Origin of the sequence: Pseudomonas entomophila L48 (genome assembly GCF_000026105.1) — a bacterium.
GTDB lineage: Bacteria > Pseudomonadota > Gammaproteobacteria > Pseudomonadales > Pseudomonadaceae > Aquipseudomonas > Aquipseudomonas entomophila.
Map to the genome: position 1 here is coordinate 3,544,271 of NC_008027.1, position 55,823 is coordinate 3,600,093.

Sequence of the window (55,823 nt, forward strand, 5' to 3'; positions counted from 1 at the left end):
CCCCACTGTAAACCTGTAGGAGCCAGCTTGCTGGCGAACAGCGCCGTGCACGGATCCGCGGTCGGCGTTGGGCCGGTTCGCCAGCAAGGCTGGCTCCTACAGGGGTCTATGCTGTTGCCTGGAGTCTGCCACCCTCAAGGAGCCGCACATGCCTCTCGTACGCATCGACATCCGCCGCCACCCCGACCGCACGCACCTGCAGAAGCTTGGTCAGGTCGTCTTCGCGGCCATGAAACGCACCATCAATGTGCCGGAGCACGACAACTTCCAGGTGCTTACCGAACACGACGACGACCGCCTGGTGAACGATCGCGAATACCTGGGCATCCCGCGCACGGAGCGCCAGGTGTTCATCCAGCTCACCATCAGCGAGGGGCGCACGGTCGAGCAGAAGAAAGCGCTCTTCCAGGCCATCGCCGAAGGCTTGAAAGCAGAGGCGGACGTGCGCCCGGAGGATGTGTTCATCAACCTGGTCGAAGTGCGCAAGGAGAACTGGTCGTTCGGCCACGGCATTGCCCAGTACGCGGTCTAGGTGATGGTTTTTCTACTGGCATGGGTTCCTTTCCCCAGGCATCGAGGCTAGTCTCGGCACACACGCCCCCGCCGATAGAACAGCCATCGCCATGCCTGCTGGATTCCCGTCCCTGCCGTCACTCAACGCCCTGCGCATGTTCGAGGTGGTGGCCCGGCACCTGAACTTCCGCCTGGCCGCCGAGGAACTGGGGCTGACCCAGGCCGCGGTGGCCCAGCAGATCCGCGGTTTGGAGGCCAGCCTCGAGATCCGCCTGTTCGAGCGCCTGCCACGGGGCCTGGGGCTGACCGACGCGGGCCTGGCCTACAGCGCCAGCGTGCGCGATGCCCTGGCGATGATCGACGAGGCCACCCGCCTGCTCAGGCCAGCACCGACACACCTGACGGTCAGCGTCACCCCCACCTTCGCCTCGAAATGGCTGATTCCGCGGCTGGGGGCGTTCGCTGAGCACAATCCGCAGATCGACCTGCGCCTGCTCGCCACCGATCGGCTGTCGCACTTCCACACCGACGGGGTGGACCTCGCCGTGCGCCAGGGCCAACCGCCCTTCGGCGCCGGGTTGAACGCCGAGCTGCTCCTAGAGCAGCGCATCGTCGCGGTGGCCAGCCCGCAGTTGATTGCGGAGAAGGGCCTGCCAGACAGTTTCGAGGCCTTGCAAGGCTTCGTCTGGCTCCACGATGCCCATGGTTTCTGGCCCCAATTCACCGCCACTCTGTACCCTGGGCACGGCCAGCCCAGCGCCCGACACATGCGCTTCAACCAGACCGCCCTGGCCATCGAGGCCGCCATCAACGGCCAGGGCATCTGCCTGGCCAGCCGTGCCTTCGTCGCGGCCGACCTGGCTGCGGGCAGGCTGGTCCAGGTATTCCCCCAGCAAATGCGCCTGGACAAGGCGTTCTACCTGGTGTGGCCACGCAAGCCGCGACAACCGGCGACCTTGCAGCGGGTCAAGGCCTGGTTGCTGCAACAGGTAGCCGATAGCTGAGCTACTGGCTCGGCAAAGCCCGGCTGCCTCCCTCGTCCCACGTCATGCTGCTAGGGTTACACCCTCAGTCAAGGCATTTACCTGGAGGCAGCATGTCAGTCGAAAAAGTAGCGATCATCACCGCCGGTGGCAGCGGCATGGGCGCGGCCGCGGCGCGGCGGCTGGCCGCCGACGGCTACAAAGTCGGGATCCTGTCGTCGTCGGGCAAGGGCGAGGCATTGGCCAATGAGTTGGGCGGCGTGGGCGTCACCGGCAGCAACCAGTCGGTGGATGACCTTCAGCGCCTGGTCGACACCGTCATGGCCAAGTGGGGGCGCATCGACGTACTGGTCAACAGCGCCGGCCATGGCCCGCGCGCGCCGATCCTCGAGATCAGCGACGAGGACTGGCACAAGGGCATGGACACCTACCTGCTCAACGTCATCCGCCCGGCCCGCCTGGTAACGCCGATCATGCAACAGCAGAAGGCCGGGGTGATCATCAACATCTCCACCGCCTGGGCCTTCGAACCCAGCGCCCTGTTCCCCACCTCCGCTGTGTTCCGCTCGGGGCTGGCCGCGTTCACCAAGATCTTCGCCGACGAGTTCGCCGGCGACAACGTGCGCATCAACAACGTCCTGCCCGGCTGGATCGACAGCCTGCCGGCCACCGAACAGCGCCGCGACAGCGTGCCGCTCAAGCGCTACGGCACCAGCGAGGAGATCGCCGCCACCATCGCCTTCCTGGCCAGCGACGGCGCGGCCTATATCACCGGGCAGAACATCAAGGTCGATGGCGGGCTGACGCGCAGCGTGTAAGTACCGGGCGCTCAGCCCTTGTCGCTATCCATGCCAGGATCCCGGGCGGGTGCCGAGAACCACTTGTCCCTGGGCACCCACTTCTCCTGCGCCGGATCGCCCAGGTAGTGCGGCGACATGATCTGCACGCCGTATTCGTTGAACACATCCTGGATATTGGCGTGCAGCAGGCTCAGCAGCTCCGCCCGCGGCCTCGGCTCGCTGGGGATCGCCTGGGCCACCAGGCGGTACTCGGGGTAGAAGTCCGACAGTCCGGTCTGGAACACCTGCGGCCTGGGCGTGGCGACGATGCCCTCGGTGCGCGTCGCAGCCTCGATCAGCATGGCCTCGACCTGGCGCCAGGGCGTGTCGTAACCGATGGTGACCACGGTGTCGACGATATAGCCCTGGCCCTGGACCACCCGCGAATAGTTGCGCGTCACGGAGCCGGTGATCATCGAGTTGGGCAAGGTCAGCACCTCGCCAAGCCCGGTGCGGATGGTGGTGTTGAACATGCCCACCTCGGTCACCGTGCCCTCGTTGTCGCCCACACGCACATACTCCCCGGCCTTCAGCGTGCGCGAATAGGTGAGGATCAGCCCGGCGGCCGCCTGCCCCACCACGCTGGAAGCGCCCAGTGAAATCATCAGCCCGAGCAGCACCGACAAGCCCTTGAAGGCATCGGTTCCCGAACCCGGCAGGTACGGGTAGGCCATCACCAGGGCGAACAGCCAGATCGCCAGCGAGGTCAGGCGCGTGGTGGGCTGCAGGGTTTCTTCCGTCAGCCAGTTGAGCGTCCCCGGGCGCGCCATGCGCTCCAGCAAGCGCCGGCTGAACCCGCTGATGCCACGGGCGATGAAAAAGATCAGCACGGCCACGGCAATACCCGGGATGGCGTGGAGGATGCCATCGAGCAGGTAGCGCAGCAGGTCGAGCAGGTGCACGTTGAGGCTTTCGCCCCAGGGCCGGGTGTAGGGGAACTGCGACAGCACGAAGCTCAGCCACTGGTAGCTCAGCAGCAGCACCACGCCCCAGTACAGCAGGCGCAGCAGGCGGTCGATCAGGAAGTACACGTACTGCATGTCGAACAACGGCAGTTGCCCGACGCGCAGTTGGTAGGCGCGCTCGCGCATCAATTGCGGCAACCGGCCACGCAGCTTGCGCCGCGCCAGGTTGGCGGCCTTTATCAGCGCCAGGTAGATCACGCTGGCCAACGCCGAGTAGCCCAGCGCCTTGAGCAGGAAATGCAGGTTGCGCGCCTCGCCCGACTCTTCGACGACCTGGCGCAGAATGGCCGCGGCCTGCTCGGCGGCTGCGCGGGTGTCGCCGCCCTCCAGCCCCAGGTCCTGGGGGGCGACGATGAACGCACGTCGCCCGCCCAGCAGCACCAGGTGGCTGTGCATGATCGGGTCGACGCCGACCTTGAGTTCGTCGGTGCCACGCAACGCGTCGTCAATCACCATGGCGGCCCGCTGTGCCCGTGCGGCGGGGGTCTCGCCAAGCAGCGTGGCATGGAAGGTGAAGATGCTGCGGTTGGCGATGCGCAGTTCGGCGGGGTCGCCAGGTATGCCGTCGGTGGTGCTGCCCACAGGTTCGTTGCCCAAGGCCCAGGCCGGCAGCAGGGTGCAACACACAAGCAGCAGGAAGAACAGGCGCTTCATCACGGGCTCCCCAGCCTCCATGTGGAATGCTGTAGTGATAGCACAGCTGTACCGGCTGGATCAGGGCTTGTGGTTGCGGGTCAGATCGAGCGCCGCCTGCGCGGCGCATCGCGGATGAATCCGCTCCTACAGGCAGGTAGCGCCGCACCGTATCAACACCATGGCCTGTCGGGCATGGCCACGTTGCAACAAACGTGTAGGAGCGGATTCATCCGCGATGCGCCGCGCGGGCGGCGCTCGATCTCACAACCCCTGCATCTCTTGCGGCGAACACCCCATCAAAAACCAACAGGCCACCCCTTTACCTGTCTATAACTTCATAGTTTAAGGTCGCCCCAACACAGTGAGGTGAACGCCGATGTATCGCATTTCCGAGCTGGCGGCCTTGGTGGGCCTCAGCCGCTCGACATTGCTCTATTACGAAAAGCTCGGGCTGATCAGGTCCAGCCGCGAGGCCAATGGCTACCGCCGCTACCGCGATGCGGACCTGCAACAGTTGCGCTTGCTGCAGCAGTTGCAGGCGGGCGGCCTGACCCTCAAGGAATGCCAGGCGTGCCTTGAGGCGCGTATCGACAGGCCCGCCCTGCTCGCCCGCTTGCGCGCGCTGGATGAAGAAATCGCCGCCCGCCAGCAATCGCGGGAACTGCTGGCCGCGATGCTGGGCCTGGCGTCCATGCGCCCCTGGCACCAAGCCTTGGAACATCAAGCGCCGGGCGCCCACCTGGCCTGGCTGCGCAAGCAGGGCTTCAACGAAAAACAGGCCCTGCGCCTGAAATGGTTATCCAAAGACATGAACGAACACGAACGCTACATGGCCGACTTCGAGCAGTTGTTCGAAGGCCTTCAGCGCCTCGGGCCCGGCTCGCCCGAAGACACCCTGGCAGCCTTGCAGGCCCTGCCCTTCGTGCCACGTACGTTACTGGAGGTCGGCTGCGGCCGAGGCGCCACCACCACACTGCTGGCAGCACGTAGCCCTGCCGCCATCACCGCACTGGACAACGATGAACACAACCTCGGCCGCCTGGGCGACGCGCTCGCGGCCAAGGGGCTGCAAGGCCGCGTTCGCCGGGTGTGCGCGAGCATGACCGAACTGCCGTTCGCGCCCGGGCAGTTCGACGCGATCTGGGCCGAGGGTTGCGCCTACATCATGGGCTTCGCCCAGGCCCTGAAGTACTGGCGAGCATTCCTCGCGCCACAAGGCCTGCTGGTGGTCAGCGACCTGGTCCGGGTCGCCGATGTGTTGTCCGACGAGGCCGGCGCATTCTGGCAGGCCAACTACCCCGACCTGCAAAACGTGGCATCACGCCTGGCCGCCATCGGCAAACTGGGCTACCGGGTACTGCACCACTTTCCCATGAGCCAGCAGGCCTGGGACAACTACCTCGGCCCGCTGCGGCAACGCCTGGGCACGCTGGACAGCACTGCCTTCGCCTCCCAGGCGTTGGCCGACATCACCCGCGAACTGGAGATCCACGCGCGCCACCTCGGCGAGTACGGCTATCACCTGTTCATCCTGCAAAAACAACCCTGAGAACCTTCGTAAGCGATTGGATATGAACATCACACTGCGCAACGAACGACCTGAAGACATCCCCGCCATCAACCGCTTGACCGAGGCGGCCTTTGCCAACGCCGAACACTCCAGCCATACCGAGCACTTCATCGTCGACGCCCTGCGCCGGGCGGGGCAACTCAGCGTGTCGCTGGTGGCCGTCGAAGGCGACACCCTGGTCGGCCATGTCGCACTCTCCCCGGTGACCCTGTCATCAGGCGTGAGCGGCTGGTTCGGCCTGGGGCCGATCTCGGTGTTGCCGGCCCGACAGGGCCAGGGCATTGGGTCGCTGCTGATGAAGGCCGCATTGGCCGAGTTGCAGCGCATGGGCGGCGCAGGTTGCGTGGTGCTGGGTGACCCGGCGTACTACGGCAGGTTCGGCTTCAAGCCCCAACCGGGGCTCACACTGCCGGGCGTCCCTGCCGAGTACTTCCAGGCCCTGGCCTTCGACGGTGCGATGGCGCAAGGCGTGGTGCGGTATCACGATGCCTTCTGCGCCACCGAGTAACCCCGCACCATGCAAAAGGGCCGCAAAGCGGCCCTTTTTCACATCACTCAGTCAGCTCAAGGGCAGACGCAGGTGGACGGCCCGAACACCGGCCCCGCGCACGGGTCCTTGGATGGGCCGAACACCGGGCAAGACGCCTGGGCGGTCAGCGCGACGCCCCAGGTCAACAGCACAGCCAGCAACGCTTTCTTCATTGGCAACCTCCTTGTCATCAGAAAAAAGGGGATCAACGCTCGCACACGCAAACCGTTGGCCCAAGCACCGCGCCCGAGCACGGGTCTTCCCACGGACCCAGCACCGCGCAGTCCGCCTGGGCATTGAGCGAGAACATCCACAGCAGCGCCGACGCTGCCAGCAGTTTTCTTTTCACCTTGACCTCCTTGGTCGAAACATCGACAACGATCCGTGTTACGCACGGTGACGTGGGCGTCAGCATGTGACCTTAGGGTCGGACTGGCAAGCGTGGCGCAGTGTCGCGCTCATTTGGATGGTTTTGATTGCGTGATGGCGGCCTTGCAGTGCTCTGGGGATCGAGCGCCGCCTGCGCGGCGCATCGCGGATAAATCCGCTCCTACACCAGCCGGAGAACCGTGTCTCGCCCGGGCATGACTGGCCCCGGTAGGAGCGGATTTATCCGCGATGCGCCGCACGAGCGGCGCGCGATCTCAAAGGCGCCGCGACACTAACGCCTTGAAACAACCAGCTACCTCAACCCGCCACCCCCGCCGCGCGAGCCCGCGCCGCATGCAGCTTCTTGTAGCTCTCGACCAGCCGCAGGTGCCGGTCCAGCCCTTCCAGCTTCATGCTGGTCGGCGTCAGCCCATGGAAGCGCACGCTGCCGTCCACCGAACCCAGCACCGCGTCCATTCGCTCATTACCGAACATGCGACGGAAGTTGGCCTCGTAGTCGGCCATCTCCAGTTCATCGTCCAGCACCACCTCCAGCACCACGTTGAGCGCCTGGTAGAACAGCCCGCGCTCGACGGTGTTGTCGTTGAACTGCAGGAACATCTCGACCAGTTCCTTGGCGTCCTCAAAGCGCTGCAGCACCAAGTGGATCAACAGCTTCAGTTCGAGAATGGTGAGCTGGCCCCACACCGTGTTGTCGTCGAACTCGACGCCGATCAGCGTGGTGATGGTGGTGTAATCGTCCACCTCGGCGTTATCCAGGCGCTTGAGCAGCAGCTTCAACGAACGGTTGTCGAGTTGGTGCAGGTTGAGGATGTCGGCACGGAAACCCAACGCCCGGTTGGTGTTGTCCCAGATCAGGTCCTCGACCGGATAGATCTCCGAATAGCCCGGTACCAGGATGCGGCAAGCAGTGGCGCCAAGATCGTCGTACACGGCCATGTACACTTCCTTGCCCAGGTCCTCGAGGATGCCGAACAAGGTCTGTGCCTCCTGCTGGTTGGAGTCCTCACCGTGACCCGAGAAGTCCCACTCGACGAACTCGAAGTCGGCCTTGGCGCTGAAGAAGCGCCACGACACCACGCCGCTGGAGTCGATGAAGTGCTCGACGAAGTTGTTCGGCTCGGTCACCGCATGGCTTTCGAAGGTCGGTTGCGGCAGGTCGTTCAGGCCCTCGAAGCTGCGGCCCTGCAGCAGTTCGGTGAGGCTGCGCTCCAGCGCCACCTCGAAGCTCGGGTGGGCGCCGAACGAAGCGAACACGCCGCCAGTGCGCGGGTTCATCAGGGTCACGCACATCACCGGGAACTCACCACCCAGCGACGCATCCTTGACCAGCACCGGGAAGCCCTGCTCCTCCAGCCCCTGGATGCCGGCGACGATGCCGGGGTACTTGGCCAGTACCGCTTGCGGCACATCCGGCAGGCACAGCTCGCCTTCGAGGATCTCGCGCTTGACCGCCCGCTCGAAGATCTCCGACAGGCACTGCACCTGCGCCTCGGCCAGAGTGTTGCCGGCGCTCATGCCGTTGCTCAGGTACAGGTTCTCGATCAGGTTGGACGGGAAGTACACCGTCTCGCCGTCGGACTGGCGCACGAACGGCAGCGAGCAGATACCGCGCTCCTTGTTGCCCGAGTTGGTGTCGTACAGGTGCGAGCCGCGCAGCTCACCGTCGGGGTTGAAGATCTCCAGGCAATATTCGTCAAGGATCTCGGCTGGCAGCGCATCCTTGGGCCCGGGCTTGAACCATTGCTCGTTCGGGTAGTGCACGAACGGCGCGTTGGCGATGTCTTCGCCCCAGAACTGGTCGTTGTAGAAGAAGTTGCAGTTCAACCGCTCGATGAACTCGCCCAGCGCCGAGGCCAGCGCCGCTTCCTTGGTGGCGCCCTTGCCGTTGGTGAAGCACATCGGCGACTGCGCGTCGCGCACATGCAGCGACCAGACGTTGGGCACGATGTTGCGCCACGAGGCGATCTCGATCTTCATCCCAAGCCCGGCCAGGATCGCCGACATGTTGGCGATGGTCTGCTCCAGCGGCAGGTCCTTGCCGGGGATGTAGGTGGTGCTGTCCGACACTGGCATCAGCAGTGCCTGGGCGTCGGCATCGAGATTGTCGACCTCCTCGATGATGAACTCGGGGCCGGTCTGCACCACCTTTTTCACGGTGCAGCGGTCGATGGAGCGCAAGATGCCCTGGCGGTCCTTCTCGGAGATGTCCTCGGGCAGCTCGACCTGGATCTTGAAGATCTGGTTGTAGCGGTTCTCGGGGTCGACGATGTTGTTCTGCGACAGGCGGATGTTTTCCGTGGGGATGTCGCGGGTCTGGCAATACAGCTTGACGAAGTACGCCGCGCACAGGGCCGACGACGCCAGGAAGTAGTCGAACGGCCCCGGGGCCGAGCCGTCGCCCTTGTAGCGGATCGGCTGGTCGGCGATCACCGTGAAGTCGTCGAACTTGGCTTCGAGACGGAGGTTGTCGAGAAAATTGACCTTGATTTCCATGCGCGGGGGTACCAGAAAGCGGGCGGGAACAAATGAATGGCGGGCATTATCCGGGATTTTTGCCGGGAAGTGTTGCCCAGGCGCTGCCATCCGGCAGCGGTTGACTCACCGGTAGGCGCCAGCCTTGCTGGCGATGCCCGGCAAGGCCGGGCCAATACGCTCCCACGACCCTCCACCCTGGTCTATGGTTTCCTTCGATCATGACGATGCCTGCCCGGCATACCGCCGGTCGGGCGCCAAGGCGCACGGAGTGCCGCAATGAACAAGATCGCCCTGCCCCTGCTGTTGTCTTGCGTCCTGCTGGCCGCCTGCGGCCCCGACCAGATCGTCACCGACCTGCCGTCACCCAACGGGCGCTACCACGTCGAGGTGCGCAAGTGCCCACAGAGCGGCGCGCTCACCTGGAGCGAAAAGCTCCAGGTCTCGGTGCTCGAACCCGGCCAGTCGGCCGAATGCCAATCGGCGGTCAACCCGCTGGTGCAGTTCGACACGGCGGCGCCGGAGAACCAGCTGCAGCTCGAATGGCTGTCCGACCATGAACTGCGCGCCTGGCACCCGGATTTCACGGCCGACGCCGGCCCTACGGCGGCGACCTACAAGCACGACGTTCCAGTCAAGCTGGTATTCATGCCCAAGGCGCTGTTCTAGGCGGCGCGGAAGCTCCAGACGATCTCCACCACCCGCGAGGCCAGGATCAGGTACAGCAGGCACAGCAGCACCTGCAGCAAGGTGTGGTAGGGCAACTTGGCCAAGCGGTGCAAGGTGTCGCTGACGTTGAGCAGCAACAGCAACGCCGACACCAGGATCAGCCCCCAGCCGCTCGTGCTCGACACCCACAGCCCCAGCAGGATCTGGTGGTCGCCATGAATGGCCTCGGTGCCCGCGGCGAACAGCAAGGCGCACACCAGCAGGTTCTTGAAGTTGTCGAACACCTTGGTGCTCAGGTCCGCTTCCAGCAGGTCGAGGTATTTTCGCCACAGTCTGCGCATTCGCCGCTCCCCAGTAGGTTCCGGTCATCAGCGCAAGTCTAGAAGCGATTGGTGTTTCCTGGCTTCACTCGCAAAAGCACGCCCCAGTCACTACCCTTGCCCAGTGCACGAATGACAAGGATTTCGAAACACGATGAGCGAACGCGAACGGCTGCACCGAGACGGCTATGCCCTGCTTCGCGCAGCGGTTCCGGCTGCCTGGCTGGAAGGTTTGCGCGCCGTGTTCGAGGCCGGGGTGAAACCCTCGGCGCAATGGCCAGTGCCACGCGGCCAGGACTGGTGTCATTCGCAGCTGGACCGCGACCCGCTGATCCAGGCGGTGTGCCGGCTACCGTGCGTGCTGGCGACGGCTGGCGAGCTGATCGGCGAGCGTTTCTTCCTCGCCCAGGTGGAGGGGCGCGAACCCCTCGTTGGCGGCGGTCACCAGCAACTGCACCGCGACCTGAGCGCGCAACGCCCGGGCGACATGGTGGGTGCCCTGGTCTACCTGGATGATTATGGCCCCGCCAACGGCGCGACCCGCATCGTCCCGGGCAGCCATCGCCCGCTGCCGGGCGAGCCGCCCTTCGACTTCGGCGACGAATCCCGCGCCGTGCACGTGTCCGGCCTTGCCGGTGACATCCTGGTGTTCGATGTCGACCTGGTGCACGCGGCCAGCCTCAACACCACTGGCGCCCGCCGTCGCTCGTTGCTGGTCAACTACAGCGCGCAGGGCCTGTACACGCCCCACCTGCAAACACTGAAGCTGCGCGATATTCGCATGGACACCCACGACAGGTTCGAGCCCTCGGGCCTCCCCTGCAATACCCCCTGATGCGTCAGGCCTGGCGCTGGGCATTCTTCTTGGCGATGGCCTTCATTCGCGTGGCCGCCCGCTGCACGGTCGCCATCTTCTCCGGGCGCTTCATGCCTCGCCACTTGCGGATCTCCTCCCGGGTGCGGCCGCAGCTCAGGCACAACTCGCTGTTGAGCTGGCACAGCGAGACGCAGGGGTTGTCGATGTCTTTGGCCATGAGGCGGCTCCAAAAGCGGGGGCGCATCATACCTCGGCCAGCAATCTTTGGCCCGGTGCCCGGCTAAAGTTCGATCGCAGGTGAATCGCTCTGGCTGGAGACAGACACCCTCAACGTGTGGAGCAGCTCCGTACTGTAGGTCACGGGGTAGCCATGACGGGTCAGGCGATCACAGACATGGCGTACGAAGCCGCTCAATCCTCGCGGGTACTGGATGCCATGGATGCGCCAGTTTCGATAGAACAGCCCACCCTCGATGCCACACAGTGGCATGTCGTTGGCCAGGTACATCGCTTCTTTGTAGCGGCGCCGGGCCGGGTAATCCTCGAACATCCCCCGGGGGGCCGTTTCATCGACCCCGTAGGCCCACACCTCCACCCAGAGGAGGGGGTCTTCCAGCTGGAAGTCGCCGGTGGACCGCCCTCCGCCAAACCCGGGGAACTGATGGATCGCCGGATGGGCGCGATACCTGTAGTCGAACAAGTGCAGCAGATTGGCCACGACCGTTTCAGGCAGCGAGTCGTAGCGCGAACCGCTCAGCGACTTGTACTTGCCCCAACCCATTTGCGTGGAGAGGTCCTGGAGCCAGTCCTGCGCCACGGCATACTTGTACGACCCCGAGGAAGACCCATGCCAGTCGCTTGAAGAGGTGTAAGCGCAATCGCGCAGGAACGCGAGCAGTTCGTCGAAGCGCATCCCCTGCCAGTTCGACACCTGCTCGAACCCCTGCCGTTCGCACATCCGCTCGGTGAGCTCACGCTCGCGGATATTGCGCAGCAGGCTGCCATGGGCACGCTCGAGCTGGCTCAGGCTTGAAATTGCCTCGTCCCGGCACAGGGTGGCCACCCGCTCCAGCAGTGCTTCATCGCTGAGCCGTGAGTGATTCACCAGTGCCTTCCAGCCGAACTCGGCCATCACGCCATCTTTCAAGCCGGCGTTGATCGTGCTTTCGGTTGCGCCGGGGAAACGGGACACGAACTCACTCCAGCTGGCACAGCCTTTATCGCGGATAAAAGTGAGCGCATCGTCGAGCGTCTGGATCTCGTGCTCACGCTTGAACGCAAAGCCGATGCGCTCGAGCACCCGATGATGCACCGCGTCCCCCGCCGCCATGCGGCGTGTAATGAAGTTGTTGATACCCGCAGGCAAGGCGGCCCTGATGTGGCCGATATTCATTGCTCCTGCGCTGATCGCCGCTTCGAACGCGACGACGAGCTCATCTTCGGTGTAGTCCGCCGGGCGTGCATTGGTGGCGAACGCCAACGCCTGGCAAACGGCCAGGTACTTGTTCTTCGCGGTTTCATCGCCATTACGCCTCGACACCGAACTGAGATGCCGCATCGCACGCGGAAAGCGACGTTGGGCCTGCGCAAGGTTATCGACCCCGGCGTCCTGCAACACACGGATGTAGTAGGCCTCATCCTGGTGCGTGATATCTTGCGCCGGATAACCGTTGTCGCAGGTGGTGTTGTCGCAATAGGTGAAGCCCCGGTAGCGCACATGGTCATACGACCTTGCCGCGTTCTGCCCGCCACACAGCTGGCAGCGAATCACGACTTTCTGAACGCGGTCCACCTGCTCCCTGCCTTTCATCAGCTTGAGCGAACCGGGGAACTCCATCTGCATATCGTCGAGGAACGCCCTGAAGGACGCCAGCAAGGCGACCTGCGGGGGGTTGCAGTGCCGGCATTTGCCTTCTTGCCAGTCCAACAGCTCGTTGAAACGCAGGGGAACTTCCTCGCCACACGCAATGTGCACATAAATCGCCTTGGTGATGCGTCGCGCCGGGGCCCGCGAGGGAGGGACCAGCCCCCTGGAAGCGCAGAGCTGGGCAAGCTGGGTTGGCTCGAGCACCTTTGCGGGCGCTCTGCGTCGGGTGTCGTCCGCCTGGAAGAACGTACCGCCCTTTGCAGAGAGAGCCCTTGCCCGGACCGTGTTCCAGCTCTGGCGCATGACATCATCGCCCTTGTGCCAGCTCAACGGGTCCTTGGCCGAGATGACCAGGCGGTCCAGCGGCATCTCATCCTGGCGCTCGTGACGCACGTCATCGATGCCATATGCCCTGGCGATCGAGCGGATATGCAACAGGCTCAGCACGCCTCGCGGGTGACAGGGAATGAACGCGCAGCCGCGCTTGTTGCTGAGCAGTGTCTTGGAGTTTTTCCAACTCACCATGCCGCACTTGTGCTTGAGTTCGTGCACCGAAGCGCCGTTGCGGTGCGAGCCGCTGATTCTGACGTATTCTTCGTCCGTGATGATCTTGAGGATGTCGGCATCGGTGTATTCGGACAAGCGGGACATGAGGCGTACGGTATCCATTCCTGAACGGGGCCTTGAGTCTGCCAGAAGGTGTGGATCAGGTTAACCACCGAGCTCTGGAACAGGCGTTCGCCCACACCTCAGACCGCGGATTCCACCGTGTCCACCGGACGCTTCCCGCGCCCCCTGCCCCAGCGCGTCATCACCCCGCGCACTACCCTGTTCCAGCAGTACCCCACCACCACGCCCCCCACCAGGCAGAGCACCAGCGCGAACACCGGCTGGTCCAGGACACGTTGCGCAACGGACTTGAACTGGTAATGGGTCAGGTAGATGAACAGGGTCGACGAAGCGATCAGTGTCCCGACCCGCGCCAACAGCGCGGGCACCGGCACGGCACGTACCCAGATCAGCGCCAGCACCGCCGGCAGGGCGATATCGATGGGCATCCGGATCATCGCAGCCTCCCACCCATAGCCGGCCAGGGTGAACAGGTCGAGTTCACCGATCACCAGCACCGCCAGGGCACTGGCCACCCACTTGCGCGCCGTCGAATCAGCGTAGTGCACCGCCATGCCCAGCACGGTGATCGCCAGGTAATGCTGCGGCACCCGGTTGTACAGCGCACTGGCGTCGTAGACGAACAGCGTGATCAACACATCGGCCACCAGCAACGCACAGGCCGCCAGCGCCAGGCTACGGAACGGGTCGGCCAGGATCGCCCTGCGCACCCGGCCGATCGACAGCACCAGGCCGACGAGCAGGATCATCTGCACCAGCACTTCGATGTACCAATAGTTGAAGACCCCAACCTGCTCAGGCGCGAACCAGTTGGACACCAGCAGCAGCGACTGCCAGTGCAGGCGGTCGAACACGCACTGGATCAGCACGGTGTACAGCACGGTCGGCAAGGCGATGGCGGCGACCGACCGCAGCAAGCCGCGGGCATCGCCCCGCTCCTCGATGGCCTGGAGCTGGAACCGCGCCAGGCTGAGGCCGGAAATCAGGAACAGCGTCGCCGTGTCGCCGGTCACCATCCAACCGCCAAACAACCCGAAATGCCCGGCGACGATCAGGATGATCGCCAGCATGCGCAACAGCACCGGTACCTCCATGGCCCGCGTTGCCCGGCGCGTAGCGCCGGGCTCGACCGCCACCGTCGCCAGTTCCTGCACTGGGGTCATCTCCCAGCGCTCCGGCAACTGGCCGATCAGTTTCTGCAGGGCCATCGAGGCCTGGACGAAGGTCAGCGAGTCGCCGCCCAGCTCGACGAAGGTGAGGCTGCTGTCGATGCTCGGGACCTGGAGTATGCGTGCCCAGGCTTCGCTCAATTGCTGAGCCAGGGGTGTCAACGGTTGGGCGGGCGCGGCTCCCGCAGTGTCGACGAGCTTGGCCAGCGCGCGCCGGTCGACCTTGCCATTGGGCGTAAGCGGCACCGACTCCAGGAACAGCCACTGCGCCGGCACCATGTAGTCCGGCAACTGGCTGCCCAGCGCATCGCGCAACTCGGCGCTCGACACTGCCTGGCGCGCCACGCAACAAGCCACCAGCTTGGTCGCGCCATGCTCATTCAAGGCCAGCACCACGCACTGGCGGATCTGCGGATGGCGCGCGACGGCGCCTTCGATCTCGGCCAGTTCGACGCGGTGACCACGGATCTTCACCTGGCTGTCAGCGCGGCCGAGAAAGTCGACACTGCCATCGGGCAGGTAGGTGCCCTGATCGCCGGTGCGATAGCAGATATCCCTGGTATCACCGGTAAACGGGTTGACCACGAACTTTGCGCCGGTCAGCGCCGCATCCCCCCAATAGCCCAGCGACAAGTAGGGGCTGCGGATCAGGATCTCCCCGACTTCACCCTCGCCCGCCAACTGCCCGGCCTCGTTCAGCACCAGCAACTGCGCATCGTCGATACCCTTGCCCAATGGGATGCGACCTGTGGCCAGCGGTGCGTCGATAGGGTGAAACGCCATGGCTTGTGGCGTTTCAGTGGTGCCATAGAAGTTGACGCTGGCGGCCTGGGGGGCGACGGTGCGGATCTGCTGATGCAACGTCGGGCTCAGCGCGTCACCGCCCCAGAACAAGTAGCGCAGGCGCTCCAGCGTCAGGCCCGCGAGCGTGGCGCCGGTTTCGATCAACCTGCCCAGCGGCGGTGTGAGGTGCATGACCGTGACGCCTTCGTCGTGTACCCAGGTTGCCAGGGCCTGGGGGTCGGTCAGGGTCGCCTGGGCCGGGCAGGCGATCCGCGCGCCGATAGACAATGGCGTGAATACGTCCCGGTACACCGGGTCGTGCCCCAGCCCCGACACCATGGAGAAACGCTCTTCGCGGGTGAAGCCGTGGTGCTCGACATGCCATCTGACGAAGTGCACCAACGGCGCGTGGTGGGTGACGATGCCCTTCGGTTCGCCCGTGCTGCCCGAGGTGAACGTGATGTAGGCCGGGCGTGAGGGGTCAACCTCGGGCAAGTTCACCGCAGCATTGCCAAACTGCCGCAAAGCCATGTCCGGGGCCTCTGGCACCCTGATGATGTGCGGACCTTGCGGGTCGAGTGCAACCTCCGCGCTGCCGCACACCAGTACGAAGGCTGGCTGAAGCAGGTCGATGATCTGCTCGATGCGCCCAGACGGATATGCCGCGTCGGCCACGCTGAGCGTCAAGCCTGCGCGGGAGGCGCCAAGCAGCCCATAGACCAGGCCCGCGCAACGGCTGGAGACGATCACGATCCGATCGGCCACCGTTCCCCCGAGCGCCAGCAGGTGCGCGGCAATGCCATGGCTGATGCGTTCAAGCTGCCGGTAGCTGCAGGCGAAGCCCTGGGTGGTGATCGCCGTGGCCTCGGGCCAACACTGTGCCTGTTGCACGAAAGCCTGGAAAATCGGGGCGCTGGCCTGGTACGCCAGGCGCCGGGTCGGGTCTGGGAGTGGGTGCGGCATGATGGGCGTGACCCCGCAGCGACGGTGCGTGACTGACATCCCTGCCCGGCAGCCCGGTGCGATGATGGCCGAGGGCTATAAGCCTGAACGCTAGTGCACGCCTGCGCGGTACGCCAGCCGCCGCCCGACGGTTGGTGCGACACACCGTGCGACAACGCGCAACGCATTGAGTTCGCTGACTATTTATCTGCTGCCAGGCCAGAACTTTTTACGCTTTGCAGGTCTATGTGGGTACGCACGACGCTACCGTGCGGTGCCGCCAGACGGCCACGATCCACTGTCATTCAGAGGTTGTCTTGCCCATGAAACTACGTGCCCCACGGATGCTCCTCCTCGGCTTGTTCGCGCTCGCGGCGGCAGGCTCGGCGTCGGCCATGCCCATGAAGACGCCCGCCCCTGTTTTCACCTCTGACGTCGCGGCCACCCAGGCACCGGACCACGCCACCGGCAATCCCTGGCAGACCACCGCCAGCCTGGCCGGCAAGCATCACGGAACGTTGCTGGCCCACGATGACCACTGGCGCGACGAGCGCCGGTATGACCGTCGCGACGATTGGCGCAGGGAACAGTGGCGCCGCGAACAATGGCGCCGGGAGCAACATCGCCGGGAAATGGAGCGCCAGCGTTACTGGGAACGCCATCACGATCGCGCCCTGCATCATCGCTACGAGGACGACCGCCGCTACTATCGTCGGTGAAGGCCGCCGTTGACAGTTTTCGCAAAAACCGCAGAATCGCCGTTCTTTTAATTTCGCGACAGGACGTCTTCCATGCAACGGATCGTGATTCTGGGCAATTCTGGCAGCGGCAAGTCCACGTTGGCCCGTGACCTTGGCGCCCGGCTCGGCCTGCCGGTGGTGCATCTAGATACGCTGTTCTGGGAGCCCGGCTGGGTCGAGCCTGACGCCGGGCGATTCCGTGACCGGGTACGCGCAGCCATCGCCCCTCAGGCCTGGGTCTGCGAGGGCAACTATGCCCGGCGCACATTCGATTTGCGCCTGCCCCGCGCAGACCTGGTCATCTGGCTCGATACTCCCCGCCTGACGTGCCTGGGCCGGGTGATCCTGCGCAGCCTGATGAACCGTCCCCGCCCCGACCTGCCCTCCGGTTGCAGCGAGAAGCTCGACAAGGCATTCCTGGGCTTTCTCAAGTTCGTCTGGCAGTTCGACCATGGCTACCGCCAAGGTATCGAGGCGGTACGCCTGAAATCCGCCCCGCAGGTGCCCACCGTACACCTGCGCGGCAAACGGCAGGTCGAGGCCTTTCTCGCTGGGCTACCCAGCTAGCCGTCGAGAAAGACATCGCAGCGCCGTAGCCTTTTGCTGACGATTACGGTCGGTTCTGCGGGCCAAGTTCGGCCAAAACTGTCACGCGCAGACCAGCCGGCGCCCCCCGACCTGCAAGCTGAACGTTCACGCCCCAGAGACCTGCGCGATGGATGCCTGAGTCGCCAGCACAGGCAACGCGGCCCGCTCCGGATCAATCAGACAACACGCATCGAGATCGAACGGCAGTACGTGCAATCCCAGCCCATCGGCGAAACTGAAACGCGCAAGTGCCTCTACAAAATCACCATGGCTCGGGTAGATCAGTACAAGTTCACCGGCCCCCTTGAGGTACTTCTGTCCATAGGCGAACAGCTGATAGAAGTCCGCCTGCCCCAGTCCATAGTTATTATCCCGGCGCTTGGCGTCGATTCGCTTCCACTTGGTATCCAGCACCCATCGCCGGTCGCCCTTCGTCACCAACAGATCAGGTTCCAGCCGGAACATCGACTCGTCCTGGTGCTGGCAAAGAAATTCGCTGCGTGCCTGCGTTCGCAAAGAGGCATCTGGGGACAGGTTCGTTCGCAGCCAACCGGCCACATACTGTTCGAACAGTTTCGGCATCGGGAACAGCAGGCTCATGCCTTGCCATTGGCCGGAAACCGACAACGGCATCTGGTCAATCAGAATCAGCTCGCACCAAGGCTTGACCGCGCGGTAATGCGCCATCAGCCGCTCGTCGCTCCAGGCACTGAGGTCGCGGTGCGGATAACGACTGGCGGGAATCTCGGCCAGTTGGTTGCGCAACTCCTGGGCCAGCCGCCAATTGTCAGGAAGCTGGGTCAACGTGCAGATTCGCTCGAGGACAAACTTGAGCACCCGGTTTTCCGGACGGTCAGGCATGAATACATCGTGGCGGATCTGGAAACAGTGCTGTCGCCCCGCGGGCTGACGCATCTGGGCCACGACATTCAACTGGCCACGCAAGAAGCGCTGCTCCTCCTCGATACGCTGGTAATCAAAGCGCAAGCCGCGTTTGAACAAATGGTCCAGTTCTGCCAGGAACTGCCCCATGACCCATTCGCTCAGGGGGGCGTCATACAGTGCCAGATTGGTGACCGAGGTCACTCTGGGCTTAAGGTTCAACGCCTGCTGGATCATCTTGCGCAGCATTTCCCGGCTACGTGTTGCGCAATAGCCCTGCTCCGTGTGCTTCGGCAGGATCTCCAGGCGTGTCCCACACGGTGTTTCGACTACACCGACATAACTGTCCCACTTCAACGAATGGCGCCCCTCCACTTGTAGCAGCCTGGCGCCATTCTTGTGGAATCCGGCACTGAGCTCGCACAACCAGTCGAACGCGCTGGCAGGCACCTGAGCCTGATCCAGAGAATTCACGACAGGCGCCGTGGTGAGCCGCCCGTACTCCCGGATGGTGATGAGCCCACTCATGAACGGGTACTTTGCAGCGCATCCAGTACGGCTCGACCCAAGGCCCTGGTATTGAGTTCGGTGCCTTGCTGATTGACGATGCTCACATCCAGGGCCGTTGCGATTTGCCGCAGCAATGGTTTGGTGACCGCCTGCCGAATACCATTGCGCATTACCTCGATGGACCCTGTGCTCAACTCGCGGACGGTAAGCCCGCCATGTTCGCCTTCGCGCACGGTCTCCGAGGCCAGTTGGCCCGTTTGGTGATCGACAATCCCCGCATAGGCTTCGATACGCTCGAAGGCCTCGTTGTTGACACACCAACTCCGGCTGCCGGTACCGACCTTCACATCATTGCCAAACAACAGGTGCAAGGCATTGGCCTGTTCCTGGACAAAGCGATCGGAATCCGCTTTACGGTGGTCGTTCATGACCCATTGGATGCGTTGCCAGTCTTCGAAGAAGTACTCTTGCAGCAATGGCAGGATCTGGTTGCGGAAGATGAGGGCGAGACGCTCCAGCCGAGCATCCTCCCTCAATGGCATGAAATAGGCATGTCCCAGGCAGTGGTCGCGATCGAGCAGCGCCTCGATACGCAGGTTCAGTGCCCGCAACAACAAACCGATATCGACACCCTCCACCATCACGCCATCAAGCAGCTCCGCTCTGGGTGGCATTTCGCGGAATACGAAACGCCGTCTCAAGGCGATGTCCAGCCCCGCCAGAGACCGGTCGGCGGTGTTCATCGTGCCAATGATGTAGACGTTCGACGGGACGCTGAAGGGTTTTTTCGAGTAGGGCAACTCGACACTCAGCGCCTCTTGCGCCCCCTCGCGTTTGGAGGCTTCGATCAACGTGATCAGCTCTCCGAAAATACGTGAAACATTGCCTCGATTGATCTCGTCGATGATCAACACATGAGGCTTGCGCTCGTCCTGCTTGACTACCAACGGAACCACTGGCGCCACGCCCTGCTTCTCAAGGTAGCTGAGCAGATCAGCCCAGCTGAATCGCCACATGGGGTAGACAGTCTTGAGCGTGAACTGACGACCACCGTTAAGCGGCACGATCGACTGGTTGACGTTGCGATAAAGCCACTTCACCGGCCGGACATGGCAATAATCGTCGATCACGCCGGACGGCACCTGGGCCTCATAGCGATAGTCACCGGTGATCACCCCCACCGCACCGATCAGCTCGGCTGACTGGATGCACAGAACGATGTCACCTACAGCCATCTCCTTGGCGAAATACTCCAACGTGCCTTTATCGCCAGAGCCCAGCTTCTGGTAATAGTCGCTGTTCTCAAGGTCCAGGCGCAGGTCTCCGGTGTGGCCCCACCCCACCCTTGCCTCGCCATGCTCGAGGCAATAGGTCTTGGTGCTCGAACTGCCGGTACCATTGACGGAGATCTTCCAGATCCTGGGGTTGCTGCGCACACCGGTCCCGGCATGCACGCTATGAGTCCGGGCTGCATCACACAGGCGCATGAACACACCCGGCTCGACGTTGTATTCGAGCTGTTTGTGCTCTTCGCTGGTTTCAGCACGTAGTCCCTCGACAAAATCCTCATAGCTGAAGCTCTGGTGGAAGGTGACGAAGCGGACCTGCTCCTGGTTGATCAGTTCATCGAAACGCCCTTTCAGCGCCTCACGGTCATCACGGTGCCGCGCCAGGCAGTAGGGGTCCAGAATTTCCAGTGCGGCCTCGATCGTGGCATAGGTCTTACCGGTTCCGGGCGGGCCAAACAGTATCTGGTTGAGCGCCGGGCGCTCCGCCGGCGGCGTGGCATGCTCGGCATGTGCCTCGTGTTGCTGAAGGAACACCTGGTATGCCAGCCACTGCTTGAGGCCGTTGTGCAAGTTGCCTTTGTTGGAGCCACCAAGATTGCAGTGGACGCCCTGGGGGCCATAGGCCTTGTAAAGGTCACGCAGCCGCTCGAGGTCGGTAATACCCAGGATATCCTGGCCGCAGTGCTGGCTGACGGCCCTTACACCGGTCAGGTAGCTATTGGCTGTGTTGGTGCCGTAGCCGGACTGAATCATCCACTCCTTGAAAGTCTTGCTATCCGTTGCATTCAATCGCGTGATCCCCATTCATTCTGTCAGGTTCGCTATCCGCATCGGCACACTTGCTGATGCTGGCAATATGCCAAGACGCTACACAGATCACTTGAGAGAGTCCACAGGAACCATGCAGAGTTGAGTTGACGGACAAGGTCAAAGGGGTTGTCAATACATATGAATATTCATATATTCGAAATAACATATATAGGCCACTCCCTTATGATCAGCCCACCCCAAGTCTTCAAGTGCCTCGCCGACGAAACCCGCGCCCGCGCCACCCTGCTCATCGCCCAGCTGGGCGAGCTGTGCGTGTGCGAGCTGATGTGCGCCCTCGACGACAGCCAACCCAAGGTCAGCCGCCACCTCGCCCAACTGCGCAACTGTGGCGTGCTCAAGGACCGCCGCCAGGGCCAGTGGGTCTACTACCGTCTCGACCCGCAGCTCCCTGGCTGGGTGCACGACATGCTGCAACTGACCCTCCAGGCCAACCAGGCCTGGCTGCACGAAAATGCCACCCGCCTGCAGCACATGGACGGCCGCCCGGTGCGCGCCGCCAGTTGCTGTTGACCCACCTGGAACGTCCTTCATGCTGATCGCAATCGCGGTATTCGTCTTCACCCTGGTGCTGGTGATCTGGCAACCAAAGGGCCTGGGTGTGGGTTGGAGCGCGGCCCTTGGCGCACTGATCGCCCTGGCCGCCGGCGCAGTGTCCCTGCAAGATATCCCGACCGTTTGGGCCATCGTCTGGAACGCCACGACCACCTTCATCGCGGTGATCATCATCAGCCTGCTGCTGGACGAAGCCGGCTTCTTCGAATGGGCGGCGCTGCACGTGGCGCGCTGGGCCAATGGCAGCGGCCACCGCCTGCTCGCCTTCTGCGTGCTGCTGGGCGCGGCGGTGTCGGCGCTGTTCGCCAACGACGGTGCCGCGCTGATCCTCACCCCGATCGTCATGTCGATGCTGCTGGCCCTGCGCTTCTCCCCCGCCGCCACCCTGGCCTTCGTCATGGCCGCCGGCTTCATCGCCGACACCGCCAGCCTGCCGCTGGTGGTCTCCAACCTGGTGAACATCGTCTCAGCGGACTATTTCGACCTCGGCTTTGCCGAGTACGCCTCGGTGATGGTGCCGGTGAACCTGGCCAGTGTCTGCGCCACCCTGGTGGTGGTGTGGCTGTTCTTTCGCCGCGACCTGCCGCGGCACTACGCGCTCGATGCATTGAAGGCCCCCGAGGCGGCGATCCATGATCGCGCCACCTTCGTGGTCGGTGGCTGGAGCCTGCTGGTGCTGCTGGTCGGGCTGTTCGCCCTGGAGCCTCTGGGCATCCCGGTGAGCGCGGTAGCCGCAGTGTGCGCGGCGATGCTGTTCGCGGTCGCCGCCCGTGGCCACCGCATCTCCACCCGGCGCGTGCTGCGCGAAGCGCCCTGGCACGTGGTGGTCTTCTCGCTGGGCATGTACCTGGTGGTCTACGGCCTGAAGAACGCCGGCCTCACCGACCTGCTCACCCAGTTGCTCGACCGCCTGGCCGAACACGGCCTGTGGAGCGCCACCCTGGGCACCGGCCTGCTCGCCGCGCTGTTGTCGTCGGTGATGAACAACCTGCCCAGCGTGCTGGTCGGCGCCCTGTCGATCCAGGCCAGCGCCGCCGAGGGCGTGGTGCGCGAGGCGATGATCTACGCCAACGTCATCGGCTGCGACCTCGGCCCCAAGATCACCCCTATCGGCAGCCTTGCCACCCTGCTCTGGCTGCATGTGCTGGAGCGCAAGGGCATGCGCATCACCTGGGGTTACTACTTCAAGGTCGGCCTGCTACTGACCCTGCCGGTGCTGTTGATCACCCTTTCGGCCCTGGCCCTGCGCCTGAGCCTCTGACGAGGAATACCCATGCGAGTCCTGTTCATGTGCACGGCCAACAGTTGCCGCAGCATCCTGTCCGAAGCGCTGTTCAACCACCTGGCCCCGCCCGGTTTCGAAGCGGTGAGCGCCGGCAGCTTCCCCAAGGGGCAGGTGCTGCCGCGCAGCCTGATCACCTTGCAGCAGGCCGGCATCGCCACCGATGGCTTGCACAGTAAAGGCAACGAAGCGTTCGAGCAGAACCCACCGGATATCGTCATCACCGTGTGCGACAAGGCCGCCGGTGAGGCATGCCCGGTGTATTTCGGTTCCGCGCTGAAAACCCATTGGGGCCTGGAAGACCCTTCAGAGGTGGTGGGCGACGAGCCGGCTGTGGACGGTGCCTTCCACGCGACGCTCGCGCGCATCGAACAGCGGTGCCGAGCGTTCTTCGCCCTGCCCTTCGCCAGTCTCGACCGTGACCAGCTCAAGCGTGAACTGGATCAGATCGGTACAGGTTGAGCCTATCGATGGCGCCTTGTCGCGGCGTGCAAAGCCGATATCATAGCGCCACCAATCACAGTCAAGGCAAGCGGCACACACCAACGCCAATGCCCAAGGAAGCCGCTCTCTCATGGATCGACCCCACGCCATTTCGCCTGCCGAGACCGGCGGTCATTACCTGCGCCGCCACTGGCGCGGCGAATTGTCCCTGGCCCGCACCTTCTGGCTCGACTGCGTGCTCCTGAACCTGCTGTGCGCGCTCATGCTCACAGCACTTTGCCTGGTGCTGGCGGGAGAAACCCTCGACCCACTCCTGGCCGCCAGCGTCCTCCTGGCGCTAATCGTCCTGGTACCCGCGCTGTGGGCCTGGCAACTGGTCGGGCTCTGGCGCAGTGCCCGACGCCACGGGCAGTTCACCGGTGTCGTGGTGCCGCTGCTGATACTGGCAGGGCTGGCCCAGACAGCCTACGTGGTCAGGACTGACGTCTACCCCGCCTTCATCTCGAGCTTCCACCAAGCCTTCGACGCCTCCTCGGCCCCACCAGGCCAATACGTCGACGCGCAGCTGGCCAAGCTCAGGCAACCCGGGCAACTGGACAGCTACCTGCGCAATATTCCCCTTTACTACCTGGTCCACCAGGTCGATCCCGATGAATACCAGCCGATCTTGGGCGAGGCCATGCGGTCACTGGAGCAGGCAAGTTCCTTCAGCGAGTTTGATGAGTTGACGAAACAAACTGCCAGCAACCTGTCCGTGGCATTGGCGCTCGACGCGCCTGCCAGCACCCAGACGACATTCTGGCAAGCCATGCTGGAGATCACGCAGACCTTGCAGCAGGACAGCCCGCAAGACTGCGCCGGGCTCCTCGCCGACCAGCTGGAAGTGGACCAACGGCTGCTCGCCAGACTCCCCGCCGACGCAATGGCACGCCTGCAACAAGGCTTCCAGGAGATGGTCGGCGCCGCGCTGCACACGCCCGCGCCAACCCCGCCCGGCGCGACAGCCCTGGCAGACCTGGATGACATCCTGGGCCGCCTGCAAGAGCACAGACCCAACGCATACGATTACATCAGCAACCCCAAGCAGCACCTGGATGACGCCGACGGCGTCTGCCAGGTGCATGTCGAGTTCTACCGCCAGGTGCTTGCCCTGCCCGCCCCGCGGGCAGGCGAGGCCTTGCGCCTGCTTCCGACCTACGCGCAAGGCGGGTGACCGACACGCCGGGCATCAGGCCAGTCACCGGATGGTTTCATCCAAGACGCACGATATCCACCGAGATCTCGACCGCCTCCTGCGTGCCGCGATTCTCCAGCCAGTGCAGGGTGTCGTGGTCCTCCGGCCAACCCACGCCCGGCCCGTAGTCGGTGGCAATGCCATTGCGATGGTCGGTGATGATGCCGCGCAGGATGTACACGGTGCCGGGGCGATCGACATGGTCGTGCAAGGGTCCGAACACAGCGCCTGGCGCAAGGGTGACCTTGCGCATGCGCAACTGGCGCCCGGCCATGCCTTCGATCTCGGGCCCCAGGTCGACCGTGGCCAACAGTTCCACCGTGACGCCTTGGGTTGGGGGTGCCGCTTGCTTGTTCATTGCCGTTTCGACCTTGCTCGTCGATGAAGAACGCTTGGACCGCTTTATAAAGTGAAGCCCGCACGCGCATGACAGCGAACGCGCAATCGTTTGTGCGCACGGCAGGCGACGAAAGGTCGGGGGTGGGATACATACCATCTGTCTGGGAAATAACGCCAAGCCCCGCTCTAGCACAAGGCTGCCGGCCCGGCATGGCACGGACTTGAAGCCTTGCCCCCACTGACGGCGCCGAAGGCATGGCGGATTGCTGCTACGCTTCTGACAATATGAAAAAGTTTTCATTTGACAGCGGTAGCGCAAGGCATGGTTGCCCAGGCGCACCTCGCATGGAGGCTTCATCAGCCCCGACAGGAAGGAGCTTCACATGGCACTGGCCGAAGATCTGGCGCTGCTGGTCCGCCAGGAAGAGGTGCTGCAGTTCAAGCACTTCGACGAAGACGTGGCCTGGCAACTGGGCGCTCTCCTGCAACGGCGGGCCGAGGCCGAAGGCTGGCTGGTGGTGATCGACATCCGCCGCTTCGAGCGCCCGCTGTTCCTCGCCGCCCGGCCAGGAGTGACACCGCACAATCATGACTGGATACGGCGCAAGTGCAATACGGTGCAGCGCTTCCTGTGCAGCTCCTACCGGATCGGCCATCAACTGGCCATTGACCAGAAGGACCTCACCCAACGCTACAACCTGTCGCCCGTGGATTACGCAAGCGCCGGCGGCGGCTTCCCCATCACCGTCCAAGGCGCCGGGGTGATCGGCAGCGTGGCGGTTTCCGGTTTGCCGGAGCGCCAGGACCACCAGGCCATCATCGACGCGCTGTGCACCTTGCTCGGGCATGACCGCGCGGCTTTGTCGCTGGCGCCTGTCGGCAAGTTCGCCAACGCCAAGGGCAAGGTGGTCGCCGTCAGCGGCTGAGCCCCCACCTCTACCGTGCAGGAGCGGCTTCAGCCGCGATGCGGCTGCGCGGTATCTGGCACCCGCTGCGCGGGTGATCGCGGCTGAAGCCGCTCCTACAGAGGTCGTCTCTGGTCCACGATCCTTCATCCTTCCTCCGCCACCTTTCAGCTACCCTGTGTCGCCGTCGCGACGGCGTTCGTCCGACTCGCAAGCGATCCGCATTCCACCCACGCCAGGCCCCCATGCAAGCATTACTGCAAGAGATCCTCGACCACGTCCACCCCCTGCTCGCCCAGGGCCAGGTGGCGCAATACATCCCCGCCCTCGCCCAGGTCGACCCGAACCAGCTGGGCATCGCCGTGCAGAGCCTGGACGGCCAGTTGCACTGCGCCGGAGACGCGCATACGCCCTTCTCGATCCAGAGCATTTCCAAGGTGTTCAGCCTGGTGCAGGCGATCAACCACAGCGGTGAGGACATCTGGTCACGCCTGGGCTACGAGCCGTCCGGGCAGGCGTTCAACTCGCTGGTGCAGCTGGAGGTGGAAAAGGGCCGCCCGCGCAACCCGTTCATCAATGCCGGCGCCCTGGTGATCTGCGACATCAACCAGTCGCGCTACGCCACCCCGACCCTGTCGATGCGCGACTTCGTCCGCCGCCTGTCCGCCAACCCGCGCATCGTCAGCGACGCAGTGGTGGCCGAGTCCGAATACGAGCACCGGGCGCGCAATGCCGCCATGGCCTACCTGATGCAGGCCTTCGGCAATTTCCACAACGATGTCGACGCGGTGCTGCGCAGCTACTTCCACCATTGCGCGCTGTCGATGAGCTGCGTCGACGTGGCCCGTGGCTTCGCCTTCCTGGCCAACGGCGGCCTCTGCCCGCACAGTGGCGAACAGGTGCTGAGCCGGCGCCAGGCGCAACAGGTGAACGCGATCATGGCCACCAGCGGGTTGTACGACGAAGCCGGCAACTTCGCCTACCGCGTGGGCCTGCCCGGCAAAAGCGGCGTGGGCGGTGGCATCGTCGCGGTGGTGCCGGGGCGCTACAGCATCTGCGTGTGGTCGCCGGCACTGAATGCCTCGGGCAACTCGCTGGCCGGGTTGCGGGCGCTGGAGCTGCTGAGCGAGCGGATGACCGGCTCGGTGTTCTCGGCAATCTCCTGAACGCAGCCCTCAAGGTAGGAGCCGGCTTGCCGGCGAACACCGGCAAGGCCGGTGCCAGGCACCGCAGCGCCCCCTTCGCCGGCAAGCCGGCTCCTACAGGTGCAGCGTTGATCTTAAGGCTGGTGCATTTTCCCGCCACGCTGATGGGCTCAACCCGGTCCAGCGCTTGAACGCCCGGCGGAAACCACGCACGTCGCTGTAGCCCAGCGCCTCGGCGACGCGCTCGATGGGCATGCGCGGATTACCCAGCAGGCTGGTGGCCCGGGCCTGGCGTACCTGTTCCTGCAGGCCGTCGAAGGTGATGCCGTGCTCGACCAGGTGCCGGCGCAAGGTGCGGCTGCTCATGTTCAAGTCGCTGGCCACCTTGTCGATGCGACAGCCATGCTGCAGGTCGCGGACAATGGCGCGCTCCACGGCCTGCAGCAGGCTTGCCTTCTCCTGCACCGGCGCGCACTCCAGCTCCAGCAGCTTGAGCGCCTGGCGCAAGGCGACGGGCTGGTGCCCGGGCAGCGGCTGGTCCAGCCAATGGCTGGCAATCACCATGCGATTGTGCAGGCAGCCAAAGGCGACATTGGGCCCCAGCAGGCGCGTGTACGTTTCCAGGTAACGCGGTGCGCCATGGGTGAACTCGAAGCGCAGAGGCCGGAACTCGGTACCGATCAAGGCACGGCCATAGACCATCAGGCTGGCGAGAAACTCTTCCACCGCGAACACCTGGATGTCGGCGGCGGGCAGCCGGCACTCGACCTCGATGACCGACTCCGTAGCGCCCTCCTCCAGGCTGTAGACCGCCATGCCACCGCTGGTGTGCTGATAGCGCGCACCGATCTCGAAGGCATCGCGCAGTGTCTTGCACAGCGACAGCACATGGCCGAGCAACCCCAAGGTGCCGAGCACATTGCGATGGCCGACCCACAGGCCAAGACCCTGCTCCGGCAGGGCTTCGAGCGCACGCTGGATCAGCGTCACCGCCTGGCGGCAAGCGATGCGTTGGGTGGGGTCCTGCAACTCTTGCGGCGTGAATCCAAGCCCGCGGCACAGGCGTTCGCTGCTGACGCCCCGGTCACTGGCGACCTGGGTCAGGGTCTGCAGCATGAAGGGTGACGCCAGGGCGAGATCGAGTTGCGGGTCAAGGGTGGTGCTGGGCATGGCAGGCTGCTCCCGGGCCACGGCGCCTGGATTGTTGTCTGGGGCCGCGTGCGTGGCGCCGCCATCATATCGCGCAGTCGAAGGCCCTCGGGATGAGAGTAACAAAATATTGCAGCATGTCCGGCAAAGCCCCCTCGCCTGTCCGGCATTGCCCTGCGCCCTCGGCTCGCAAGCGCTTATTTGTATGGGGCGGCGCACCGCCGTACACCCATAACAACAAGAACGAGCCCAACCATGAACCCGACCCGCCTCACCTGCGCCTGCACCCTGGCGTCGCTGCTCGCACTCCCGGCCCATGCCACCGAAAACGGCGTGGACAACATTGGCCCCGGCACCGACGGCTTCTTCGTCCTGCCGCTGGGGGTCGACCAGTTGCCGGACCATATGTTCGCCTTCAACCTCTACTACAACCACTACCAGGCGCGGAAACTGGACATCAGTTCGCTCGGCGGCAAGGTGCCCCAGGTGAAGATCACCTCCGACGCGATCATCCCGCGGCTGGACTACCTCAGCCCGCTGCGCGTGTTCGGCGGGCGCCTCGGCGGCTATGTGGCGCAACCCTACCTGCGCCAGCAGGTGGCGATGTTCGGCCAGCACAGCCGCCGCGAGAGCCAGGGCGACGTCACCCTCGCGCCGATCATCCTCTGGGACATGGGCCCGGACCTCACCCTCGCCACGGCCCTGGAGATCACCCTGCCCACCGGTGACTACGACGCCACGCGCATGGCCAACACCAGCAACAACTTCTACACCTACAAGCCATTAGTGTCGGCGACCTGGCTGCCCAGCGAGCGCACGGAACTCTCGGTCAAGGCCACCTACAGCTTCAACAAGGAAAACCCCGACACCGACTACCGCTCCGGCCAGCTGTTCCACTTCGACTACTCGGCCAGCTACCGGGTGACCGACAACCTGCGCCTTGGGGTGAACGGCTATTACCTGAAGCAGACCACCGACGACAAACAGTTCGGCCGCACCGTCAGTTTCATGGGCGAGGACGTGGACGATGGCGTGCGCGGCCAGGTGTTCGCCATCGGCCCGGCCGTGCATTTCACCTTTCTCAAGTACGCCAGCATCGAGGCGCGCTGGGCCAAGGAGTTCGCGGTGCAGAACCGCCCGGAGGGCGAGATGCTGTGGGTCAAGCTGAGCCTGCCCTTCAGTCTGTGAAGGCGCGGTTCGCCGGCAAGCCGGCTCCTACAGGGTGCGATCCCCGTAGGAGCCGGCTTGCCGGCGAACCGCTAGCTGTAGACCGGCCAGCGCTCGACGATGCGCCCGCCGCGTACCGCCAGCAGGTCACCGAACTGCAGCAGTATCGCCTCGGACTGGGTCGGCCGCAGGAACACCTGATCGTCGACCTTCAGCCCCACCGCCGATGAGCCGTTGACCATTTCCTGGTTGGAACTGCGCCCAAACAATCCATTGAAGTGCAACCCACTCGGCGACACCGGTTCGGCCAGCCAGTTGCCGCCGTAGATGAAGAACGTCTCGCGCAGGTTCGGGTCCCACCCGCTCAGCAGCGCCGACTTGCCATCCAGCGCCGGGATTTGCACCGCGCCCGTGCGCTTGAGCACCGGCGTGGCGATGAAGGCAGCGGGCTGGTGGTCGGCCAGTGACGGCAGGTCGAAATGGCTGGGCTTGAGCAGCGCCGAACCCACCGCCACTTCGCTGCTGGTGCGCTCCCGTTCGTGCATCCGGTAGCTCGGGCTGCCGGCGGTGTTCAGGGTCAGGTCCGCCTGCCACAGCGCGGGGTAGCGCGTGCGAGCGTAATCGACGAAACCGTCGTACAACGCCATGACCCTGGCGAACAGTTCGTCCGGCGAGCCGAGGATCCCGGGCAGGTCCATGCCAACGAAGGGGTCGTAGCCCATGAAGCCGGCAAAGGCCAGGTGCCGGGGGTTGGTGGCGATCAGCGCGAGCATCTGCTCAAGGCCCGCATGATCCTTCACACCCCCCCGGTGCAGGCCGACATCCAGTTCGATATTGATCCGCAACCGGGTCCCCAAGCCTTGCGCCAGCGCCAGGTATTGCCCCAGGCGCTCGGGTGTGTCCAGCAACCACTGCAACTGCCTGGCCGGATCGAACGGCCCTCGGTGCTGTTCGTAGAACAGGTGCGCCGAACGCACGGGCAAAGGCTTGCCGACCAGGATATCGGCATCGGGAAAACGCGCCGCATCATGATTGAGAAAGGGTTGGTGGAACGCCATCAGCCGCCGCGTGTCGGCGCGCCGGCCGATGTACTCGAGCAATTGCGGTGCCGGCAGCGACTTTTCCACCAGGCGCAGGTGCTTGCCGGCGCGGTGCACCGACTGGGTCACCACATCGATGTTGTGGTCCAGCCGGTCGAGGTCGATCAGCATCACCGGGCGCATGGGCCCGTGCTCGCGCAGTTCGCGTTCGAGCCGGGCGAAGTAATCATTGTGCGGGGCCCCCTGGGCGCTCGGCCGCAGCCAGGCGCCGACACCCGCCAGCAACACGCCGGCCCCCGCCGCGCCCACGAGAAACTTGCGTCTGTTCATGACACCTCCTTGTGTTCAGGCCACGCCCAGGATCGAGGCCAGGTGGGCGTTGAGGAACTTGCCTTGCGGGTCCAGCGCCTGGCGCACCTCGCTGAAGGCCTTCCAGCGCGGGTACAGCGGTTGCAGGGTGCGCGCATTGAGCGTGTGCAGCTTGCCCCAGTGCGGCCGGCCGGCGTACTTCCAGAAGACCGGCTCGATGGCGGCGAAGAAGTTGTGGTGGTCCATGCTGTAGTGCTGGTGCACGGAAATCGAGCAGCTGTCGCGCCCTTCGAACATGCTCAGCGGGATGTCGTCGGCCTTCACGTAGCGGTACTCGATGGGGAACCAGGTGCGCAGGTCGCGCTCGCGGATCAGCGCGAGGATTTCCCGCAGGCAGGCCGGGCCGTGCTCCGCGGGCACGGCGTACTCCATCTCGTTGAAGCGCACATTGCGTACATTGGCGAAGATCTCATGGGAATCGCCGACCCGCTCGTCGAAACTGGCGAGGTGGCGCAGGCTGTTGAGCAGCGCCCGGCGCGCGGCGGGAAAGTCGCTGCCGTACTTGTCGAGCTTCTCGATCAGGGTGACGAATTCATTGCCACCCTCCTTGGCCGGATCCTGCGCGGGGGTGGCTGGATCGCTGGTTTCATTGAGGGCAACGGCCAACGCGTAATCGGAATGGGTGATCACCAGCATTTCCCAGTGCTGGTTCTCGCGGGTGTGCTTGTGCACGTCCTCCAGCAACTCCTCGGTGCGGGCGATCCATTGGCGCTCGCGCAGGCGGAAGGCCCCCCGGTTCTGCAGGCGCACCTTGGTCGCCACGCCAAGGGCGCCCAGCGACACCCGCGCGGCGTCGAACACTTGTGGATGCTGTAGGCTGTCGCAGTCGAGCACCTCGCCGGCCGCCGTGACCAGTTGCAGGCCGGTGACCTGCGAAGAATACGAGCCGAACCCGACGCCGGTGCCATGGGTCGAGGTGGCGAGCGCGCCGGCCAGGGTCTGGTAGTCGATATCGGCCATGTTCGGCAGCGCCTGGCCGACCGCCTTGAGCGCCGCGCCCATCGCCGACATGGGTGTACCGGCGGCGAACTCGGCCTGCAGGGTGGCGGGGTCATGCCCCAGCAAGCCATTGAAATAGCTGAGCGAAACCAGCGTGCCGTCGGTGGGCACCAGGCCGCTGAAGGAGTGCCCCGAGCCAACCGGGCGCACCTTGCCGGGAGCATCGCGCACCACCTGCGCCAGCTCGTCCAGGCTCTGCGGCGCCAGGCGCGCCAAGGGCAGGCAGCTCTGCCCGCCCGACCAGTTGCGCCACGGAATCAGGCGCGGCGCGCGCAGCATCTGCGCCAGCACCGGGTTAGCGGAAAGCGCCATGAAGGCGCAGGCCGCCGTGGCCTGTTGCAGCCAGCGGCGTCGGGAAAGATGAATCGCCATGCAAACCCCTTGTGCTCAGTGGACCGACTGGCCGGACATGAAACCGATCAGGGCCAGGAACTGCGCCTCGGAACACTGCATGCACAGGCCCATGGGCGGCATGCCCTTGTAGCCGTTGATGCTGTGCTCCAGCAGGCGGTCCACGCCCTGTGCGAGCCGGGGTGACCAGGCCGCCGCGTCACCCGCCAACGGCGCACCTGAGGCTGGGTTGGCGTGACAGGTCTTGCAGGTGTTGGCGTAGAGCGTGGCCAGGGCCGGGTCGGCGGGCACCCTTGCGCCAGCAGGGGTGACGGGTTCCGGCTCGTCCCGGCAGCCGCCGAGCAGCAAGGCGAAGGCGGTCAGCGCGGCGGCTGACAGCAGTGTCGTGGATGACGGCATGGTGCTCCCCTGTTGCACCGTGCAGGGGCACGGCGATTTCTTGTTGTAGGTAGGGGTAACGGTAAGTCGGGGGGGATGCGCTGCTCAGGGCAATGGCGGCCAACTTGGGGGCCGCCATCGGACAAGGCGCCGGTTCTGTCGGCGATAGTCAGGCTCGATAGTCACTATCGAGCGCGGCAATTTCTCCTCTTCAGGCACGCGCCATACCCTTGATCCATCGATTCGACACCGCGAATCCCTGGAACCTGGAACCGCCCGATGAATGCCTTCTCCCGCCTTCTATCCGTCAGCCTCGTCGTGCTTGGCCTGGCCATGCTCGGCGGTTGTGCCGGCCACCCGGAACTACGCCCCTACACCGCCGAGGAGACCCGGCAACTGCAACTGGAGGCGCTGCAACGCCAGGGCCTTTCCCAAGCCGAATACGAACAACGCCGGCTGGCCATCCTGCATGCCGGCCAGGCAGAGCGCGTCAGCCAGGCTGCCGTTCGACACCCATCGATTCGCGGCTGATCGTCAGCGGGTCGGCTGCTCACGCAGCAATCGCCTGGGCAGTACAGCCGGCGCCAGATGGATGAGGGTCATGCGTACCACGTGATTGAGCATCACGAACGCCGGATCGAGCTTCAGCAGCAACGCCGCCGCCGTCATCACTTCCACCCCGCCCGGCACCCAGGACATGAACAGGGCGAGGAACGGTCTGTCCGTCAACCGGCTGGCCGCCAGGGCCACCAGCACGGTGCAGCAGAGCGTCAGCGAGGTGACCACCAGGCCGGCGCGCACATGACGCAGTACATCGCGCAAGGTGATATCCCGCAGGCGGATGCCGATCAGCCCCCCCAGTAGAATGAGTGCGGCGGTGGCCACGGGGGCCGGTACCTGCAGGCTTGCCTCGGGGTAACCAATGTTCACCGCCGCAGCGCACATCACGCCGGTGAGCATGTACGGCGCGGGCACCTCCAGGCGTTCCAGCAGGTAACCGGCGATCACGGCCATCAGCGCGGGCGGCACAAGCCGCAGGTAGTCGTCCAGGTTGCCGTTGCTCGCTGTCGCGCCACTCCCCTGCCCACCGGCGATCAGCGTGACCACCAGCAACAGGGCAAGCAGCCTGACGATATGCACGAAGGCGATCCGCCCGGAGGACGGCCCCTGTTCGCCCGACACCGTCATGACCGCCGCCATCGCCCCCGGCATGGCGCCAAGCAGGCTCTCCAGATGGCTCCAACGCTCGTACCGGCGCAACCAGTTGTAACCCACCAGGATCTGCAGGCCCATGCACACCAGCAACCCGGCCAGGATGCTGATATCGCTCAACTCGCCCAGCATCGAGGCCGTCACCGTGGAGCCAACGCTGAGGCCGAGCAGCAACTGCACCGTGGCCACGAACGGCAACGGCATGCGCATGTTCAGGCCCAGCTTGCCGGCCAGCGTGACAGTGCAGACCGCGCCGATCAGCGTGCCCAGTGGCAGGCCGCTCAGGTAGCCACCCCAGGCGCCCAGGGCTGCAATAGGGATGGGCATCAGGCATTGCAAGAGTGGATTCATCGTCACTGTACCGGACCATTCACTGTAGGAGCGGCTTCAGCCGCGATCACCCGCGAAGCGGGTGCCAGCCACCACGTTGCCTGTATCGCGGCTGAAGCCGCTCCTACAGGTGAACAGGGCTTCACCGATTCATCGACCCGCAGTGCCGGTCGAACCAGTGCCCAACCTGTTCCAGCCTGGCCCGCAGGGTACTCTCGTCCGGCCCGCTGACAGTGGCACTGAACACTTCGCCCTCCCCTGCGCCGACCATCCGCCGGGCCGAAACACGGCAGGCCAGCACCCCCTCCAGCGGACACTCGCCCGGCACATCCAAGCGCAGGCCCACACGCGGCGCAATACTCAAATGACCAACCCGCAAGCGTGGCTCGGGCACAGGTTGCGGGCGATAGCCCGCATCACGCAGCGCACGCAGGTACGTCATGCGCAGGTCCAGGCCCCAGGCCTGCTCGAGTTCAAGGTGGGTGAAGGCATCGCCCTGGTGCATCGCGATCTGGCACAGGGCGATTTCACCGTCCTCGGTCACCCGCACCTCCAGCTGGAACAGCAGGGTCGGTTCGGAGGGCAGCACCTCCTCGACCAGCGCCCGCGCATAGCGCAGCAGCTCATCGCGCACCGGGTTGCCGGCATCGAGCATGTACAGGCTACACGGCTTGCCGGCGCGACAGTCCAGCGAGGTAGCGATCACCCGGGCCGGTGACAGTAGGATCGGGCGCCCCTCGATGTACAGGCCATCGACCAGATAGTGATCGCCACGCACATGGCTCTCGATCATCAGGTTGTGAAAGGTGCTGGCGGTTCGCTGCGACAGCCAATGGCGCAGCCCGGCCATGTCCTCGATCACCTCGACGCCACTCCAGCCTCGACCATGGCGTGGCTTGATCACCAGCGGAAAGCCGAACTGCTCGCTAAAGCGCAGCGCTTCGGTGGCATTGGCCAGCGGCGCCATGTCGGCGATGGCCAGCCCGCAATTCCTGGCGCGCTGCTTCATGAAGAACTTGTCGCGGTAGAACATGGCGCGCCCTTCGGCGCCCATGCTGACACCCAGGCGGTCGTTGATCCGCGCCACGCGCAGCACGTCAGCCTCGTCCAGCGCCACGCACAACGGGGCTTCGAGTTCCCATACCAGTGCGCAGACGTCCACCTCGACCAGGGGGTTGTCCTGGTAATGCTCGAACAACCGGTACTCGACCTTGCCCCCCAGGTGCGCAGCGATTTCCTCGGCCTGGATATCGCTGCTTACCAGCATGCCGCCTGGGCCGATGGCGCTGGCCCAGCTCGCGGCGCTGTGCTGGAAGATGATGTCGGGAGGGCAGAAAACGATGAGTTGCATGCGCTGTTCCTTGCACGCTCAAGTGTCGGACAGGTCCCTGCCATGCCCGGGCGGACATGGCAGGCGGCAACAGCGGGCTCAGCCCAGGCTTGCCGCACAATCGCGCATGACCTCGGCCTTGCGTTGCAGGTACTGGGCGAAGATCGCCTGGGCGGCGGCCTGGTCGACCTCGATACCCATGGCCTTGACGAAGCCTTCGACCGCCTCGACCGCATGGGCGAAGTGGTTGCTCTCGGTGCCGCCGGTGTGCACGGTGACCCAGGCAACGGTCTTGCGCACGCTTTCCGTCGGCACCCCCATGTCACGCTCGAACCACTGCTTGAACAGCGGGTGGATGAACTCCACTTCACCGTGGGTGTACACCTCGTGCACCAGGGTGGTCAGCAAACCCTGCAGCAGGTCGCGGTCACGCAGGCGGCGAGCATCGGTCCAGTCCTTGAAGGCCTGCGCCGATGGCAGGCAGTTCTCCTTGAGCAACCACTGGTCGTCGCCGCAGATGGGCGTGGCCATGTTGTAGAACAGGTCGCTGTGCAGGGTGTTGCCCAGGGCGCCCAGGTCTTCGTCGGTGATGCGCTGCAGGCTGCCGCAGACGTGATAGATCTGCTGCGCCGCCGCACTGCCCTGCTCCGAGCGGGCCAGCAGGGTCAACCGGTTGGCCAGGCCCGAGACGCTGGCCGCCGAGTTGTTGGTCTTCGACCAGCTGGCGAAAAACCGGCGCAGCTGTGGTGCGCCATGGCGGCGCGCAGTCAGGGTGCGGAAGGCTTCCTCGATCTCCATCAGCGCCGCTTCCTGGTTGCCGAACTCGGCCAGCAACGCCTGCTTCAGCACGCCCGGGGCCATCTCCTGCAGCACCGGCTCTATTACGCTCAGTAACTGGCTGTGCGCCGTCGGCACGTTACTTACTGTCATCTCGCTGTTTTCCTTGTTGGATGATGATTCGAGCGCTTGCACAAAGAAGGCTCATTGCAATTGCCGGTGCGAGCGACCGGGGACTGGAGCGGACCTCCAGCTACCCCGGGCAATCAGCAACGGCATCAGTTGGAACATCACGATCAATGCGATACAGCCCGGCCACCCCCACTGCTCCCACAGCACGCCAGGGACGAAGGCGCCAAAGCTGCCGCCCAGGTAGTAGCTGGCCAGGTACAGCCCCACCGCGGCGGCCTTGTGCTGCCTGGCATTGGCGGTGATGAAGGCATTGGCGGCCGCCTGGGCCAGAAACACGCCGGTCGAGCTGAGTGCCAGGCCGATCACGATCAGCCACAGCGAAGGCGACAGGGCCAAGGCCGAGCCGGTGATACCCAGGCAGCCCGCAACCCGTATCAGGTCGCCTTGGGGCCGCGCCCTGGTCAACCGCCCGGCCACCGGCACCACCACCAGGGCCAGCAGGAACACCGCATAGATCGAGCCGAGCGCCGCGGTGCCCAGGTTGAACGGCGCCTGGCCCAGGTGCAGGCCAACGTAGGTGAAGGTCGCGACCTGGGCGAACAGCACGCAGAAACCGACCGCATAGGCGCCCAGCAGCGGCTTGCCGAACAGCTCGCCGCGTGGGGCTCGATGTGGATACGCCGCTGTGGGAGCAGCGCGCGGCAACAGCACGGCGATGGCCACGCCGATGGCCAGGCTCAGGCCACCCAGCACGGTCAGGGCCATGCGCCAATCGTAGAATTCGGTGACCAGCCCGGTCAGGAAGCGCCCACAGAAACCACCGAGCACCGTGCCGGCCACGTAGATACTCGTCACCTCGGTCACCGCGCTCCCCTCCCAGTGCACACCGATATAGGCAACGCTGGTGGCGAACACCACGGGAATGAACAGGCCCTGTACACCACGCCAGAGCAGGAACTCGCCATAACTGCCCGCCCAGGCCGCCAGCACGGCAGGCAACGCGAGCAGGAGCGCGGCCCCGGCAATCACCCGGTGTTGCGCGCGGCGGGCTGTCAGCCAACCGACGAAGGGCGCCGTGATGGCCACGGCGAGGATGGTGGCGGTGATGCTCCAGCTGGCCTGATGCAACGTGATCGGGAAGGTGCCCGGCAACTCACCCAGCAGCCCTTGGGTCGCATAGAGGTTCAGAAACGCGGCGCATCCTGCAAGAAACAACGCGATTCGAGGGAATTTCGCAGGAAAAGCCATGACAGCACTCGTGAAAATTTGCAGGTTTTATAAGATAGGGGGCTGTTTGGATCCAATACCGAATTCCGACCGATTGATACTCAAGGACGAAGATGATCGACCTCCGCCGCCTGCGCTATTTCCTGGCTGTCGCCGACGAGTTGCACTTTGGCCGCGCCGCTTCGCGCCTGCACATCGCCCAGCCCCCACTGACCCGGCAGATCTCGGCGCTGGAGGCGGAGCTGGGTTTCCGCCTGTTCGACCGCAGTACCCGCAATGTCACCCTCACCTCGGAAGGCCTGCATTTCTTGCCGTATGCGCGCGCGGTGCTGGAGCAGGTCGACCTGACGGCCGCCATCACCGGCAAGCTGGCGGCGGGCTCGGCGGGCCATCTGGCCGTCGGCTATGCCAGCTCCATCGCCCTGTCGGATGTGTTCAGTCATACCATCCAGGCGTTCTGCTCGGCCTATCCGGATGTGCAACTGACGGTCGAGGAAGGCGCCTCGAGCACCCAGTGGTCGCAGATCGTCGAGGGCCGCCTGGACATCGGCATGAGCCGCATGCAACCGCCAGCCGATGACCCACAGGTGCAGGCCATCTGCCTGGGCAACGAGCCGCTGGTGGCGGCGATTGCCAGCGACAGCCCGCTCGCCCGCCAGGCGCGGGTGACCCTGGCCGAGCTGAGCGCCTATCCGCTGATCGCGTTTCCGACCGATTATGGTTCGGGGCTGAACGAGATCATCCAGACCCTGTACCGGCGCAACGGGCTGACCCCTCGGCCAGCGCCGACCGGCAAGCAGATCACCTCGATCATCGCCCTGGTCGCCGCTGGCCGGGGTGTGGCGGTGGTGCCGCAGTGCACGCGCACATTGGTACGCAGTGGCGTGACCTATCTGCCGCTGGACGAGCCCGGTGCCACGGTGCCGCTGCTGGTGCTGACCCGCAGGCATGAGCGCAGCCCGCTGGTGCGGGCCTTCGTGGAGGTCATCGAGCGGACGTTGCGCGAGAAGTGAAAGGGGCTTGCAGTGCTCCTGAGATCGAGCGCCGCTCGCGGATGAATCCGCTCCTACAGGTTTGTTTCGGGCCAGTCGTGACCACGCGGTTTATCGGATGGCGCCACCGATGTAGGAGCGGATTCATCCGCGATGCGCCACATGGACGGCGCTCGGTCTCAACAACACCTCGAAACGCTACCAAACCGCGAACACCTCAACGCCGCATGCAGCGCTGGTAGCGCTCATCCACCCGCCCGGCAAACCACGCGGTGGTCAACTTGCGGGTGATCTTCGGGCTCTTCAGCTCGATTCCGGGCAGCACCGCCCTTGGCAACGCCTTGCCCGCTTTCGCCTCGGCCAGGGCGAACACCTGGCGATACAGCACGGTGTCCTCGAAGTCGAGGCTGTTTTCCCGTTCCAGCTGTGCGCGGATCTGCGGATTGCGCAGCCCCAGCTTCACCCCCAGCTTGCGGGCCGCCTGCTCGGTGCTGCCCGGCATGATCGCCCCCGGTGCAATCAGGTCGCCATCCAACGCTAGCGCTAACCCGGTCGCCCGGCTCAACGCGGCCTGGAACGCGGCGTTACGGCTGGCGTACCAACCGGCGTTGAAATCGGCGAAGCGGTACAGCGCCCGGTCGTAATGGGTTGGATACCCCAGCAGGTGGGTGATACCGAAGTACATCCCGCCCCGACGGCTGAACACCTCCTGGCGAACAGTGCCTTTGTAGGCATAGGGGTAGCCCTTGGCATGCTGCTCGGCGAAATCGATGCTGACCTGCATCGGCCCACCGGTATGTACCGGGTTCAACCCATCCAGCAAGGTGCGCCCCAGCGGCAATCGGTCGATGACTTCGTCATACAGGGCGCTGAGCTGTTTCTCGCTGCGCACCGTCAGCAGGCGTTGCTGGTAGCTCTGGCCGTTGCTCGAGGGCGTGCGCAGCGCGCCGTCGATCAGCACGCCTGGAATGTACAGGCGCGCTGCGCGCCGATCGATCTCCTCGCGGGCAATGCGCCCCAGGTTCGGCACCTGGGGGTCGGCATTGAAGGTCGACTCCTGTTCGGTCACCGCCAGCACGGCGCACAGGTTGCCCTTGCTCGGGGCGATGCCCTGGGCCTGCAACGCTACCTGGATGTCCTCGGCCCAGCCTTGGCGGTCCTTGACCTGGGCTGGCAGCAGGCGCATGAGCTGAGCGCGCACCTTGGCCGGGTCGCTTTCAGGCGCCTCCTCACGGCGCCCGGCGCAACCTTGCAACAGGCCCAGGCACAACAGCCCGGCCGCCAGCAGACGCCCGTTCAGGGCTGTTCACCGACCAGGTAGGTCTTGCTGATATGGCGGAACAATGGATGGCTTGCGCTGCCCAGCAGTTCGAACAGCACCATCTCACGGGTGACGACCTGCGCCCCCGCATCGCGCATGCGCGCCAGCCCCGCCGCCTTGCTGGCAGGCGTGCGGCTGTCGCAGGCATCCTCGACGACGAACACCTGCTTGCCCAGTGCCAGCAGGCCCAGCACCGTCTGCAGCACGCAGACATGGGTTTCCATGCCGCAGACGATCACCTGTTCACGGGCCAGCAGGCTGGCCGGCAGGCATTCAGCCGCGACGCAGGAAAAATGCAGTTTTTCGACAATCTCGGCGGCAGGTGACGCGGCCTTGAGTTCGGCCAGGGTATGGCCCAGCCCCTTGGGGTATTGCTCGGAAATGACCGTGGGCACTTCCAGCTCCGCGCTGGCCGCCAGCAGCCAGCGCGCCCGGGCACGAGTGCCCTCGGGGTCGCTCATGGCGCCGATGAGTTTTTCCTGGATGTCGACCACCAGCAATGTGGCCCGAGAAGCGTCGATCAGCATGGTCCGTTCCTGCCTGGGAAAGGCTCAAGCCTTACCCAGGCAGCAAGCGACGTCAATCAACCGCTGAAGACGAAGGTGTAGGAGACCGGACGGTGATCCGAGTCCACCGGCAGCATCACTTGCCCTGCAGCCGGCAATGCAGCCAAGCCGTAGGCAAACGCGTAGTCGAGCATGTTCACCGGCCCGCTGCTTGGGTGCGTCGGACCGTTGGCCAGCACCAGATCGGCGATTTCAGGAGGCGATACCCAGTTGCTGTTATTGGGATGAGGAGGGCCCGGTTCGCGAGGGTCCCGGTTGAAGTCACCCAGCATCACGAAAGGCGTGTCGCTGTGCCAGACAGTTTCACGCAGCATCCGCGGGCTATTGACCCCACCGCCGGAGAGGGCGTGGAAGGTATACACGGTGATCGCCTCGCGCAGCCCGGGAATGCGGATGCGCAGGCCCAGTATCGGCCTTGGCATACGACCACCGGACGGGCTGCCAACACCGTCTGCGATGACGCTGACACCAAGCACCGTCACGTTGTCGGCCAGTACCATGCCCAACCGTACCCGTAATAGGTTCACCTCCAAGTAGTACATCATGTAGTTCTCTGGTCGCGTCGAGGTGCCAGCCTCCCACCGCCGCTGATACACGACGTGCTGTACACCGAACTGATCGGCAACCTGGATATCGGCGATAAACTGCGAGGAAAGCGGCCATACCCCGGCCTCCTGCAACATGACGACATGATGCTGGCGAATCATTGGCAGTACGATGGTGCGGAACTTGTCGGTGTGGGCGGAAGAGATTCCCTGCATGTTTAACGTCACCACGCGCAGGTCGACCCTTGCACCGGCGGGACGCTGCCAACCGATTTGAACCTGCCGGCCGCCTCCCGAATCAAGGATGCGCACGCGATGGTAGCTGGTGATACTGCCTGTCAGCTCGACACTGGAGCGCCAGGGGCCCCATGCTTGGACGGCGATGCGCAACATACGCAGAGCGTCATTGGCGTCGAGCCGCAACGGCCCTTCGTCGGCGCGCAACCCGGACATGATCATGGCGTGATGGATGTTGTACAGCCGCACCACCATGGCCAGGCTGTGCGCACGGGGCGAGGCTTGCAAGATAGCGATGAGCGCCGGCTCATTGTAGAGCGTTGCCAGCAGCGCACTGGCGTCTTCGGCAATGGCAGCTTGCTCGGAGAAGTTGCTGCTGCGCATGAACTCCGAGGACAGGTGATAGCTGATATAGGCAGCCGAAGAAGGGGCATCGTCTGGCGTTGTTTCGAGTACCACGAACAATCGGCGTACCAGCGATTCAAGTCGTGTACGAAAATCCACCCGTGCAATCGGATGTCTTAACGAATGGGTATCTCGGCGAATCTGTTGGTCGACCGGCATGATCGGCTCCTTGTAATGAGAGGGGATCAGACGGACGCAAAGACCAGGTGCAAATCGCCATCGAACACAACAGCATCAGGGGCCCCGCTGGCATTGATATTGATACTTCGATCAACCTTGCTCAGCGCATTGCCGTCATAACGGTACAGGTCGATGGTGCTTTCGGCGGTGTCATCCCCCATGGCGGCTTCGCTGGGTATGCCATTGACAGAGAGCGTGTTGTCCAACGTATTCGGGGCATTGGTGAACGCCAGGGTGAGCATGCCATCATGCACCACGACGGCGGGCATTTCGGGGTAGACCTTCTCTATCAACAGTTGCGAACGGCTCCACCCTGACTGGCCGTCATACCTGATCAGACAAAGTCCATCCGTCGCCTGATGGAACACATGGATAAGTCCTTGGTACAGGCAAGCCACTGGATCGCGGGGCGACTCGATAATCGCCGAACCCTCACCCCTCGGGTAGATCCAGCCACGTGCCCACCAGGTTATCCCGTCATTGGAATCACGCACCGACAACCTGCCGCCCGAATTGAAGCGCGCAAACTTGTAAGCTTTGCCATTACGCGCCACCACAGAGGGCGAACCATATGCTGCATCGGGTGTGGTGATGTCAAACGTGCGGTTGCCTGGATTGAACACGGCAAGCCTTGCACCAGTGCCGGGATACGTTTGCGCGTCGCCATCGAAGCCGCTGGAGTAAACATGCAGCTTGTCATCGAAAACGAACACTGCTGGCAGGCCTGAACTGCTTTCGATACCGACATCCTCAGGCAGGCTCCAGCTTCCGGTTCTCGCCTTCGACACGTAGAAGACGCGTGTTGGCGCTTTCAAATAGAAGCAATACAGCTTCTCCTTGAACACAACCAATCGACACCCCTCGGCTTCCACCGGCATCGGCTCAGAAGCATTAAGAAGTCCATTGCTGACAACAGCACAATGCAAAAAAGGCATATGACACCTCGATCCTGAATGAATGTGGTGTCAGTAAAACGCCTATGCCTAGGAAGCGTATGTCAGCCCTGGAGCCGTCAGCTGAAGGAAAGTTGTGACAGCGGCTGACAGATCGACTGCAAGGTGCTGGTCATCTGCTTCAGCACGGCATCTTCATGTTCGTGGATGAAGAAGTGCCCGCCAGGAAAGCGTTCCAACGAGAAATCGCCCACCGTTTCTGCGCGCCAGGCCAGCAACTGCTCTTCACTGGCTCGATCTGCGTGGCCCCCCAGCACATGCAGCGGACAGCTCAACGCCGCACGCTGGCGATAGGCATAACGCCCGCACAGCAGGAAGTCAGCGCGCAGCACTGGCAGGGTCAGGCCCATCAACTCTTCGTTGGCCAGCACCTCTTCGGGCGTACCGCCCAGCTTGCGCAACTCGGTGATCAGCGCATCGTCGCTCTTGGGCTCGCGCCAGTTCGCGCCGTCGTAGTCCTCGCGCCGGGTTGGAGCGGCTGTGCCGCAAGCGAACAGCGCCACCGGTGGCGGGCAGCCCAATGCCTGCAGTTCATGGGCCAGCTCGAACGCCACCAGCGCGCCCAGGCTGTGCCCGAGCAGCGCGTAGGGGGCAGTGGCGACTGCGCGTTGCTCGTGGGCCAACTGCCGTGCCAGCGCCTGCAGGTCGGTGTGCAACGGCTCCCCCAGGCGCGCACCACGCCCCGGCAACTCCACCGGCCGCACCTGCAGCCAGGCCGGCAGCTTGCGCCGCCAGCGGCTGTAGACCATGGCGCTGGCGCCCGAGTACGGCAGGCACAGCAGGTTCAGTGTCGACAGGTTCACTGCGCCGCGGCTTCGGCCATCTGCTGGCGCAGGCTCAACGGGCGCATGTCGGTCCACACCTCGTCGATGTAGGCCAGGCAGTCCTTCTTCAGGCCGCTCTTGCCGACCGCGCGCCAGCCATTGGGGATCGCCTTGTAATCAGGCCAGATGGAATACTGCTCTTCGTGGTTGACCACTACCTGGAACTGGATGTCGTCGCGGTCGAAAACGGAAGTCATTGCCTGTCTCCTTGAATGATGAGGGCCGAACGCGCCAGGCGCAGGGCGGCTTTCCTGAATACGAAGAGCAAAGGAAGAAAATTACCCACAAACGCCTCGAGGCGGCTGTGCAAGCACGGCCGATGGTGGCATAAATCCAGTTCCCCCGACCACTCAACCAGGAGACTCCCCCATGCTCGGCGTGACCGACTACGGCGCTTTCGTGATTGCGTTCCTCATCCTCCTGGCGATCCCCGGCCCCGGCAACTTCGCCCTGATCACCGCCACCGGCAAGGGCGGCGTCAAGGGTGGGCTGGCCGCCACCTTCGGCGTCATCCTCGGTGACCAGGTGCTCATGTGGCTGCCCGTGGCCGGTGTCGCCACCCTGCTGGCGGCCTACCCCGCGGCCTTCCATGTAGTGCAGTGGGCCGGCGCGGCCTACCTGGCCTGGCTGGGCCTGCGCATGTTGCTGAGCAAGCCCGGCAGCGGGCCGCGGCAGAGCAGCATGAGCAGCGGGCGCTACCTGCGCCAGACCATGATGATCACCCTGCTCAACCCCAAGGCGATCATGTTCTACATGGCCTTCTTCCCGCTGTTCATCGACCCGGTGCACCACCAGGGCGTGGTGACGTTCGCGTTCATGGCGCTGACTGTCGCCGGGCTGACCCTGCTCTATGGATTGATCGCGGTGCTGCTCACCCACCACCTGGCCGAGCGCATGCGGGCCAACCCGCGCATCAGCCACCTGCTCGAACGCCTGGCCGGCGCGTGCCTGGTGGGGTTCGGCATCAAGCTGGCGGCGATGCGCTGAGGCCTTCAGGCATCGCGTAGCAGGTCGTGGGCATCGAGCAGGCGGAAGGCCACCTGCGGGTTGCGCTCCAGCCCACGGCGGATCGCCGCCGGAATCGACTGGCGGGTCTTGCGGCACAGGCCGACCTGCGCCTCCAGCTCGATGACGATCCCGCGCATGGTGCGCACCTCGTTGAAGCCCGGGGCGATATGCACGCGGATGCCAAGGTTCTCGTACAACCGCGATTGCAGGTGCTTGAGATCGTCCAGGTCCTTCAGGTTCTCCAGGCGCTCGAGCAGGCGCTTTTCCTCCTCGCGCGTGAGCAGCAGGATGCGCAGGTCCCGGGCCGGGGCATCGGCCAGGCGCTCGCGACCGCAGTCGCAGGCGCCCGGTGGGCAGGGATGGCGTTGGGGAGGCTGGGTGGTCATGGGGCAAGAATAGTCCCATCCTCGCCCCCGAAACCAGCCGCCTCCTGCGCACCACTCAGAGCCGGCGACGCCCGCCCAGCCCGGGGATGGTGGTCTTGGGGATGAACACCTGGATGTCCTCCCGACGCGTATGCGCCGCCAACCCCGCCAATGTCGGCTGGCTGAACAGCATGCGTGCATCGGTATGCAGCCCGGCCTGGCGCATGCGCGCCACCAGGTTCACCGCCAACAGCGAATGCCCGCCCAGCTCGAAGAAGTTGTCGTCACGCCCCACTTGCTCGATTTTCAGCACCTCGGTCCAGATCTGCGCCAGGGCCTGCTCCAGATCGTCGCGCGGTGCCTGGTAGGTGCGGCTGATCACCGCCTCCGGCCCCGGCGCCGGCAACGCCTGGCGATCGATCTTGCCGTTGGGGCTCAGCGGCAGTTGCCCGAGGATGACATAGGCCGAAGGCACCATGTAGGCCGGCAAGTGCGCCAGCAGGTAGCTGCGCAGGGTCTCCAGCGCCGGCACCGCATGGCCCTCTTGACAGGCGGCATAGGCCACCAGGCGTTCATCGCGGACCAGCGCCACCGCCTGCCCGAGGGCTGGGTGGGCGGCCAGCAGCGCCTCGATCTCGCCAAGCTCGATCCGCAAGCCATTGAGCTTGACCTGGAAGTCGTTGCGCCCGAGGAACTCCAGGTCACCGTTGGCCCGGTAGCGCACCAGGTCGCCCGTGCGGTACAGCCGGTCGCCTTCGATGAACGGGCTGGCAATGAAGCGCGCCGCTTGCAGCTCTGGTAGCCCCAGGTAGCCCCTGGCGACGCCGATACCACCGATATGCAACTCACCGACACAGCCCAACGGCACCGGTCGATCATGGGCGTCAAGCACATACAACCGGGTATTGCCGATGGGCCGACCGATTGGCGGTGCCTGCTCCGGCAGGGGCTGCTGCGGCTCCAACGTCCAGGCGGTACTGTCGACGGTAGCCTCGGTCGGGCCATAGACGTTATGCAGACGTACCCTGGGCAAGCGTTCGCGCAAGCGGCGGACCAGGGCCAGGGTCAGCTCGCCACCGCCGCAGAAGACGTCGGTAAGGCTGGTGCAACCCTCGACATGCGGCGCTTCGAGGAACGCGTGCAGCAACGCGGGGACGAACTTCACCGTGGTCACCCGGCGCGCCTGGATCAATTGCACCAGGTAGGCCGGGTCGCGATGCCCGTCCGGGCGCGCCAGGACCAGGCGCAGGCCGGCGCACAGCGGCCAGAACAGCTCCCAGACCGAACCGTCGAAGCTGAAGGGCGCCCGCTGCAGCAAGGCACCGTCGGTTTGTGGCGGGCACAGCGTCGACCCCCAGTGCATCAGGTTGCACAGGCCTCGGTGCTCGACCATCACCCCTTTGGGCGTGCCGGTGGAGCCAGAGGTGTACATGACGTAGGCCAGGTGCTCGCCGCTCAGTTGCGCAACCACCGGCGCCTGCTCCGAATGAGCCTGCCAGCCATCCTGGTCGAGGTCGATCAATGTGGATGAAGGTTCGAACAGGCCCCGGGTCGCACCGTGCACCAGCACGGCCAATGGCACGCTGTCCGCCAGCATGTAGCGCAGGCGTTCGTCGGGATAGCCCGGGTCCAGCGGCACATAGGCGCCACCGGCCTTGAGCACGCCCAGCAAGGCGACGATCAGTTGCACGCCACGCTCGACGCACACCGCCACCCGACTGTCAGGCCTCACGCCAAGGCCGATCAGGTGATGCGCCAGACGGTTGGCCTGGGCGTCGAGCTCGCGGTAGGTCAACTGTGCCTCTTCGCTTTGCAACGCCACGGCGTGCGGGGTTCGCTGCACCTGGGCGGCGAACAGCGCCGGCCAATGCACGTGCGCGGGATCCAGGGGCGTGTCGGTGGCATTGAGCGTCGACAACAGATGGTGGCGCTCGTCATCCGGCAACGTCGACAACGACGTCAGCGCTCGCCCAGGGTCGCGTTGCAGCGCCTCGGCCAACTGCTGCAAGGCACAGGCAACATGCCCGAGCACACGCTGCGCGCCCAGCTCACGGGGCGCTCGCACATGGAGGTGAATGTCGTCGCCTGCCTCGTCCACGGTGAGCACCAGGGCATGGCTGTGGACTTCGCTGGCGTCCACCAGCGTCACCCCCGGCAGCTTGCGCGCATCCGGCGCCGGGCCGTGGCGGTAGTTGAGCAGGCTGTCGAACAACGCCACGCCAGCCGGCAGGCCGCTGCAGCGCTGGGCCAGTACCCGGGGCGCATCCTCATGGCCGAGCAAGGCGGCCAACTGCGCGTGGGTTGCCTGCAACGCGTCGGCAACGCCAGGTCCCTTCAACGCGACCCGCAACGGCAGGCTGTTGACGAACATGCCCAAGGCCCGATCAGCGCCCTCGCCCGCCATCATGCGGCCCAGCAGCACACTGCCGAACACCACCTCGTCACGGCCTCCCAGCGCCCCCAGCACCAGCGCCCAAGCCAGGTGGAACAGGCTGCCCAAGCCGACATCGTGGGCGCGCCCCAAGCGCCGCAACGCCTTGGCCAGCGGCTCGGGCACGGCCAGCGTGGCGCTTTGCAGTGCCTGCGCCTCCAGCGTCTCGCCCATCCCCGCCAGCTTCGCCGGTGCTTCCATACCCGCCAACAGGGTTTTCAGGAACTGTTCATGGCCCGCCTGGCGCGCCGGGTCGCGGCTCACGGCCACATAGTTGCGATAGGCAACGGGCGCCGCCAGGGCATGGTCCTGGCCCGTCATCAAGGCTTCCAGTTCCGACAGCAACACCTGCACCGACACCGCGTCGTTGACCAGGTGATGGAAGTGCAGCATGCCCAGCCAGCGCCCATTGGCGCGATCCTCGACGCAGGCCAGGGCCATCATTGGCGCCTGGCGCAGGTCCAGTGTGGCGTGGCGTGCGCGCAACAACGCGACGGCATCGCCCTGGCCCGGCTCGAGCACCGTCAGCGGCAACCGCGCCTGGCGCCACACCACTTGCTGTGGTTGCTCGAGCCCATCCCAGGCCAGGCTGGTGCGCAGGATGTCGTGACGCGCGATGACCTGTTCCAGCGCCTGGCTGAACGCCAGCAGTTCGGCGTGGCCGGTGAAGGCGAACAATGCTTGCTGCTGGTACGGGTCGCGGGCCTCGGTGAGGTGGTGGTAGAGCAGGCCTTCCTGCAGGGGCGCCAACGGGTAGATCTCCTGCACATTGGCGGCGCCCCCGGGGATCGCCGAGACAATGCGTTCGATATCAGCCTGGCCGAGCTCGGCCAGGGCCAGCATGTCGGGCGTGATCCGCGCACAGTCAGCCGGCACGCGATTGCCCGGCACCGCCGCCACCGCCATCACACTGACCGAGGCGGCCAGGCTGGCCAGGGTCGGCTGGCCGAACAGCACTTGCACATCAGCGTGCAGCCCCGCCTGGCGCATGCGCTCGATCAACTGGACGGCCATCAGGGAATGGCCACCCAGCTCGAAGAAGTGATCCTGCCGCCCGACCCGTTCGACGTGCAGCAATTCGGCCCACAGGGCGGCCAGGCGTTGCTCGACATCGCCTTGGGGCGGTTCGTGGGCGCGGCGTAGCGCAGCGTGCACGTCCGGTGCCGGCAAGGCGCGACGGTCAAGCTTGCCATTGGCGGTCAGGGGCCAGGCCGGCACCGCCATGTACGCCGTCGGCAGCAGCGCGGCCGGCAAGCGACCACGCAAGTGCTCATGCAACTGCAAAGGCGTCACGACCTGCTCGGCGATGTACCAGGCGACCAGCTGGCCGTCACGCAGCAGCACCACGCCTTCGCGTACCGCCTCGTGGGTTGCCAGCGCCGCCTCGATCTCGCCCAGCTCCACCCGCACGCCACGGATCTTCACCTGGTCATCGTTGCGACCCAGGTATTCGAGGGTGCCATCGGCCAGCCAGCGCACCAGGTCGCCCGTGCGGTACAGCCGGGCGCCGGGGCGTTGTTCGAAGGGGTCGTCGATGAAGCGTTCGGCGGTCATCTCGGGGCGGTTCAGGTAACCCCGGGCAACGCCCAGGCCACCGATGTACAGTTCGCCAGCAGCGCCGACGGGCAACGGGCGGCGCTGCTCATCGAGCACATGCAACTGGGTATTGGCGATCGGCTTGCCGATGTGCAGCGCCCCGCCCGCCAGGACCTGTCCGGAAGTGGCCACCACGGTGGCCTCGGTGGGGCCATAGTTGTTGATCACCTGGTAGCCGCGCTCGCGAGCCAGCCGGCGCAGGCGGTCGCCACCGACCAGCAAGGTGCGCAGTGTCGGATGGGCCTGCCCCTGGGCGAAGGCATGCTCGGCCACCGGCGTGGGCAGGAAACTCACCTGCAGCGGTTGCTCGTGCCACCAGCGCAACAAGGCGTCGATATCCTCGCCACCTTCGCGCACGGGCGCCAGGTGCAGCGTCGCGCCTGCGCACAGGGCCGGCCAGACCTCCCAGGCCATGGCGTCGAAACCGAAACCCGCCAGGCTGGACGTATGGCTGCCGGCGTGCAGGTCGAAGGTGTCGCAGTGCCAGTCGACCAGGTTGGCCAGCATGCGGTGCTCGACCATCACCCCCTTCGGTTGGCCGGTGGAACCTGAGGTGTAGATCACGTACACCAGGTTGTCCGCGGCCAGCCCCGGCACCTGGGGGTTGGCCGTCGATTCGGGTTCGATGCCCGCAAAATCGAGCTCGATGATCGGCAGCGCCTGCCCGACGAAGCGCTCGCGCAGGCTGGACTGGGTCAACAGCACCTGGGGGGCGCAGTCCTGCAGCAGGTAGGCCAGGCGCTCGCCAGGGTGTGCCGGGTCGATGGGCACATAAGCCGCGCCGGCCTTGAGCACCGCCAGCAAGCCCACCACGGTATCCAGGCCACGACGCGCCGCCACCGCCACCCGCTGGTCCGGCTTGACGCCCAGGTCGATCAAGCGCCCCGCCAATGCGTTGGCGCGCTGGTTCAACTGCCCGTAGCTCAGGCCATGGCCTTCCTGCATCAGCGCCGTGGCGTGGGGACGCAAGGCGGCCTGGGCCTCGATGCGCCGATGGATCAATGGCTCGCCCTGGCCAACGGCCGCCGTGGCATTCCATTGCCTGAGCTGCTCGCGCTCGCGATCCGTCAGCAGTTCGAACGCATCGACCCGAAGCTGAGGCGCCTCCAACCCCTGGTCCAGCACCTGCAACATCCGCCCGGTCAGCGCCTCGACCTCGTCGGGCGCCAGCCAGCCCAGGTTGTGCACCAGGTGCAGCCAGGCCTTGCCATTGTGGCGGTTGCTGCGCAGGTAGATGGACAACGGCGTTGGCTCGTGGCCGTTGCTGACCTTGACGGTATGGGTAGGCAATGCGCCGTAGAACAAGTCATTGCCCTCCTCCTCGTATGACACCGTCACCTCGAACAACTGCGCGCGCGCCTCGCGCGACAGGCCCAGGCCGCGATTGAGCTCGGTCATCGGCAAGCGCTGGTGGCGCAGGTCGCGCTTGAGGGTGCCGGCGATGGCCCGCACCAGGTCGGCAAAGGCAAGCTCGCGGCCAAAGTCCATGCGCAACGCGCTGACCTGGGCGAACAACCCCAGCGTCGCCTTGTGCAAGGCCGTGCCCCGATTGCGCACGGGCAGGCCGACCACCCACTCGTCACGCTGGCCGCTGCGGCAGAAGCACACGTGCAACGCCGCCAGCAGCACATGCAGGGGCGACGCCTGCAACTGCGCGGCCAACTGCTGCATGCGCGCCAGCAACGCGGGGTCGAAGCTGCGTTGCAGCGCCTGGCTGGGCGTTGCCGCACGCACCGGGCCGCGCTCGCGCGGGCGCAGCAGCACATCCGGCAACTGCCGATAGCGGTCGAGCCAGTAGTCGCCGTCGCGCTGACGCCGCGGCGAAGCCTGGTAGGCCTGGTCTTGCTCGATGAATGCCATGTAGGACGGCGCCGCGGAGGGCAACGGCGCGCCTTGCTCCAGCAAACCGTAGTACTGCCCCAGCCGGTGGAAGAACTGCTCGAACCCCCAGCCGTCGAGGATCAGGTGATGGGCCTGGGCCGCGACCAGGTGGCGCCGCCCGCCCAGGCGAATCAGCGCAACGCGCAACAGCGGGCCATCGCCAAGGCTGAACGGCTGCTGCAACTGTGCCTGGATCAGGGCCTGCGCCGCGCCCGCCGGGTCAGGCCGGCCGGCCAGGTCGTGCTCGGCCAGCACGATGTGCAAGCCTGTCACGAAGCGCTGGCGTGGCAAGCCGTCATCGCTGGGCGTGGCCACCAGCACGGTTCGCAGCGCGTCATGCACGGCCACCAGGTGGGTCAGGGCCCGTTGCAAGCGCTCGCGGTCGACCGCGCCCTCCAGTTCGACATAGCCACCGATGTTGTAGAGCGGCGAGTCGCCATGGCCGAGCTGGTCCAGCCAGATGTCGCGCTGCGCGCAAGTCAAGGGGTATGTGTCGGCGGCGAACATGGGCTTGGATCGTCCTTGAAACAGAGTGATTGCGCGGATTCAAACACCCCCCTAGCCCCCTGTATGGCCCCCGAAACCCGGACATCGGCGACGGGAAAACGCTCAGCCGGATTGCGCTGAATTTCCTGTAGGACATTGACTACACCCCCATAACGCCCCTGACCTACTCGTCGTGCCTGCTGCTGCGAACGGAGGCAAACCGGCTGCATTCTGGCGCCAATCACCTGACAAGCTGACACGCCGGACAGAAACAGCCTCGTTCAAGGCCCAGCATTTCAGTCGGATTAACTGGCATTTTCTGTCCCCGGTTTCCACTACAGACGCGTGCTCGGCGCCTGCGATTCAATAGCCTCCACCCCCCGAGAACACAGAGAGGACTCGGTCGCGAGACCCGCCCGCTGCGACACCCGATCAAGGAAGACAACGACATGAAGCTGACCGACAGCCTCGAACACCGTCACGACCCGCACCTGTACCTGCAGTTGGGTGAACTGGTTGCCAGCACGGGTGACGAGCATTTCGCCGAACAGATGCTCCTGCTGGTCGGCAACCAGGTGCCGATCCATCGGCTCGACCTCAGCGAATGGACCCTCGAGAACGACCCGGCCAGCATCAGCCGGATCAAGGTGCTGGGCAGCGCCGGCCTGCACCATGACCTGCCCATCCAGGAACACCTGCGTCACCCGTTGCTGCAAAGCATCCTGTGTATGCAGGACCCGCTGCTGATCCAGATCAACGCCCAGGCCAGCGCCCAGCACCCCCGGCGCAATGCCCACCAGTGCAACCTGGTGTCATGCAATGGCGACCGGCGCTGGGTCATCTGTTTCCAGCGCCTGCCGAGCCAGCGCGGTTTCTCCCTGACAGAACTGTCGTTGCTCAAAAGCCTGTCGGACACCTTGCTGCCATTGGTCGAACACCACGCGCACCTGCTTCAGCAAGCCTGCCTGCGCCGGGTCGGCGTGGAGGCACTGGATGAAGCCGGCTCTTTACGCCATGTGTTCGGCGAGCGCCTGAGCCAGGAGGCCGTGCGCCTGTCCACGCGCGAGCAGGAAGTCTGCATCGGCCTGTTGACCGGTGGCACCGTGCCGCAGATGGCCCAGCGCCTGAATGTGAAGAACAGCTCCGTGGAAACCTACCTCAAGCGAGCCACCGCCAAGCTGGGGGTCAGTGGCCGCCACGGCCTGGCCCGCTGGATGGCCGGTGCCTGAACCCAGGGAACCCTGCATGACCCGATTGCTCCTGCCGCTGCTGGCCACCGTGTTGGCCGGCTGCACCCTCGCCCCGGACTACCAGCGCCCGGACGCCCCCAGTGCTGACCACTACCCCAGCGGTGTGGCCTACAGCGGTGGGCCATCGGCCTCGGCGCTGCCGCTGGAATGGCAAGCGGTGTTCCATGACCCGGTCCTGCGCCAGTTGCTCGATACGGCCATGGCCAACAACCGCGACCTGCGGGTGGCCGCGCTCAACGTCGAAGGCTACCGCGCCCAGTACCGCATCCAGCGTGCCGAGCTGCTGCCCAAGGTCGCCGCCAACGCCCAGGGCCAGCGCCAGTATCTGCCCCGCAGTCGGACCGGAAGCAAAGGCATGATCAGCAGCCAGCAATCGGCGACCGTGGGCATCAGCGCCTACGAGCTGGACCTGTTCGGCCGCCTGCGCAGCCTCAGCGACCAGGCGCTGCTGACCTACCTGGCCAGCGACGAGGCCCGGCGCAGCGCCGAGCTCAGCCTGGTCACCAGCGTGGCCGGCGCCTACCTGACCTGGCGCGCCGACCAGGAGCTGCTGGCACTGTCCACCCAGACGCTGCAAGCCGACGAGCAAAGCCTGCGCCTCACCCAACGCCAGCACCGCACCGGCACCCTCTCGGCCCTCGACGCGATCCAGGCCACCACCCGCGTCGACAGCTCGCGCGCCGCCGTGGCCCGTTACACCCGCCTGGCCGCCCAGGACCTGAACCAGCTCAACCGCCTGGTCGGCGTCGAGGTCAGCGCCACCCTGCCGGCGCTGCCCCTGGCGGACGATCAGATCGCCCGGGTACCGGCAGGCCTGCCGGCGGACCTGTTGCAGCGCCGCCCGGACATCCGGGAGGCCGAGTACCAGTTGCGGGCTGCCAACGCCAACATCGGCGCGGCACGCGCGGCGTTCTTTCCCAGCATCACCCTGACCGCCAACGCCGGCGCCAGCAGCCGCCAGTTGGCCGACCTGTTCGACGCCGGCTCCGGCACCTGGCTGTTCCAGCCGCAGATCAACCTGCCGTTGTTCAATGCCGGCAGCCTGCGCGCCAGCCTCGACTACGCCAAGGTGCAGAAGAACATCCAGGTGGCGCGCTATGAAAAGTCGATCCAGAGCGCCTTCCAGGAAGTCGCCGATGGCCTGGCCGCCCGCGCCACCTTTCAACGTCAACTGCAGGCCCAGCGCGACCTGGTGGCGGCCAGCCAGCGCTACCACGACCTGGCCGAGCATCGCTACCGCACCGGCATCGACAGCAGCCTGACCTTCCTCGACGCCCAACGTGCGCTGTTCAACGCCCAGGAAGGCCTGATCAACGATCGCCTGGCACAGCTGCTGGCGGAGGTGAACCTGTTCGCCGCCCTCGGCGGCGGCTGGGAAGAAACGCCCGGTCTGGCCTACCAGCGCTCGCCGGCCCGGCCGAAGTAGACCGAGGGCGACACCCCCAGCGTGCGGCGGAACATGGCGCTGAACGCGCTGGGGCTGTCGTAGCCCAGGTCCAGCGCCACCGCCAGTACCGAGCGCCCGGCCGCCAGGGCATCGAGGCTGGCCAGCAAGCGCATGCGCCGCAACCACTGCACCAGGCTGAGGCCCGTTTCGCGCTGGAACGCGCGGGTCAGGGTGCGCGGGTTGAGCCCGCAGTGGGCGGCGGCGCGGGCCAGGCTCCAGTCCTCGTCCGGTGCCTGGCGCAGGGCCTCGCTCAAGGCCTGCAACACGGCCGAGCGTGGGCTTGGCACATGCAGGGCGAACACCGGCAACACGCGGATCTCGTCGAGGATCAACTGCATGATCCGTGCGTCGCGGCCCTGGGGCGGCGGCTCGGGGGCGATGTCCATGGCGCGGATGATCAGCTCGCGTAGCAGCGGTGAGATCTCGATCACCTGGCACTGGCCAGGTAGATCCGGGCGCGCGCCGGGGTCGATGAACAAGGTGCGCATGCGCACCACGCCGGACATCCGCAGCTCATGCTCGGTGGCCGCCGGCACCCACACCCCGCGCCCGGGCGGCACCACCCAGCTGCCCTCGCGGGCATTGACCGTGACCACGCCGCTGATGGCATGGATCAGCTGCGCCCGGTCGTGGCAGTGCGGGGCGATGTGCTCGCCATGGCGGTAGTTCTCGGCAAGGGGCAGGATGAGCGGGCGGGTCACCGGCGAGGGTCCACTGGAATCGAACGGCTAATACTGGCGCAGCGCGGTGGCCTGGGCAATGCCCGCCTACACAGCGATACATAACCCCGGTCTGCTCGACACACTGCCGATACCCGCCCCTCACACACTTCCGGCCACTGGAGCGCGAAGGCAGCCTGCCTTCGCCACACACCGGGGACCCCCTCATGAAAGCCCTGCCCTCTGGCTGGAAGCTGTTCGCCGCCCTCGCGGCCCTGACCCTGCTGATGACCGCCACGGTGCTGATCGCCCACCCGCTGGGGAGTGAAGGCCTGCGCAGCGCCATCCGCGCCACGGCCCGCAGCTCGTTCGCGTTGTTCCTGCTGACCTTCCTGGCCTCGTCGCTGGCCGTGCTGCTGCCCAGTGCCGCGAGCCGGCGCCTGCTGCGCGAGCGGCGCTTCCTGGGCCTGGCCTTTGCCTTCTCGCACACGGTGCATGGCGTGCTGATCTACCTGTATGCCCAGGGTTATCCCGAGTTGTTCTGGGCCGGACGCACGGCATTGGCCAACCTCCCCGGTTCGCTGGGTTACCTGTTCATCCTGTTGCTGGCCATGACGTCGTTCAAGGCCCCCATGCGCCTGCTTGGCCCACGCCTGTGGAAGAACCTGCACGCCACCGGGGCCTGGGTGCTGGCCGGGGTGTTCTGCCTGTCGTTCTACAAACGCATCCCAATGGGGGGCGGGTACCCACTGGCCTTCGCCCTGATGTTCGCCGCCATCGCCCTCAAGCTGGTCGCCAAGCAGGTGATTCGCCTGCGCCGCACCGCACCGTCACTGACCCACTGATCACAGGAGCCGCTCATGCTGACCGCTACCCTCACTCGCCCGTTCACCGTCCTCGATCGCTTTGGCAGCTGGGGCGCCGATTTACCGCTGCGGCTGTTCCTGGCCTGGGAGTTCTTCGAATCGGGGCTGGAGAAGTTCAACGGGACGAACTGGTTCGCCGACCTGCAGGCCAGCTTCCCCTTTCCCTTCGACCTGTTGCCGGCCGGGTTGAACTGGCAGTTGTCGATGTGGGCCGAGCTGATCTGCCCGTTGCTGTTGCTGCTGGGGCTGGGCACGCGCCTGGCCGCCGCAGTGCTGATGGTGGTGACGGTGGTGGCGATTGCCGCCGTGCACTGGCCGGCCGAATGGTCGGGCCTGGCGGAGCTGGCGCAGGGCTATGCGATCACCGACCAGGGGCATGGCAACTACAAGCTGCCGTTGATCTACCTGGTGGCAATGCTGCCGTTGCTGTTGAGGGGGGCTGGGCGGTTGAGCCTGGACCAGTGGTTGTGGCGGGCTTCGGGTGCCAGGCGGTAGCCTTGCAGCGCGCTCGA

The 55,823-nt window shown here is 65.1% G+C and carries 51 protein-coding genes; 23 read left to right on the forward strand and 28 right to left on the reverse strand.

The genetic code is table 11. The features are described from left to right. The first annotated feature begins 148 nt into the window (after positions 1–148). The 3 genes from PSEEN_RS15190 to PSEEN_RS15200 all read left to right on the forward strand — a co-directional run bounded on the left by PSEEN_RS15190 (position 149) and on the right by PSEEN_RS15200 (position 2,314). A complete protein-coding gene (locus tag PSEEN_RS15190) occupies positions 149–532 on the forward strand; it encodes a tautomerase family protein (RefSeq protein WP_011534428.1) in 384 nt (127 codons plus the stop codon). 91 nt (positions 533–623) lie between these two features. Further along, entirely contained in the window at positions 624–1,517 is an 894-nt protein-coding gene (locus PSEEN_RS15195) for a LysR substrate-binding domain-containing protein (protein WP_011534429.1), read from the forward strand. Between the two features lie 92 nt (positions 1,518–1,609). After that, entirely contained in the window at positions 1,610–2,314 is a 705-nt protein-coding gene (locus tag PSEEN_RS15200; protein WP_011534430.1) for an SDR family oxidoreductase, read from the forward strand. A gap of 11 nt (positions 2,315–2,325) precedes the next feature. Here PSEEN_RS15200 and PSEEN_RS15205 read toward each other — a convergent pair whose 3' ends face one another. Beyond that, complete coding sequence (locus PSEEN_RS15205; protein WP_011534431.1) at positions 2,326–3,954, reverse strand: mechanosensitive ion channel family protein; 1,629 nt, start codon at positions 3,952–3,954, stop codon at positions 2,326–2,328. A gap of 358 nt (positions 3,955–4,312) precedes the next feature. Between PSEEN_RS15205 and PSEEN_RS15210 the strand changes: the two genes are divergently transcribed. Together PSEEN_RS15210 and PSEEN_RS15215 are read left to right on the forward strand one after the other, a co-directional pair. Further along, the gene (locus PSEEN_RS15210) at positions 4,313–5,485 is read left to right on the forward strand and encodes a MerR family transcriptional regulator (protein ID WP_011534432.1); all 1,173 of its coding nucleotides are present in this window, start codon (positions 4,313–4,315) and stop codon (positions 5,483–5,485) included. A 22-nt stretch (positions 5,486–5,507) separates the two neighbouring features. Further along, entirely contained in the window at positions 5,508–6,014 is a 507-nt protein-coding gene (locus PSEEN_RS15215; RefSeq protein ID WP_011534433.1) for a GNAT family N-acetyltransferase, read from the forward strand. Between the two features lie 56 nt (positions 6,015–6,070). On the opposite strand, the gene PSEEN_RS26875 is transcribed toward PSEEN_RS15215, so the two are convergent. From PSEEN_RS26875 to PSEEN_RS15220, 3 genes are all read right to left on the reverse strand, one after another. Then, the gene (locus PSEEN_RS26875) at positions 6,071–6,208 is read right to left on the reverse strand and encodes a PA0050 family protein (protein ID WP_011534434.1); all 138 of its coding nucleotides are present in this window, start codon (positions 6,206–6,208) and stop codon (positions 6,071–6,073) included. Between the two features lie 32 nt (positions 6,209–6,240). Further along, positions 6,241–6,384 (reverse strand): PA0050 family protein, encoded by a 144-nt coding sequence (locus PSEEN_RS26500; protein ID WP_086009444.1) that lies wholly within the window; start codon positions 6,382–6,384, stop codon positions 6,241–6,243. A gap of 338 nt (positions 6,385–6,722) precedes the next feature. Then, positions 6,723–8,921, reverse strand: a complete 2,199-nt coding sequence (locus tag PSEEN_RS15220; RefSeq protein WP_011534436.1) for an OsmC domain/YcaO domain-containing protein — start codon at positions 8,919–8,921, stop codon at positions 6,723–6,725. Between the two features lie 258 nt (positions 8,922–9,179). Between PSEEN_RS15220 and PSEEN_RS15225 the strand changes: the two genes are divergently transcribed. Then, the gene (locus tag PSEEN_RS15225; RefSeq protein ID WP_011534437.1) at positions 9,180–9,569 is read left to right on the forward strand and encodes a hypothetical protein; all 390 of its coding nucleotides are present in this window, start codon (positions 9,180–9,182) and stop codon (positions 9,567–9,569) included. Here PSEEN_RS15225 and PSEEN_RS15230 read toward each other — a convergent pair. Then, complete coding sequence (locus PSEEN_RS15230) at positions 9,566–9,910, reverse strand: hypothetical protein (protein ID WP_011534438.1); 345 nt, start codon at positions 9,908–9,910, stop codon at positions 9,566–9,568. The two genes, PSEEN_RS15225 and PSEEN_RS15230, sit on opposite strands and share 4 nt — an antisense overlap. 133 nt (positions 9,911–10,043) lie before the next feature. Here PSEEN_RS15230 and PSEEN_RS15235 point away from each other — a divergent pair, with 133 nt between their 5' ends. After that, positions 10,044–10,724, forward strand: coding sequence for a phytanoyl-CoA dioxygenase family protein (locus PSEEN_RS15235; protein ID WP_011534439.1), 681 nt, complete (start codon positions 10,044–10,046; stop codon positions 10,722–10,724). Between the two features lie 4 nt (positions 10,725–10,728). On the opposite strand, the gene PSEEN_RS15240 is transcribed toward PSEEN_RS15235, so the two are convergent. From PSEEN_RS15240 to PSEEN_RS15250, 3 genes are all read right to left on the reverse strand, one after another. Then, positions 10,729–10,923 carry a DUF1289 domain-containing protein gene (locus PSEEN_RS15240; RefSeq protein ID WP_011534440.1) on the reverse strand — a complete coding sequence of 65 codons (195 nt, stop codon included), beginning with the start codon at positions 10,921–10,923 and terminating at the stop codon, positions 10,729–10,731. A gap of 63 nt (positions 10,924–10,986) precedes the next feature. Beyond that, positions 10,987–13,242: a hypothetical protein gene (locus PSEEN_RS15245; RefSeq protein ID WP_011534441.1), complete on the reverse strand. Its 2,256-nt coding sequence runs from the start codon at positions 13,240–13,242 to the stop codon at positions 10,987–10,989. An 80-nt stretch (positions 13,243–13,322) separates the two neighbouring features. Further along, positions 13,323–16,118, reverse strand: coding sequence for an amino acid adenylation domain-containing protein (locus tag PSEEN_RS15250; RefSeq protein ID WP_011534442.1), 2,796 nt, complete (start codon positions 16,116–16,118; stop codon positions 13,323–13,325). Positions 16,119–16,420: 302 nt separating this feature from the next. Here PSEEN_RS15250 and PSEEN_RS15255 point away from each other — a divergent pair, with 302 nt between their 5' ends. Both PSEEN_RS15255 and PSEEN_RS15260 read left to right on the forward strand, forming a co-directional pair. Beyond that, complete coding sequence (locus PSEEN_RS15255) at positions 16,421–16,816, forward strand: hypothetical protein (RefSeq protein WP_011534443.1); 396 nt, start codon at positions 16,421–16,423, stop codon at positions 16,814–16,816. A 72-nt stretch (positions 16,817–16,888) separates the two neighbouring features. After that, positions 16,889–17,404, forward strand: a complete 516-nt coding sequence (locus PSEEN_RS15260; RefSeq protein ID WP_011534444.1) for a P-loop NTPase family protein — start codon at positions 16,889–16,891, stop codon at positions 17,402–17,404. A gap of 126 nt (positions 17,405–17,530) precedes the next feature. Here the strand turns inward: PSEEN_RS15260 and PSEEN_RS15265 are convergent, their stop codons facing one another. Both PSEEN_RS15265 and PSEEN_RS15270 read right to left on the reverse strand, forming a co-directional pair. Continuing rightward, a complete protein-coding gene (locus tag PSEEN_RS15265) occupies positions 17,531–18,835 on the reverse strand; it encodes an McrC family protein (RefSeq protein ID WP_011534445.1) in 1,305 nt (434 codons plus the stop codon). Then, entirely contained in the window at positions 18,832–20,859 is a 2,028-nt protein-coding gene (locus PSEEN_RS15270; RefSeq protein WP_011534446.1) for an AAA family ATPase, read from the reverse strand. The genes PSEEN_RS15265 and PSEEN_RS15270 overlap by 4 nt, the downstream gene beginning before the upstream one ends. Positions 20,860–21,099: 240 nt before the next feature. On the opposite strand from PSEEN_RS15270, the gene PSEEN_RS15275 reads away from it, so the two are divergent. From PSEEN_RS15275 to PSEEN_RS15290, 4 genes are all read left to right on the forward strand, one after another. Beyond that, positions 21,100–21,447, forward strand: a complete 348-nt coding sequence (locus tag PSEEN_RS15275) for a metalloregulator ArsR/SmtB family transcription factor (protein WP_011534447.1) — start codon at positions 21,100–21,102, stop codon at positions 21,445–21,447. 19 nt (positions 21,448–21,466) lie between these two features. Continuing rightward, a complete protein-coding gene (locus PSEEN_RS15280) occupies positions 21,467–22,750 on the forward strand; it encodes an arsenic transporter (protein ID WP_011534448.1) in 1,284 nt (427 codons plus the stop codon). A gap of 12 nt (positions 22,751–22,762) precedes the next feature. Then, positions 22,763–23,233: an arsenate reductase ArsC gene (locus PSEEN_RS15285; protein ID WP_011534449.1), complete on the forward strand. Its 471-nt coding sequence runs from the start codon at positions 22,763–22,765 to the stop codon at positions 23,231–23,233. Positions 23,234–23,345: 112 nt separating this feature from the next. After that, complete coding sequence (locus PSEEN_RS15290; RefSeq protein WP_011534450.1) at positions 23,346–24,428, forward strand: hypothetical protein; 1,083 nt, start codon at positions 23,346–23,348, stop codon at positions 24,426–24,428. Positions 24,429–24,465: 37 nt separating this feature from the next. Here PSEEN_RS15290 and PSEEN_RS15295 read toward each other — a convergent pair whose 3' ends face one another. Continuing rightward, positions 24,466–24,807: a cupin domain-containing protein gene (locus PSEEN_RS15295; protein WP_044488211.1), complete on the reverse strand. Its 342-nt coding sequence runs from the start codon at positions 24,805–24,807 to the stop codon at positions 24,466–24,468. Positions 24,808–25,171: 364 nt separating this feature from the next. Here PSEEN_RS15295 and PSEEN_RS15300 point away from each other — a divergent pair, with 364 nt between their 5' ends. Continuing rightward, entirely contained in the window at positions 25,172–25,714 is a 543-nt protein-coding gene (locus PSEEN_RS15300; protein ID WP_011534452.1) for a heme-degrading domain-containing protein, read from the forward strand. A 224-nt stretch (positions 25,715–25,938) separates the two neighbouring features. After that, positions 25,939–26,859: a glutaminase B gene (glsB, locus tag PSEEN_RS15305; RefSeq protein ID WP_011534453.1), complete on the forward strand. Its 921-nt coding sequence runs from the start codon at positions 25,939–25,941 to the stop codon at positions 26,857–26,859. Between the two features lie 93 nt (positions 26,860–26,952). Here glsB and PSEEN_RS15310 read toward each other — a convergent pair whose 3' ends face one another. Then, on the reverse strand, positions 26,953–28,008 hold the full coding sequence (locus tag PSEEN_RS15310) for an AraC family transcriptional regulator (protein ID WP_011534454.1): 1,056 nt from the start codon (positions 28,006–28,008) through the stop codon (positions 26,953–26,955). A gap of 234 nt (positions 28,009–28,242) precedes the next feature. On the opposite strand from PSEEN_RS15310, the gene PSEEN_RS15315 reads away from it, so the two are divergent. Then, on the forward strand, positions 28,243–29,175 hold the full coding sequence (locus PSEEN_RS15315; protein WP_011534455.1) for a SphA family protein: 933 nt from the start codon (positions 28,243–28,245) through the stop codon (positions 29,173–29,175). Between the two features lie 71 nt (positions 29,176–29,246). Here PSEEN_RS15315 and PSEEN_RS15320 read toward each other — a convergent pair whose 3' ends face one another. The 3 genes from PSEEN_RS15320 to PSEEN_RS15330 all read right to left on the reverse strand — a co-directional run bounded on the left by PSEEN_RS15320 (position 29,247) and on the right by PSEEN_RS15330 (position 32,312). Beyond that, complete coding sequence (locus tag PSEEN_RS15320) at positions 29,247–30,524, reverse strand: DSD1 family PLP-dependent enzyme (RefSeq protein ID WP_011534456.1); 1,278 nt, start codon at positions 30,522–30,524, stop codon at positions 29,247–29,249. 15 nt (positions 30,525–30,539) lie between these two features. After that, a complete protein-coding gene (locus PSEEN_RS15325; protein ID WP_231845323.1) occupies positions 30,540–31,874 on the reverse strand; it encodes a D-arabinono-1,4-lactone oxidase in 1,335 nt (444 codons plus the stop codon). Positions 31,875–31,949: 75 nt separating this feature from the next. Beyond that, positions 31,950–32,312: a c-type cytochrome gene (locus tag PSEEN_RS15330; protein ID WP_011534458.1), complete on the reverse strand. Its 363-nt coding sequence runs from the start codon at positions 32,310–32,312 to the stop codon at positions 31,950–31,952. Between the two features lie 258 nt (positions 32,313–32,570). On the opposite strand from PSEEN_RS15330, the gene PSEEN_RS15335 reads away from it, so the two are divergent. Continuing rightward, a complete protein-coding gene (locus PSEEN_RS15335; RefSeq protein ID WP_011534459.1) occupies positions 32,571–32,822 on the forward strand; it encodes a hypothetical protein in 252 nt (83 codons plus the stop codon). 3 nt (positions 32,823–32,825) lie between these two features. On the opposite strand, the gene PSEEN_RS15340 is transcribed toward PSEEN_RS15335, so the two are convergent. The 4 genes from PSEEN_RS15340 to PSEEN_RS15355 all read right to left on the reverse strand — a co-directional run bounded on the left by PSEEN_RS15340 (position 32,826) and on the right by PSEEN_RS15355 (position 37,320). Continuing rightward, entirely contained in the window at positions 32,826–33,854 is a 1,029-nt protein-coding gene (locus tag PSEEN_RS15340) for an AbrB family transcriptional regulator (protein WP_048815107.1), read from the reverse strand. A 121-nt stretch (positions 33,855–33,975) separates the two neighbouring features. Next, the gene (locus PSEEN_RS15345) at positions 33,976–35,184 is read right to left on the reverse strand and encodes an ATP-grasp domain-containing protein (protein ID WP_011534461.1); all 1,209 of its coding nucleotides are present in this window, start codon (positions 35,182–35,184) and stop codon (positions 33,976–33,978) included. 78 nt (positions 35,185–35,262) lie between these two features. Beyond that, positions 35,263–36,093 (reverse strand): hypothetical protein, encoded by an 831-nt coding sequence (locus tag PSEEN_RS15350; RefSeq protein ID WP_011534462.1) that lies wholly within the window; start codon positions 36,091–36,093, stop codon positions 35,263–35,265. Between the two features lie 51 nt (positions 36,094–36,144). Further along, positions 36,145–37,320: an MFS transporter gene (locus PSEEN_RS15355; protein ID WP_011534463.1), complete on the reverse strand. Its 1,176-nt coding sequence runs from the start codon at positions 37,318–37,320 to the stop codon at positions 36,145–36,147. A gap of 92 nt (positions 37,321–37,412) precedes the next feature. On the opposite strand from PSEEN_RS15355, the gene PSEEN_RS15360 reads away from it, so the two are divergent. Beyond that, a complete protein-coding gene (locus tag PSEEN_RS15360) occupies positions 37,413–38,312 on the forward strand; it encodes a LysR family transcriptional regulator (protein WP_011534464.1) in 900 nt (299 codons plus the stop codon). A gap of 196 nt (positions 38,313–38,508) precedes the next feature. Here PSEEN_RS15360 and PSEEN_RS15365 read toward each other — a convergent pair whose 3' ends face one another. The 6 genes from PSEEN_RS15365 to PSEEN_RS15390 all read right to left on the reverse strand — a co-directional run bounded on the left by PSEEN_RS15365 (position 38,509) and on the right by PSEEN_RS15390 (position 43,519). Next, complete coding sequence (locus PSEEN_RS15365) at positions 38,509–39,591, reverse strand: DUF1615 domain-containing protein (RefSeq protein ID WP_373694303.1); 1,083 nt, start codon at positions 39,589–39,591, stop codon at positions 38,509–38,511. Beyond that, on the reverse strand, positions 39,588–40,139 hold the full coding sequence (locus PSEEN_RS15370; RefSeq protein WP_011534466.1) for a hydrolase: 552 nt from the start codon (positions 40,137–40,139) through the stop codon (positions 39,588–39,590). The genes PSEEN_RS15365 and PSEEN_RS15370 overlap by 4 nt, the downstream gene beginning before the upstream one ends. 56 nt (positions 40,140–40,195) lie before the next feature. Continuing rightward, positions 40,196–41,524 (reverse strand): endonuclease/exonuclease/phosphatase family protein, encoded by a 1,329-nt coding sequence (locus PSEEN_RS15375; RefSeq protein ID WP_011534467.1) that lies wholly within the window; start codon positions 41,522–41,524, stop codon positions 40,196–40,198. 26 nt (positions 41,525–41,550) lie between these two features. After that, the gene (locus PSEEN_RS15380) at positions 41,551–42,480 is read right to left on the reverse strand and encodes a hypothetical protein (protein ID WP_011534468.1); all 930 of its coding nucleotides are present in this window, start codon (positions 42,478–42,480) and stop codon (positions 41,551–41,553) included. 77 nt (positions 42,481–42,557) lie between these two features. Beyond that, on the reverse strand, positions 42,558–43,295 hold the full coding sequence (locus PSEEN_RS15385; RefSeq protein ID WP_044488834.1) for a thioesterase II family protein: 738 nt from the start codon (positions 43,293–43,295) through the stop codon (positions 42,558–42,560). 2 nt (positions 43,296–43,297) lie between these two features. Then, positions 43,298–43,519, reverse strand: coding sequence for an MbtH family protein (locus PSEEN_RS15390; protein WP_011534470.1), 222 nt, complete (start codon positions 43,517–43,519; stop codon positions 43,298–43,300). Between the two features lie 172 nt (positions 43,520–43,691). On the opposite strand from PSEEN_RS15390, the gene PSEEN_RS15395 reads away from it, so the two are divergent. After that, complete coding sequence (locus PSEEN_RS15395) at positions 43,692–44,309, forward strand: LysE family transporter (protein ID WP_011534471.1); 618 nt, start codon at positions 43,692–43,694, stop codon at positions 44,307–44,309. Between the two features lie 5 nt (positions 44,310–44,314). Here PSEEN_RS15395 and PSEEN_RS15400 read toward each other — a convergent pair whose 3' ends face one another. Next, entirely contained in the window at positions 44,315–44,716 is a 402-nt protein-coding gene (locus tag PSEEN_RS15400) for a hypothetical protein (RefSeq protein ID WP_011534472.1), read from the reverse strand. 55 nt (positions 44,717–44,771) lie between these two features. After that, positions 44,772–51,110 (reverse strand): non-ribosomal peptide synthetase, encoded by a 6,339-nt coding sequence (locus tag PSEEN_RS15405; RefSeq protein ID WP_011534473.1) that lies wholly within the window; start codon positions 51,108–51,110, stop codon positions 44,772–44,774. A gap of 428 nt (positions 51,111–51,538) precedes the next feature. Here PSEEN_RS15405 and PSEEN_RS15410 point away from each other — a divergent pair, with 428 nt between their 5' ends. Together PSEEN_RS15410 and PSEEN_RS15415 are read left to right on the forward strand one after the other, a co-directional pair. Then, a complete protein-coding gene (locus PSEEN_RS15410; RefSeq protein ID WP_011534474.1) occupies positions 51,539–52,318 on the forward strand; it encodes a helix-turn-helix transcriptional regulator in 780 nt (259 codons plus the stop codon). A gap of 16 nt (positions 52,319–52,334) precedes the next feature. Further along, a complete protein-coding gene (locus PSEEN_RS15415; protein WP_011534475.1) occupies positions 52,335–53,765 on the forward strand; it encodes an efflux transporter outer membrane subunit in 1,431 nt (476 codons plus the stop codon). On the opposite strand, the gene PSEEN_RS15420 is transcribed toward PSEEN_RS15415, so the two are convergent. Beyond that, positions 53,735–54,487 (reverse strand): AraC family transcriptional regulator, encoded by a 753-nt coding sequence (locus PSEEN_RS15420; RefSeq protein ID WP_011534476.1) that lies wholly within the window; start codon positions 54,485–54,487, stop codon positions 53,735–53,737. The two genes, PSEEN_RS15415 and PSEEN_RS15420, sit on opposite strands and share 31 nt — an antisense overlap. Positions 54,488–54,672: 185 nt before the next feature. Between PSEEN_RS15420 and PSEEN_RS15425 the strand changes: the two genes are divergently transcribed. Beyond that, positions 54,673–55,290 carry a ferric reductase-like transmembrane domain-containing protein gene (locus tag PSEEN_RS15425; protein WP_011534477.1) on the forward strand — a complete coding sequence of 206 codons (618 nt, stop codon included), beginning with the start codon at positions 54,673–54,675 and terminating at the stop codon, positions 55,288–55,290. A 15-nt stretch (positions 55,291–55,305) separates the two neighbouring features. Continuing rightward, positions 55,306–55,806, forward strand: a complete 501-nt coding sequence (locus tag PSEEN_RS15430) for an HvfX family Cu-binding RiPP maturation protein (RefSeq protein WP_011534478.1) — start codon at positions 55,306–55,308, stop codon at positions 55,804–55,806. The last annotated feature ends 17 nt before the right edge of the window (positions 55,807–55,823 follow it).

Excerpts from the sequence above, each read along its gene's own strand:
- PSEEN_RS15195 (WP_011534429.1), top strand. The coding sequence starts at position 624 with ATGCCTGCTGGATTCCCGTCCCTGCCGTCACTCAACGCCCTGCGCATG.
- glsB (WP_011534453.1), top strand. The coding sequence starts at position 25,939 with ATGCAAGCATTACTGCAAGAGATCCTCGACCACGTCCACCCCCTGCTC.
- PSEEN_RS15425 (WP_011534477.1), top strand. The coding sequence starts at position 54,673 with ATGAAAGCCCTGCCCTCTGGCTGGAAGCTGTTCGCCGCCCTCGCGGCC.
- PSEEN_RS15205 (WP_011534431.1), bottom strand. The coding sequence starts at position 3,954 with ATGAAGCGCCTGTTCTTCCTGCTGCTTGTGTGTTGCACCCTGCTGCCG.
- PSEEN_RS15315 (WP_011534455.1), top strand. The coding sequence starts at position 28,243 with ATGAACCCGACCCGCCTCACCTGCGCCTGCACCCTGGCGTCGCTGCTC.
- PSEEN_RS15270 (WP_011534446.1), bottom strand. The coding sequence starts at position 20,859 with ATGATTCAGTCCGGCTACGGCACCAACACAGCCAATAGCTACCTGACC.
- PSEEN_RS15310 (WP_011534454.1), bottom strand. The coding sequence starts at position 28,008 with ATGCCCAGCACCACCCTTGACCCGCAACTCGATCTCGCCCTGGCGTCA.
- PSEEN_RS15400 (WP_011534472.1), bottom strand. The coding sequence starts at position 44,716 with ATGACCACCCAGCCTCCCCAACGCCATCCCTGCCCACCGGGCGCCTGC.
- PSEEN_RS15360 (WP_011534464.1), top strand. The coding sequence starts at position 37,413 with ATGATCGACCTCCGCCGCCTGCGCTATTTCCTGGCTGTCGCCGACGAG.
- PSEEN_RS15340 (WP_048815107.1), bottom strand. The coding sequence starts at position 33,854 with ATGAATCCACTCTTGCAATGCCTGATGCCCATCCCTATTGCAGCCCTG.
- PSEEN_RS15415 (WP_011534475.1), top strand. The coding sequence starts at position 52,335 with ATGACCCGATTGCTCCTGCCGCTGCTGGCCACCGTGTTGGCCGGCTGC.
- PSEEN_RS15380 (WP_011534468.1), bottom strand. The coding sequence starts at position 42,480 with ATGCCTTTTTTGCATTGTGCTGTTGTCAGCAATGGACTTCTTAATGCT.
- PSEEN_RS15255 (WP_011534443.1), top strand. The coding sequence starts at position 16,421 with ATGAAACTACGTGCCCCACGGATGCTCCTCCTCGGCTTGTTCGCGCTC.
- PSEEN_RS15430 (WP_011534478.1), top strand. The coding sequence starts at position 55,306 with ATGCTGACCGCTACCCTCACTCGCCCGTTCACCGTCCTCGATCGCTTT.
- PSEEN_RS15320 (WP_011534456.1), bottom strand. The coding sequence starts at position 30,524 with ATGAACAGACGCAAGTTTCTCGTGGGCGCGGCGGGGGCCGGCGTGTTG.
- PSEEN_RS26875 (WP_011534434.1), bottom strand. The coding sequence starts at position 6,208 with ATGAAGAAAGCGTTGCTGGCTGTGCTGTTGACCTGGGGCGTCGCGCTG.
- PSEEN_RS15390 (WP_011534470.1), bottom strand. The coding sequence starts at position 43,519 with ATGACTTCCGTTTTCGACCGCGACGACATCCAGTTCCAGGTAGTGGTC.
- PSEEN_RS15370 (WP_011534466.1), bottom strand. The coding sequence starts at position 40,139 with ATGCTGATCGACGCTTCTCGGGCCACATTGCTGGTGGTCGACATCCAG.
- PSEEN_RS15355 (WP_011534463.1), bottom strand. The coding sequence starts at position 37,320 with ATGGCTTTTCCTGCGAAATTCCCTCGAATCGCGTTGTTTCTTGCAGGA.
- PSEEN_RS15410 (WP_011534474.1), top strand. The coding sequence starts at position 51,539 with ATGAAGCTGACCGACAGCCTCGAACACCGTCACGACCCGCACCTGTAC.
- PSEEN_RS15405 (WP_011534473.1), bottom strand. The coding sequence starts at position 51,110 with ATGTTCGCCGCCGACACATACCCCTTGACTTGCGCGCAGCGCGACATC.
- PSEEN_RS15200 (WP_011534430.1), top strand. The coding sequence starts at position 1,610 with ATGTCAGTCGAAAAAGTAGCGATCATCACCGCCGGTGGCAGCGGCATG.
- PSEEN_RS15265 (WP_011534445.1), bottom strand. The coding sequence starts at position 18,835 with ATGAGTGGGCTCATCACCATCCGGGAGTACGGGCGGCTCACCACGGCG.
- PSEEN_RS15260 (WP_011534444.1), top strand. The coding sequence starts at position 16,889 with ATGCAACGGATCGTGATTCTGGGCAATTCTGGCAGCGGCAAGTCCACG.
- PSEEN_RS15285 (WP_011534449.1), top strand. The coding sequence starts at position 22,763 with ATGCGAGTCCTGTTCATGTGCACGGCCAACAGTTGCCGCAGCATCCTG.
- PSEEN_RS15375 (WP_011534467.1), bottom strand. The coding sequence starts at position 41,524 with ATGCCGGTCGACCAACAGATTCGCCGAGATACCCATTCGTTAAGACAT.
- PSEEN_RS15250 (WP_011534442.1), bottom strand. The coding sequence starts at position 16,118 with ATGCCGCACCCACTCCCAGACCCGACCCGGCGCCTGGCGTACCAGGCC.
- PSEEN_RS15350 (WP_011534462.1), bottom strand. The coding sequence starts at position 36,093 with ATGACAGTAAGTAACGTGCCGACGGCGCACAGCCAGTTACTGAGCGTA.
- PSEEN_RS15300 (WP_011534452.1), top strand. The coding sequence starts at position 25,172 with ATGGCACTGGCCGAAGATCTGGCGCTGCTGGTCCGCCAGGAAGAGGTG.
- PSEEN_RS15230 (WP_011534438.1), bottom strand. The coding sequence starts at position 9,910 with ATGCGCAGACTGTGGCGAAAATACCTCGACCTGCTGGAAGCGGACCTG.
- PSEEN_RS15235 (WP_011534439.1), top strand. The coding sequence starts at position 10,044 with ATGAGCGAACGCGAACGGCTGCACCGAGACGGCTATGCCCTGCTTCGC.
- PSEEN_RS15275 (WP_011534447.1), top strand. The coding sequence starts at position 21,100 with ATGATCAGCCCACCCCAAGTCTTCAAGTGCCTCGCCGACGAAACCCGC.
- PSEEN_RS15290 (WP_011534450.1), top strand. The coding sequence starts at position 23,346 with ATGGATCGACCCCACGCCATTTCGCCTGCCGAGACCGGCGGTCATTAC.
- PSEEN_RS15225 (WP_011534437.1), top strand. The coding sequence starts at position 9,180 with ATGAACAAGATCGCCCTGCCCCTGCTGTTGTCTTGCGTCCTGCTGGCC.
- PSEEN_RS15325 (WP_231845323.1), bottom strand. The coding sequence starts at position 31,874 with ATGGCGCTTTCCGCTAACCCGGTGCTGGCGCAGATGCTGCGCGCGCCG.
- PSEEN_RS15280 (WP_011534448.1), top strand. The coding sequence starts at position 21,467 with ATGCTGATCGCAATCGCGGTATTCGTCTTCACCCTGGTGCTGGTGATC.
- PSEEN_RS15330 (WP_011534458.1), bottom strand. The coding sequence starts at position 32,312 with ATGCCGTCATCCACGACACTGCTGTCAGCCGCCGCGCTGACCGCCTTC.
- PSEEN_RS15190 (WP_011534428.1), top strand. The coding sequence starts at position 149 with ATGCCTCTCGTACGCATCGACATCCGCCGCCACCCCGACCGCACGCAC.
- PSEEN_RS15345 (WP_011534461.1), bottom strand. The coding sequence starts at position 35,184 with ATGCAACTCATCGTTTTCTGCCCTCCCGACATCATCTTCCAGCACAGC.
- PSEEN_RS15210 (WP_011534432.1), top strand. The coding sequence starts at position 4,313 with ATGTATCGCATTTCCGAGCTGGCGGCCTTGGTGGGCCTCAGCCGCTCG.
- PSEEN_RS15215 (WP_011534433.1), top strand. The coding sequence starts at position 5,508 with ATGAACATCACACTGCGCAACGAACGACCTGAAGACATCCCCGCCATC.
- PSEEN_RS15245 (WP_011534441.1), bottom strand. The coding sequence starts at position 13,242 with ATGGATACCGTACGCCTCATGTCCCGCTTGTCCGAATACACCGATGCC.
- PSEEN_RS15295 (WP_044488211.1), bottom strand. The coding sequence starts at position 24,807 with ATGAACAAGCAAGCGGCACCCCCAACCCAAGGCGTCACGGTGGAACTG.
- PSEEN_RS15395 (WP_011534471.1), top strand. The coding sequence starts at position 43,692 with ATGCTCGGCGTGACCGACTACGGCGCTTTCGTGATTGCGTTCCTCATC.
- PSEEN_RS15240 (WP_011534440.1), bottom strand. The coding sequence starts at position 10,923 with ATGGCCAAAGACATCGACAACCCCTGCGTCTCGCTGTGCCAGCTCAAC.
- PSEEN_RS15220 (WP_011534436.1), bottom strand. The coding sequence starts at position 8,921 with ATGGAAATCAAGGTCAATTTTCTCGACAACCTCCGTCTCGAAGCCAAG.
- PSEEN_RS15335 (WP_011534459.1), top strand. The coding sequence starts at position 32,571 with ATGAATGCCTTCTCCCGCCTTCTATCCGTCAGCCTCGTCGTGCTTGGC.